Consider the following 55,183-nt stretch of genomic DNA (forward strand, 5'->3'; position numbering starts at 1 on the left):
CCCGAAGGCGGTCGGGGCCTCTCGCTGCCCGCAGGTTCAGCTCTTGCGGTGGCGGCCGCCGGCGACCGGGTCGGCGGCGGGGGCCTCGACGCCGCCGAGGGCGGCGGCGGCCTTCTTCTTCTTCCGCTCGCGCACCACCTCGACGATGATCGGCGAGACCGAGATCAGCACGATCAGCGCCATCGCGGGCAGCAGGTACTTGTCGATCACGTCGGCCAGCTGGTCGCCGGTCAGGTAGCCGATCAGCAGCATGGTCTCGGTCCACAGCACGCCGCCGACGACGTTCCAGACGAAGAACGTCCGGGTCGGCATGTTCAGGGTGCCGGCCACCGGGTTGAGGAAGGTCCGCACCACCGGGATGAAGCGGGCCATCACGACGGCCTTGGCGGGGCCGAACTTCTCGAAGTACTCCTCCGCCTTGTCCACGTACTCGCGGCGCAGGAGTTTCGAGTTCGGCTTGTCGAACATCCTCGGTCCGACCTTCCGGCCGAGCAGGTGTCCGAGCTGGGCGCCGGTGATCGCGCAGAGCGGCGCACCGATCAGCAGGACGGCGATGTTCATCTGGGCGCCTTCGCCGAACACCTTGGCGGCGGCGCTGGACGCGGCCACGCCGGCCAGGATGAGCAGCGAGTCACCGGGGAAGAAGAACCCGACCAGCAGGCCGGTCTCGGCGAAGATGATCGCCAGGATCCCGATGGCGCCGACGGAGGCGACGAGCGATTTGGCGTCAAGGACGTTGACGGCGAGCTGGATGTGTTCCACGCGCGCAGGATAGCCCGAGTCCCTTGGCAAAGCCTCAACCGGCGGCCCGCGAACCGTTCGCCGGAGGGTCCGCCGGGCCGACCGTCCCAAGTGGCGGGCCGCTGGGTGTGTCCGGGGGGCGAGTCTGGGAAGATGACCCAGGTGTCCGGCCCGCGGTCGAGCAACCACCCTCGTCGCTCGTATCGCATCGATGTCGTGAACCACAGGCGTATCGAGCCTTCGGACAGCGTCGTCCGATCGCCCCACACCGACAGGAGCGGATTCGCATGCCCATCGCAACTCCCGAGGCCTACAACGAGATGCTCGACCGGGCCAAGGCGGGCAAGTTCGCCTACCCGGCCATCAACGTCACCTCGTCGCAAACCCTGCACGCCGCGCTGCGCGGTTTCGCCGAGGCCGAGAGCGACGGCATCATCCAGATCTCCACCGGTGGTGCGGAGTTCCTGGGCGGCCAGCACAACAAGGACATGGTGACCGGCGCCGTCGCGCTGGCCGAGTTCGCGCACATCGTCGCGGCCAAGTACGACGTCACCGTCGCCCTGCACACCGACCACTGCCCGAAGGACAAGCTGGACGGCTACGTCCGCCCGCTGCTGGCGATCTCCGCCGAGCGCGTCGCCCGCGGCGAGAACCCGCTGTTCCAGTCGCACATGTGGGACGGCTCGGCCGAGACCCTGGCCGACAACCTGGCCATCGGCCAGGAGCTGCTGGCCCAGGCCGCCGCCGCCCGGATCATCCTCGAGGTCGAGATCACCCCGACCGGCGGCGAGGAGGACGGCGTCTCGCACGAGATCAACGACGAGCTGTACACCACCGTGAACGACGCGGTGCGCACCGCCGAGGCCCTCGGCCTGGGCGAGAAGGGCCGCTACCTGCTGGCCGCCTCGTTCGGCAACGTGCACGGCGTGTACAAGCCGGGCAACGTCGTGCTCCGCCCGGAGCTGCTGCGCGACCTGCAGGACGAGATCGGCAAGCGGTACGGCAAGCAGGACCCGTTCGACTTCGTCTTCCACGGCGGCTCCGGCTCCACCGCGGAGGAGATCGCCACCGCGCTGGAGAACGGCGTCGTGAAGATGAACCTCGACACCGACACCCAGTACGCGTTCACCCGTCCCGTCGTGGACCACATGTTCCGCAACTACGACGGCGTGCTGAAGGTCGACGGCGAGGTCGGCAAGAAGAACACCTACGACCCGCGCACCTGGGGCAAGCTGGCCGAGGCCGGCATGGCCGCCCGCGTGCTGGAGGCCGCGCAGCAGCTGCGCTCGGCCGGCAAGCGCATGAAGTAACGCCCGCCCGCACGGCGCCCCCGCACCCGCCCGGGTACGGGGGCGCCGTCGTTCTCCCCGGGCCGCGGCCGCCGAGTGGCAGACTGGCACACCATGGAGATGCACAAGAACCTGCTCGACGGACCGGAGCCGACCCTCCTGCCCGAGGAGGAGCAGCCCTACCGGATGCTGGCCGAGGAGTCCGCCTCCCCGACCCAGGTGGCGGCCGAGTACCCGGCGTTCTGCCTGGCCTGGGCGATGCTCGCGGACGACTCCTTCGCGGCCGGCCGCACGGTCGAGTCGTACGCCTACGCCCGCACCGGCTACCACCGCGGCCTGGACGCGCTGCGCCGCAGCGGCTGGCGCGGACACGGCCCGGTGCCGTGGGAACACCGCGGCAACCGCGGCTTCCTGCGCTGCCTGGCCGCGCTGGCCCGGGCCGCCGGCTCGATCGGCGAGACCGAGGAGGAGACCCGCTGCTGGCAGTTCCTGAAGGACAGCAGCGCCGAGGCGTACGCCGAACTCAAGCAGTGACCACCGACCGCCTGCGCCGTGCACCGGCGCAGGCGGCCCGTCCGAAAAACCGTCAACCTCCTTGCGGGGCAAGGGCGTAGCCTGACACGGTGACCACAGACCGGGCCCCGGCCCGCCCCGCCCGCCACCGGCTGCTCGCGCTTCCCGCCGTGCTCGGCGTCGCCCTCGGGGCGGCCGCCTGCTCGGGCGAGGACGGCTCCGGCCTCTCCTACGCCGCAGTGCGCTCCACCGCCCAGCAGCTGCGCCAGCAGGACTCCGCCGCCTGCCCGTTCGGGCTGGACCTGGCCGCAGCGCTCAAGGACGCCGGGATCGACCGCGCCGTCACCCCGGGCTCCGGGAACGACCGGCCGGTGGTCGGCGAGACCGGCGACGGCACCCCGCCCTACCCGTGGCCGTCCGGCATCAGCCCGTCGCCGACCACCGCGTCCGCGCCCGGCCTGCCGGCCCACGCCTGGATCACCTGCGTCTGGACGGCCGGCGGCAGCACCCTGCAGCTCGACCTGGAGGCCGTCCCGCTGGACGACGTCGGGGTGAACATGATGCTGCCGGCCATCCAGCGAGCCGCCGGGCTGAGCGCCGACGACCTCGGCCCGGTCGCCACGGGCCGGCCGAAGCCCGGCGGCAAGCCCGTGCTCACCCCCGGCCGGACGCCGGTCGCGATCGCCCGGGTGCCTCTCGACGGCGACGGCGACCTGGTGCTGATGCTCTCCCGGAGCGGCCCGGACGCCGCCGACCCGGCGCTGACCGGAGCCCCGCTGGGCACCGTACTGGACGGTCTGCGGGCCCGGATCCACGGCTGAACCACCTCCGCCGGAACCATCCGGGGCCATACCGCGTATGTTGACGGTGCAGCACATTCGTGCGAACCGGGCCACCGTGCCGCACGAAACGCCATGTCGCCGTCCCGAGGGAACACCCACATGCCCGCAGCCCGCAGGTCCACCGGCAGGTCCGCCCGGCGACGCGCCAGGCTGCGCCGCCGGCGGCTGGCCCTGACGCTGGGCGGCAGCGCGGCGGTGGCCGTGCTCGCGGTGGCCGGGCTCACCCGCCTCGACCTGGGCGCCGGCAAGCAGCCGCAGAACGGTGACGCCACCACCCAGGCCCGGGCCGTCCCCCCGATGGCCGACTCCCCCGCCCCCGAGCCCGCCGCCCCGTCGGCGCCGCCCGCGAGCAGCGCGCCGCCGCAGAGCGCCCCGCCGACCGCGCCGCAGGTCGTGCAGCACGGCAGCGGCACCTTCACCACCGCCGACGCCTCCGGCGGCGCGGTCGGCACCGGCAGCACCCTGCGCCGCTACCGGGTCGAGGTGGAGAACGGCATCGGCATCACACCGAAGGACGCCGCCGCCGCGGTCCAGGCCGTGCTGGCCGACAAGCGCAGCTGGACCGCCGACAAGCGCAACAGCTTCCAGCTGGTCTCCTCCGGCGTCTACGACTTCACCGTCAAGATCGCCTCCCCCGACACCACCGACCGGATCTGCGGCGCGGGCGGCCTGAACACCCAGGGCGAGGTGAACTGCGACGTCGGCAAGCAGGTGGTGGTCAACTCCAAGCGCTGGCTCACCGGTTCACCGCAGTTCGACGGCACCCTGGACGACTACCGGGCCCTGATCGTCAACCACGAGGTCGGCCACCGAATAGGCCACGGCCACGAGGGCTGCCCCGGCCCCGGCAAGCCCGCGCCCGCGATGATGCAGCAGATCTACGGCCTCAAGGGCTGCACCGCCAACGCCTGGCCGTACGACGCCGACGGCAGCTACCTCAGCGGACCGTCCGTCCCCTGACGCCGGCCACGGACCCTCCGGCCCCGGGTGACGGAGCCCCCGACCGCCGACCGGCCCGCCGCGGCCACTGAACCGACCGACGGAGCACCATGACCACCGAACTCTCCCAGCGCCTGCACGACCGCTTCGGCCCGGCCGGCCTGTACCGCCCCGCCCCCGCCGCGCTGGCCGGCACCGCCGCCTCCGCCCGGACGGCGGCGCTGCTCTCCACCGCCGGCCTGCCGCTGCAGGTGGGGCCGTACTTCACCGCCGACCCCGGGCAGCCGCTCCGGCTCGCCGACTGGGCCCGCGCGGTCGGGCTGTCCGCGGACGGGCGGCCCGAGGCCGACTGGGTGCGGCTGGGCAGCGACCGCGGCGCCGAGCTGTGCGTGGACGGCGACGGCCGGGTTCGGGCGGTGTACCTGGCCTTCCGCGGGCCGTCCGTCCCGGTCGACGACTCGCTCGACGCGTTCCTGGACAACCTCTGCACGCTGGACGAGAACCTGCGGGCGCTGGCCGCCGCCGAGCAGCCGGACGAGGTGTTCCGGCTGTTCTCGGCGGCGGAGGGCCGGATGCGCGGCACCGACCTGCGCGCCTTCGAGAACGACGAGCAGTGGTGGCCCCGGGTGCTGGAGGACATCCGCCACACCCGGGGCGTGCCGGGCCACGCGGCGTTCAGGATCCGCGGCCGGGACGGCGAGCCGCTGATCCTGACCGCCGACGGCTCGCTCGCCGTGCACCCCGAGGAGGCGCTCCGGCAGCGGCTGTCCGCGGCCGGCCTCGACCCGGCCGACGTGATCGAGGTCTACACCGAACTGCAGGCCTGCACCATGCCCGGCCACTACTGCGCGCTGTGGATGGCCCGGGCGTTCCCGAACGCCGAGTTCACCCACAGCCACGACTACGGCGACACGGCGGCCGAACGCGACGCGGGCATCCGGGAGTTGGCCGCCGCGCTGGCCGCCGGCGAGTGACCCTCAGCCCAGCACCGGCAGGTACCCGGACAGGTCGCTGCGCTCGCCGCTCGCGGTGAGCGCGGCGTCCAGCGCGTCGGCCCAGGCGAGCCGGCCGGTGGCCAGCCGGATCCAGGTCAGCGGGTCGGTCTCGACCACGTTCGGCGGGGTGCCCCGGGTGTGCCGCGGGCCCTCCACGGCCTGCACCACCGCGTACGGCGGGATCCGCAACTCGACGGCTCCGCCCGGCACTTGGGCGGCGAACGCGTCGGCCAGCAGCCGGGCGGCGGAGGCCAGTGCGAACCTGTCGTGCGGGAAGTCGGCGATCCCCAGCGCGTCGGCCAGGTCGTCGGCGTGCACGACGGTCTCCACCAGCCGGGTCACCAGGAAGTCGGCCAGCAGCATCGGTCCGAACCGCATCGGGAGCACCGCGTCCGGCCGCTGCCCGGCCCCGCTGTCCAGCGCGCGCCACAACTCGCCGATCTGCCGGTCGAGTTCGCCGGACACCTGGGCGGCGTCCCCGGCGAACTGCTCGGCCACCAGCTCCACCGCGGTGGAGTTGATCGCCGCCGCCGCGGTACGGGTCTTCGAGGCCCAGTACAGCGGCGTGATCGGGGCCTGCGGCGGCAGCGGGTCGTGCAGGTGCAGCGGCACCCAGCTGGCCACCATGCCGAGGTGGGCGACGAGTTCGCGCACCCGCCAGTCCCCCAGCCGGGTCGGCAGGGCGAGCTGCTCGTCGTCCAGCGAGCGGACGGCGGCGGAGATCGCGTCGAGCTGCCCGGTGAGCGCGGCGCGCACCTTCACCGGGTCGTAGGTTCGGGGCTTCGCAGTGGGCATGCCCGCAGCGTACAAAAAGGCGGGCGGCCGGTCCGGAGAACTCCGAACCGACCGCCCGTCGGAACGATTCCGCGTCAGGCGAGCAGCGCCTCGATGACGCCGGTGTGGGCGTCCCGCAGCTCGGCCAGGGTCACGGTGAACTGGCCCTGGACCTCCAGCGCGTCGCCGTCGACGACGCCGATGCGGGTGGCGGGCAGGCCGCGCGCGCCGCACATGTCGTTGAACCGGAGCTCCTCGCTGCGCGGGACGGCCACCACGGCGCGACCGGCGGACTCGGAGAACAGGAACACGAACGGGTCGAGGCCCTCGGGCACGACCACGCGGGCGCCGTTGCCGCCCTTGAGGCAGCTCTCCACCAGGGCCTGCGCGAGGCCGCCGTCGGAGAGGTCGTGGGCGGCGTCGATCATGCCGTCGCGGGAGGCGGCGATCAGGATCTCGCCCAGCAGCTTCTCGCGCTGCAGGTCCACCTTGGGCGGCAGGCCGCCGAGGTGGTCGTGCACGACCTGCGACCAGGCGGAGCCGCCCAGTTCGTCGGCGGTGTCGCCGAGCAGGTAGAGCAGCTGGCCCTCTTCGGCGAACGCGACCGGGGTGCGCCGGGTGACGTCGTCGATGACGCCGAGCACCGCGACCACGGGGGTCGGGTGGATGGCGACGTCGCCGGTCTGGTTGTACAGCGAGACGTTGCCGCCGGTGACCGGGGTGCCGAGCACCTGGCAGGCGTCGGCCAGGCCGCGGGTGGCCTCGGCGAACTGCCACATCACGTCCGGGTCCTCGGGGGAGCCGAAGTTGAGGCAGTCGGAGACGGCGAGCGGCTTGGCGCCGCCGGCCGCGACGTTCCGGTAGGCCTCGGCCAGGGCCAGCTGGGCGCCGGTGTACGGGTCCAGCTTGGCGTAGCGGCCGTTGCCGTCGGTGGCGACCGAGACGCCGAGGTTGGTCTCCTCGTCGATCCGGATCATGCCGGAGTCCTCGGGGCTGGCGAGCACCGTGTTGCCCAGCACGTAGCGGTCGTACTGGTCGGTGATCCACGCCTTGGAGGCCTGGTTCGGCGAGCCGGCGACCTTCAGCAGCGCGTCCTTCAGCTCGGCGCCGTTGGCCGGGCGGGCGAGCCGCTCGGCGGTCGGGGCGTCGGCCTGCAGGGCGTCCTGCCAGGACGGGCGGGCGTACGGGCGCTGGTAGGTCGGGCCCTCGTGGGCGACGGTGCGCGGCGGCACGTCGACCACCAGCTCGCCGTGCCAGAAGATCTCCAGGCGCTCGCCGTCGGTGACCTCGCCGATGACGGTGGCGATGACGTCCCACTTCTCGCAGATCTCGAGGAAGCGGTCGACCTTGCCCGGCTCGACGATGGCGCACATGCGCTCCTGCGACTCGCTCATGAGGATTTCCTCGGGCGAGAGCGTGTGGTCGCGCAGCGGGACGGTGTCCAGCTCGATCTTCATGCCGCCGGTGCCGGCCGAGGCCAGCTCCGAGGTGGCGCAGGACAGGCCGGCACCGCCGAGGTCCTGGATGCCCGCGACGAGGTCTTCCTTGAAGATCTCCAGGGTGCACTCGATGAGGAGCTTCTCCTGGAACGGGTCGCCGACCTGGACGGCGGGGCGCTTGGCCGGGCCGGTCGCGTCGAAGGTCTCCGAGGCGAGCACGGAGACGCCGCCGATGCCGTCGCCGCCGGTGCGGGCGCCGTACAGGATGACCTTGTTGCCGGGGCCGGAGGCCTTCGCGAGGTGGATGTCCTCGTGCTTCATCACGCCGACGCACAGCGCGTTGACCAGCGGGTTGCCCTGGTAGCAGGAGTCGAACACGACCTCGCCGCCGATGTTCGGCAGGCCCAGGCAGTTGCCGTAGCCGCCGATGCCCGCGACGATCCCGGGCAGCACGCGCCGGGTGTCCGGGTGGTCGGCCGCGCCGAAGCGCAGCGGGTCCATCACGGCGACCGGGCGGGCGCCCATCGCCAGGATGTCGCGGACGATGCCGCCGATGCCGGTGGCCGCGCCCTGGTAGGGCTCGATGTACGACGGGTGGTTGTGCGACTCGACCTTGAAGGTGACCGCGTATCCCTGGCCGACGTCGACCACACCGGCGTTCTCGCCGATGCCGACGAGCATCGCGTCGTTCTTCGGGGCCTTCTCGCCGAACTGCTTGAGGTGGACCTTGGAGCTCTTGTACGAGCAGTGCTCCGACCACATCACCGAGTACATGGCGAGCTCGGCGCCGGTCGGGCGGCGGCCGAGGATCTCCCGGATCCGGGCGTACTCGTCCTCCTTGAGGCCGAGTTCGGCCCAGGGCTGGGCGGCGTCCGGGGTCTGCTCGGCGTTCTTGACGGTGTCGAGGCTCATCAGGCGTTCACCAGCTGCTTCAGGACGGAAGTGAAGAAGCCCAGGCCCTCGGTGGTCGGGCCGGTGAGCGGCTCCACGGCGTGCTCCGGGTGCGGCATCAGGCCGACGACATTGCCGGCGGCGTTGGTGATGCCGGCGATGTCGCGGTACGAACCGTTCGGGTTCACATCGAGGTAGCGGGCCACGATGCGGCCCTCGCCCTCGAGTTCGTCGAGGACGTGCTCGTCGGCCACGAACCGGCCTTCGCCGTTCTTCAGCGGAACGACGATTTCCTGGCCGGCCGAGTAATCCCGGGTCCAGGCGGTGTCGGCGTTCTCGATGCGGAGCTTCTGGTCGCGGCAGATGAAGTGCAGCGAGTCGTTCCGGGTGAGCGCGCCGGGCAGCAGGTGCGATTCGCACAGCACCTGGAAGCCGTTGCAGATACCGAGGACCGGCATTCCCAGCTTCGCCTGCTCGATGACGGTCTCCATCACCGGCGAGAAGCGGGAGATGGCACCGCAGCGCAGATAGTCGCCGTAAGAGAATCCGCCCGGCAGGACGACGGCGTCGACCTGGTGGAGATCCTTGTCACGGTGCCAGAGGGCGACCGGCTCCGCGCCGGCCAGGCGGACCGCGCGCTGGGCGTCGCGGTCGTCGAGGGAACCGGGGAAAGTGACGACGCCGACTCGGGTGGTCACTTCCCCTCCTCCTCGACGCGGACGGTGAAGTCCTCGATCACGGTGTTGGCGAGGAAGGTCTCGGCGGCCTCGCGGATGCGGGCGAGCGCGGCGTCGTCGACCGGCCCCTCCAGCTCCAGCTCGAAACGCTTGCCCTGGCGGACGTCGGCGATCCCGGCGAATCCGAGACGCGGCAGTGCACGCTGCACCGCCTGTCCCTGCGGGTCGAGGATCTCCGGCTTGAGCATGACGTCGACTACGACGCGTGCCACTGGCACTCCCGGTGGTGATTGCGTGAAGGCGGGGGACCTTCAGCCTACCTGTGCCGGAAGGCGTTCTTGCGGCCCACCTGCGGCAACGCGCGTAGACCCATGCCCCTTACGCGACAAGGGTTCCGGGCCCCCGCGGCCGGGCCCCCGGAACCCCCGCGGCATCCGATTTCGTCGGTTTAATCCCCTCTGTAACGAGGAGGTATCGGCATCGGAGGGAACCCCGTGAATATCCGGAAAAAAGGAATCCCGAACTCTTCGATTTCGACTGCTTCCGGGTGCAGAATAGGGCGACCGGCAGCCGAACGCGCCGCATCTCGGCGTGGGCTCTCCCTGCCCGCCGACGGATGCCGTGATCCCGGCCCAGCGGACCGACGGGGCATCCGAGACCCCTGCCGGCCGAATTGCCCGAGAGGATTGACACCCATGGCTCAGCGTGTAGTCGTCACGCTCTCCGACGACCTGGACGGCGGCGCCGCCGCGGAAACCGTCCACTTCGGCGTGGACGGGAAGTCGTACGAGATCGACCTGTCCGCCGACAACGCGGAAAAGCTTCGGGAGGCCCTCGCCCCGTTCGTCGCCGCGGGCCGCCGGCAGAGCCGCAGCGGAAAGTCCTTCCGCCGCACCGCGCTCACCCCGGACCCGGCCGCGGTCCGCGCCTGGGCGCAGTCGAACGGCATGGAGCTGCCCGCCCGCGGCCGCATCCCGAAGCACGTCTACGAGGCGTTCTCCGAGAGCAACTGACGCTCCCCGGCGGCCCGTTGCGGGCCGCGCACCCTCCCCCGGCCACGCCGCCGGGGAAGGGTGGGGCGAGCAGGCCGATTGATGTTGTAGAGTATTTCTCGTCGCCGCAACCGGGGGAACAACCCGAGCGGGGCGGCCGGTGCGCAAGCACCGTGCGGACGTGGCTCAGTTGGTAGAGCATCACCTTGCCAAGGTGAGGGTCGCGAGTTCGAATCTCGTCGTCCGCTCGCAGCGAGCGTTAACAGCTGTCACAACTCAATACCGTGCGGACGTGGCTCAGTTGGTAGAGCATCACCTTGCCAAGGTGAGGGTCGCGAGTTCGAATCTCGTCGTCCGCTCCAGTTCCGAAGGCCCCCTCGACCGAGGGGGCCTTCGGCGTTTCCGGCCCGGCCCGGCGACCGATGACATTTGTCACCGCCGACCCGTGGAACTCCACCGGCGGCCGATGACGGCCCGCACTACTGGACGGCCCGGCCCGCCGGAAGGCTGGAGCCATGACCGACACCAGCCGTTCCCACCCCGCCGTCGAGGCCCGCGGCCTGCACCGCCGCTACGGACCGTCCGGCCCGTCCGGCTTCGAGGCCGTGCGCGGCCTGGACCTCACCGTCGCCCGGGGCGAGCTGTTCGCGCTGCTCGGCACCAACGGCGCCGGCAAGACCTCCACCCTGGAGGTGCTGGAGGGCCTGGCCGCGCCGAGCGCCGGCGAGGTCCGGGTGCTCGGTCTGGACCCGGCCCGCGACCGGGCCGCGCTCCGGCCGCGGATCGGCATCATGCTGCAGGAGGGCGGCTTCCCCGGCGAGCTGACCCTCGCCGAGACCGGCCGCTGCTGGGCCGGGCTGACCAGCGACTCCCGCACCGTGGACGAGGCCCTCGACCTGGTCGGCCTGCTGCCCAAGCGCACCGTCCGGGTCAAGCAGCTCTCCGGCGGCGAGCGCCGCCGCCTCGACCTGGCGATGGCCCTGCTCGGCCGCCCCGAGGTGCTGTTCCTGGACGAGCCGTCCACCGGCCTGGACCCGGAGGCCCGCGCCTCGGTGTGGCGGCTGATCCGCGACCTGCGCGCGGACGGCACCACGGTGCTGCTCACCACGCACTACCTGGAGGAGGCCGAGGAGCTCGCCGACCGGCTGGCGATCATGCACGGCGGCCGGGTGGTGGCCGGCGGAACCGTCGACGAGGTGCTCGCCGACCACCCCGCCCGGATCAGCTTCGAACTGCCCGAGCGCACCGGCCCGCACGCCGCCCTCGACCTGCCCGCCCTGCCCGGCGCCGACCCGTCGATCGACGGCCGCCGGATCACCCTGCGCACCGCCGACCTGCAGGGCACCCTGACCGAGCTGCTCGGCTGGGCCGCCCGCCACCGGGTCGCCCTGGGCCGCCTGGACGCCCGCAGCGCCTCCCTCGAAGAGGCCTTCCTCGCCATCGCCGCGTCCGACGCGGCCACCCTGCCGCAGATCGGACGTGCCGCATGACCGCCGCGACCACCCCCGCCGGGCGCCTGCTCGCCCTCGGCCGCGCCGAGGCCACCCTGCTGCGCCGCAACCGCACCGCGATGTTCATGGCCCTGGCGCTGCCGCTGGTGCTGGTCGGCACGCTCAGCTCGATCCTCGACCAGGCCGCCGAGCGGACCCCCGGCCTGGACGTGGACGCCAATCTGATCGCCGGCTCGATGGGCGTCGTGCTGCTGATCGTCGTCTACTGCAACCTGACCACCGCCTACACCGCCCGGCGCAGCGAGCTGGTGCTGAAGCGGCTGCGCACCGGCGAGGCCACCGATGGCGAGATCCTGGTCGGCACCGCCGCCCCGTCGATCGCGCTGGCGCTGGTCCAGTGCCTGCTGCTGGGCGTCGGCGGCGCGGTGCTGCTCGACCTGCCGGTGCCGGTGAACCCGCTGCTGATGCTGCTCGGCGTGGTCCTGACGACGGCTCTGCTGGCCGCGCTGGCCGCCGTGTCCTCCGCCGTCACCAAGACGGTGGAGAGCGCCGGCATCACCACCCTGCCGCTGCTGCTGGTCGCCCAGCTCGGCTCGGGGCTGATGGTCCCGCTGGAGTCGCTGCCGGACTCGGTGGCGGACGTCTGCCGGCTGCTGCCGACCACCCCGGCGCTGCAGCTGCTGCGGATCGGCTGGTTCGGCACCGACGGCTCCTCCCCGGCCGAGGGCTTCGCCGGGACGTGGGGGCAGGGCGCGATGCCGCTGCTGCTGGCCGCGGTGTGGACGGCCGCAGCGGTGTGGGCCGCCCGCCGTTGGTTCCGCTGGGAGCCGCGCCGATAGATTCGGCGACGTCGTCGAGAAGCTCGGGAAAGAGGGAACCACGCCGTGCGGGTGAGCAGGCCACGACCGATCCGCCGCTGGCAGGCGATGTCCAAGCCGCAGCGCATCGAGCTGTACGTGCGGTGGTCGCTGTACATCGTGGCGGTGGCCCAGCCACTGCTGGCGCTCGGCTCGGTGGCCGCCGCCGCACAGGAGGACCAGCTGTCGGCCGGTTTCCGGGTGGTGGTGCTCGGCATGCTCGCGGCGGGGGCGCTGAACATCGTCCTGTTCCGCACCGGCCTGGCCGCGTACCTGGGCCGCCGCCCGCACCCGTACGGCTGGGCGGCGCTGTCGGCGGCGCTGTCGGTGGGCCTGACGCTGACGGCGCTGCTGACGAGCCCCCCGGGCGGGCCGGACGCGCCGGCCTCGGCGGCCGCCCCCGGCGTCATGGCCACCATGTCGGCGACCTGCTGGATCACCGCCGCGGCGATCGCCCTGCCGACCCGGCTCGCGCTGTCCGGCGGGCTCGCCCTGGTGGCCGCGCTGACGGCGCTGCCGGCACTGGGCGGCGCCCCGGTGGCGGCGATGGTCGGCATCGCCGTCGGCACCGTGCTCGGTTCGACGTTGGCCGCGGCGGCCGCCCGCTGCTCGGCCTGGATGGCGAAGGTCGTCTGGGAGCTGGACGCGGCCCGGGAGGCGCAGGCCCGGCTCGCGGTCGCCGAGGAGCGGCTGCGGTTCTCCCGCGACCTGCACGACGTGCTCGGCCGCAACCTCGCCACCATCGCGCTGAAGAGCGAGCTGGCCGTGCAGCTGGCGCGCCGTCAGCGTCCGGAGGCGGTCGACCAGATGACCGAGGTCCAGCGGATCGCGCAGGACTCGCAGCGCGAGGTCCGCGAGGTGGTGCGCGGCTACCGCACCGTCGAGCTGCACACCGAACTGATCGGCGCGGCCTCGGTGCTGCGCGCCGCGAACGTCGACTGCCGGACCGAACTGACCGGTGCCGACGCGCTTCCGGCCGAGGCGCAGTCGGTGCTCGGCTGGGTGGTGCGGGAGGCCGCGACCAATGTGCTGCGGCACTCCGAGGCCGCCAACTGCACGTTCCGGCTGCGGGTGTCCGGCGGCGCCGCGGTGCTGGAGGTGGAGAACGACGGGGTGCCCGCCGTCCCGCCGGCCCGTACCGAGGGCGCGGGCAGCGGTCTGCGCGGCCTGCGCGAGCGGCTGGCCGCCCACGGCGGCACCCTGACGGCGGCCGGCCCCGGCCCCGGGCGGTTCCGGGTGACCGCCGAACTACCGATGGCAGCAAGGGAGTCTGTGGCGTGACGGACCGGGTGCGGGTACTGCTCGCCGACGACGAGCATCTGATCCGGGGGGCGCTGGCGGCGCTGCTCGCGCTGGAGGACGACCTGACGGTGGTCGCCGAGGCGGCGTCCGGGCCGGAGGCGCTGGCGATGGCCGCCGCGCACCGCCCGGACGTGGCGGTGCTGGACCTGCAGATGCCGGGTCTGGACGGCCTGGAGGTGGCCGCCGAACTGCGGCACCGGCTGCCGGACTGCCGGGTGATGATCGTGACCGGCCACGGCCGGCCGGGCTACCTGAAGCGGGCCCTGGAGGTCGGGGTGCGCGGCTTCCTGCCGAAGACGGTGTCGGCGTCCGACCTGGCCGGGATCATCCGCACCGTCCGGGCGGGCGGCCGGTACGTGGACCCGGAGCTCGCCGCGGAGGCGATCAGCGCCGGCGACTCGCCGCTGACGCCGCGCGAGACGGACGTGCTGGAACTGGCCGCGGACGGCTCCTCGATCGCGGAGATCGCCGACCGGGCGTCGCTGTCCCAGGGCACCGTGCGCAACTACCTGTCCTCGGCGGCGGGCAAGCTCGGCGCGGAGAACCGCCACGCGGCGGTGCGGATCGCCCGCGAGCACGGCTGGCTGTGACGGGCCGTCACAGCCGGCCGCGGCCCGGCGTCACTTCCAGTCGAGACCGGTGAGCTTCTCGTACGCGTCGATGTAGCGCTGCCGGGTGTGCTCGACGATCTCGGCGGGCAGCGGCGGCGGCGGGTTCTCGCTCTTGCGGTCCCAGCCGGAGGCGGGCGAGGTCAGCCAGTCGCGGATGATCTGCTTGTCGAAGGACGGCTGGTCGCGGCCGGGCTGCCACTCGTCGGCGGGCCAGTAGCGGGACGAGTCGGGGGTCAGCACCTCGTCGCCGATGACCAGTTCGCCGTCCAGCAGGCCGAACTCGAACTTGGTGTCGGCGAGGATCAGGCCGCGGTCGCGGGCGATCTCGCGGGCCCGGGTGTACACGGCGAGGGTGGTCTGGCGCAGCGTGGCGGCGAGGTCGGCGCCGATCCGGCGGGCGGTCTCCTCGTAGGAGACGTTCTCGTCGTGCTCGCCGACCTCGGCCTTCAGCGCCGGGGTGTAGATCGGGGCGGGCAGCTCGGAGCCGTTGTCCAGGCCCTCGGGCAGCGCGATGCCGCACACGGTGCGGGCGGCCCGGTACTCCTCCAGGCCGGAGCCGGCCAGGTAGCCGCGGGCCACGCACTCCACGGGCGCCATCTCCAGGCTGCGGCAGATCAGGGTGCGGCCGGCCCAGTCGGCGGGGGCGCCCTCGGGCAGCTCGGTGGAGATCACGTGGTTGGGCACCAGGTCGGCGATCCGCTCGAACCACCACAGCGACAGCTGGGTGAGGATCCGGCCCTTGTCGGGGATCTCGTTGGGCAGCACCCAGTCGTAGGCCGAGGTGCGGTCGCTGGCCACCATCACCAGGTTGCCGTTGCCGTCCCGGTACAGGTCGCGCACCTTGCCGGTGTGCAGGTGGACCAGGCCGGGCACCTGGACCGGCTCGGGCTTGGTGACGAATCCGCTCACGGTCGTAACGTCCTCACAGCTGGGGGGCTCTGCTGCGGGGAGTCTTTCACGACCGGCGGATCACGGGCCGGTGCGCCCCTCCTTGCAGAGCTGGTCGAGCAGGTTGGCGGTGGCCCGCTGGATCCGCTCGTCGGTGTGTCCGGGCCGGTCGAGCGCGGGCGACCAGGCGAACGTCCCGGCCGCGAAGACGTACGCGCCGCTGGGCGCCCGGTACAGCGAGGTCTCCTGGTGGGTGAGCCGCCCGAGGGCGTCCCGGTACGGCGAGTGCGCCAGCAGGGTCCGCTCGGTGTGGGCCGGCAGCGCGACCTTCGGGTAGTAGCGGTCGGCTTCGCCGGCGACCAGGCCGGGCAGTTCCTCGCCCTCGGAGAGGCCGGTCCCCTGCCACAGCCAGTGCGCGGTGTTCCGGGCCACCAGCGGCGCCGGGGTGGGCACGCTGCCCGCGTACTGGATGCCCAGCAGGTGCTGCTCGGGCTCCCCCGCGTCCCGCCACAGTGCGCTGGCCGCGCCCGGCACGCCGGCGGCCGGGTGGTCGGCGGCGACCTTCTGCCGCTTGCGGCAGTTCAGCATCCGGGACGGCTCGCCGTTGGCGCCGGCGGTCAGCTCGACCCGCCAGTACAGCGAGTTCGCGGACAGGAACACCAGCGAGGTGCCGCCGTCCCGGGCCCGCTCCACGGCCCGCCGCATCGGCTCCGACCAGTACTCGTCGTGCCCGGGGAACACCAGCGCCTTGTACTTGGCGGAGTCGACCAGGCCGGCGTGCAGGTCGGTCGCGGTGGCGTAGCCCAGGTCGTAGCCGTACCGCTCGGCCCAGCGGATGAAGTCGTACGCGTGCCCGACGTGCAGCGGCAGTCCGGCCCCGGCGTGCGGGCGGTCGAAGGAGACCGTGACCGCCGCCTCCTCCTCGCCGACCAGCCGCCCCGCCGCGTCCCACGCGTGGTACAGGCTGGCCCCGACGCGCCCGTCCTCCGGGAACAGGTTGTACGCCTGCCAGGTCACGTCCGGAAGCACCAGCAGCAGGTCCGTCGGGGCGAAGTCCCGGACGGTGAACGGGATGTGGCTGCGGTGCCCGCCGTCGGCGGTGGTCAGCACGGCGACGTACGCGCCGGGCCGCCAGTCGGTCGGCACCTGCAGCCGCCAGGACTGCCACCAGTGGTGGCAGGAGACGGTGCGGTCGGCGACCATCGGGGCGGCCTGGGCGAGCCCGGCGATCAGCGGGCTGGAGGCGACCTGGCGGGCGCCGTCGCCGCCGTCGTGGCCGATCCGGTACACGTCGACCTGGAACTCCTGCGGCGGGTGGACGGTCACCCGGAAGTCGACCGCCCCGCCGGGCCGCACCACGCCGACCGAGGCGAACCCCTTGATCTGCCGGCGCACGTCGTCGGCGTTGCTCGGCCCGCTCACCTCGGGCCGCGGCGGCCGCGCCGCTCCTTCGAGCGGCTGCTGCCCGGGCGCGTCCACGCTCACGTACCAGGGCACCGCGCCCTCGCCGTCCGCGAGGTAGTGGTCCGGGCTGCGCAGCCACGGCAGCGGGCCCTGGCCGAACGGGTCGGTCACCCCGTGCGCCAGCGTGCCGGACTCCCACCGGCGGTTGGATTCCGTCCCCACACGCCCTCCCCACCCGTGCCCGTCCGCCGTTGATGGCATGTGCCATGCGGATGTGCGTGCAAGCCAGCACACCACAGTTTGCTGGCGCAGTGTGACCCCACCGTAGCAATTGGTACCGGAGAAACCGGGTTTCTTGGGATCTTTCGGAAATTCAGCCGGAAAGCCGCACCGGGCGTTCCAGCCGCACGCCCGCCCGTTCCAGCCAGGTCCGCAGCGGGCCGTCCTGCCCGGCCTCGACGGCGGCCGCCACCGCCGGGGCCAGCTCCGCGCGGGGCGCCGCCCGGGACAGCAGGACCGGGCCGTCCAGCCAGTCCAGGCCGGGGCTCGCGGTGCCGGCGTCCACCGCGGCGCAGCAGACGGTGGCGGTGAGGTGCTCGACCAGCAGGTCGCGTCCGCTGCGCACTGGGGGCAGCGGGGGCGCGACCTCGGCGGCGCGCGCCACCCTGCCCGCCAGGGCGGCCGCCAGGGCCTCGGCCTCCCCTGCCGCCAGCCGGGCCAGCAGCTTGTCCAGCGCCGGGCCGGTGTGCGGGCGGTCGTCGCCGAGGGCGGCCTGCAGGGCGGCGGCGCTCTCCCGCCAGCCCCGGTCGACCACCTGTTGCGGGTAGTCCTCCCAGTCGAGCTGCTGCCAGCCGCCGGCCGGCTCCTCGTGCAGCAGTTCGGCGGCCAGCAGGGAGACCCGGGTGTCGATCAGGCCGGGCTCCTCCAGCAGGTCGCAGGCGGGGCGGTCGCCGAGCCGGTTCCCGTAGCCGTCGGCCAGCCGGTCGCGGCGGGAGAGCTCGGTGAGCGCGGCGACCACGCCGGCGTTCAGGTGCGAGGGGTGCCGGCCGAGCCGCCAGGCGGGCAGCGCGACCCGGGTGAGCAGCCGGTCCCAGCCGGCGTAGGCCAGGCCGACCTGCTCCTGGGCGGCGATCCGCAGCCCGTAGTCGACGGCCTTGGCCTGCTCGGAGGCCCACGCGGCGACGGCGTGCTCCAGCTCCGCGGAGTGCTCCCGGCAGGCGCCGAGCAGCCACCGGTCGACCCGGTCGGCCAGCGCGGCGGGGCCGCGGTGGCGGTCGCCGAGCGCCGCGTCCAGGGTGCGGATCCAGCGGCGGGCGGCGGCGATGTCCGGGTCGGCGGCGGCCGCGGTGCCGGCCACCACGGGGGCCAGCAGGGCCCGCAGTTCGCCGGCGCGCATCCACCACAGGAACGGGGAGCCGATCACCAGCACCGGCGCGCCCGGCGCGGCGCGCCCGCGGCCGTGCGGCTCCTCCAGCCAGCTGTCGCAGTCCGGGGTGAGCGCGATCCCGGCGGGCGCCGGGACCTCCAGCCGGTCGGCGAGCTCCTCGATCAGGCGGTAGAGCTCCGGCGCGTCCGCCCTGGTCAGCGGCACGGCGGGGGTGACGGGTGGGACGGCCCGGCGGTGCGCGCGGGCCACCAGGGCGGCCAGCAGCAGCGTCAGGGCGGCGACCGCGCCGACCGCCCAGCGGATGCCGTCCCAGAGCGGGGCGTCCGGTGACCCGGCGGCGCCTATCCGTCCGGTGAACCGCCCGACCAGCAGCACCGCCGCGCAGGCGGCGGGCAGCGCGGCGGCGGCCACGGCCCGTCCGCGAAGACGCAGGACGGCCCGGGCTCGTGCGCGTGCGGTGTCCACTGCAGCCATCGCCGCGGCACCCCCTTCGCAGCCGACTCGACTCGATCAATTCCGGTACGGGAAGCGGCGGGTGCCGAACCCGGTGGTGCGACTCGCGTGGCGCTTTCCTGCCAGTCTCGACGCCCCGGTACGGGCGGGTGTTCCGGAACTCCGGGGATTCCACCCGTCCTGGTGACACCGCGGCGGGCGCGCCTCCGCTGCCAGCATCCCCCGGGCGCGTCGGTGGCGACGAGCCGCGCCCGCGCCGGCGCCCCCGCCCCTGCGCGATGCAGCGCACCCTACGGCGCGGGCTCGCGCCCCGTCAGCAGGATGACCAACAGATCACCCGAAGGACTGGTTTTCCGACCTGCCGTCCCCGCCGCCGCGACCTCGGGAAACGCCACGGGGCGCTGCGTCCGGACGGGTCGGTCCGGTCGCAGCGCCCCGTGGGGACGCGGTCCGCTACTGCGCGGCCTTCGCCGCGATGTCGGTGCGGTGCTGGGCGCCCTTGAAGGAGATCTTCGCGACGCCCGCGTACGCCTTGCTGCGGGCCTCGGCGAGGTCCGCGCCGGTCGCGGTGACGGACAGCACCCGGCCGCCCGCGGTCAGCACCTCGCCGTCCGCACCCGCCCTGGTGCCGGCGTGCAGCACGAACGCGGTGCCGTCGGCCTCCGCCGCCTCCAGGCCCTCGATCGGGTCGCCGGTGCGGGGGCTCGCCGGGTAGCCCTCGGAGGCCATCACCACCGTGACCGCGGCCTCCTCGGACCAGCGCAGCGGCTCCAGTTCGGCCAGCGTGCCGTTGGCGGCGGCCAGCAGCACCCCGGCCAGCGGGGTGCGCAGCCGGGCCAGCACGACCTGGGTCTCCGGGTCGCCGAAGCGGGCGTTGAACTCGATCACCCGGGTGCCGCGCGAGGTCAGCGCCAGGCCCGCGTACAGCAGGCCGGAGAACGGGGTGCCGCGGCGGCGCAGCTCGTCGACGGTCGGCTGCAGGACGGTCGCCAGCACCTCGTCGACCAGGCCCTCGGGGGCCCACGGCAGCGGGGTGTAGGCGCCCATGCCGCCGGTGTTGGGGCCCTGGTCGCCGTCCAGCGCGCGCTTGAAGTCCTGCGCGGGCACCAGCGGCAGCACCGTGGTGCCGTCGGTGATCGCGAACAGCGACACCTCCGGACCGTCCAGGTACTCCTCGATCACCACGCGGTCGCAGGCCTTGGCGTGCTCCAGCGCGACGGCGCGGTCCTCGGTGACCACCACGCCCTTGCCGGCCGCCAGGCCGTCGTCCTTCACCACGTACGGGGCGCCGAACGCGTCGAGCGCCTCGGCGGCCTCCTGCTCGCCGGTGCACACGTAGGACCGCGCGGTCGGGACGCCGGCCGCGGCCATCACGTCCTTCGCGAAGGCCTTGGAGCCCTCCAACTGCGCGGCCTGCACGCTCGGGCCGAACACCGGGAATCCGGCCGCCCGCAGCGGCTCGGCGACACCGGCCACCAGCGGCGCCTCCGGGCCGACCACGACCAGGTCGGCGGCCAGCTGCCGGGCCAGCGCGGTGACCGCCGCGCCGTCCAGCTGGTCGACCGGGTGCAGGGCGGCCACCCGCGCGATCCCGGCGTTGCCCGGGGCGCAGTGCAGCTCGGTGACGGCGGGATCTTGGGACAGGGAGCGGCACAGGGCGTGTTCGCGGGCGCCGCCGCCGATGACGAGGACCTTCACGACCGGCAAGCCTAGTCGGTGGCCGCTTCCGGGCCGTCGGCGGCTCCGTGCGACGCTCCGAGCGCCGGGCGGATCCGGCTGCCCCGTCGACACGAAGGCACAGGGGCTCCGGGGCCGTCCGTGCGGTCACGTCGGCCGCCGCTGTTCACCTCGCTCGGACGGGTGAAATCCGGCCGGGCGGGGCAACCCTTCCCACCTCGGCTTCCGGAGGTGAAATCACATAACGATCACTGCGGAAGCGCCCACACGGTCAGCCATTTGGCGGTAAGAAGTGCTGTTGGACCAGGACCCGGCCGCTTGCCGGGCACGGCAGCATGGGCGGCTCCGCCCCGCCCGCACCGACCGAAGTCCGTACCGTCAGTCCCGGTACCCCGCCGGGCCTCCGCAGTCACCCCGCCACAGGGAGCGCCACAGGTGAGCCAGCCGGAAATGCAGCCCGAGGAGAGTCCTTGGGGCAAGGAGGTCGCCGATGACGACCAGCCCGCCCCCGGCTCCGGCGGGAGGATCCACACCCGCCGCCGCACCGACCTGAGCGCGCGTCAATTCCCGCTGGGTGACTGGGGAGAGCCCGCCGAACGCCTCGAAGAGCTCTACCGCTGGTCGGAGGAGCGCGCCGTCGAGGCGATCGAGTGGTACCGCCGCGACCGGGTCTGGAAGCGCCGCTGGGCCCGCCTGCTCCGCTTCACCGCCGGCGTGTTCGCCGTCGGCGGCGTCACCGCCCCGATCGTCTCCCTCACCGGCCTCCTCCCGCACGCCCTGGAATGGGGCTACGCCGGACTCGCCCTCGCCGCCGCGTCGCTGCTCGCCGACCGCGCCTTCGGGCTCACCTCCGGCTGGATGCGGGACGTCTCCACCTCGCAGGCGCTCCAACGCCGCCTGGAGGCCTTCCAGTTCGACTGGGCGTCGGAGTGCGTCCGGGAGGTCCTCGGCCCCACCGAGGGCACCGCCGGCGAGGCCGCCGAGCGCTGCCTCGGCGTGCTGCGGCGCTTCTGCGAGGACGTCTCCGACCTGGTCCGCACCGAGACCTCCGAGTGGATGCTCGAGTTCCGCGCCGGCATGAGCCGGCTCCCGACCCAGGCCCCGGGCATCTGGGGCGGCCGCACCGAGGGCGGCGCCGGCGCCCAGGTCCGCGTCCTCCCCCCGCCGGGCACCCGGCCCACCATGCCCCGCCAGCGCCCCCCGGAGGGCCCGCTGCGTTGAGAGGGCAGCAACCCGGGGGCGCGTGGGGGTACCTCCACGCGCCCCCGGGTTCGCCCGCCCGCTCCCGCTAGGCGAAGACGATCATCGAGCCCTGGGTGACGCTGCGGGTCGCCGCCGAGTAGAGGCCGGCCCAGGCGTGGCGTTCCCGCGCGAAGGGGTGCTGGAAGTCGTCGATCGGGGGTCCGAAGGGCTGTTCCAGCGGCGTGGGGCCGAGCGGGCGGGTGGGGGCCGGCGGGTTGAGCGGGTCGATGCCCAACAGCGGTGCCACTGCCTGGAGTTCGCGGAGCAGGCCCTGCGAGGAGCCCAGTGGGCCGCCCGCCGCGAGGAGTTCGTCGGCGACCAGCGGCACCGCGAAGTCGACCGGCACGTACGCCCCGGCGTGGTCGAAGTGCCAGACCAGGTGCGACTGTTCGGCGGTGGCCTCGAACATCTCCAGGAGCTGTTCGTAGTCGCTGCCGAGCGCGTCCACCGGCGTCACCTCGAAGCCGGTGAGGCCCAGCAGGTAGGCGCGGCGCAGGAAGTGGAGCGAGTCGTAGTCGAACGCGGCTATCGTCTCGACGTCCCCGGAGAAGCCGGGAACGTAGGGGTTGACCGGGACGGGCGGCAGCCCGTACTGGGCGAGCACCCCGTTGTAGCGGTCGAGGTCGTCCCGGAACGGGTTCTCGGGGCTGTGGGCGAGCACGTCCACGAGCGGGACGAGCCAGAGGTCGCAGGCCATGGGCCGGCTCATCCTCTCGGGTGGGCGGGGCAACGGGCCCCAACCCTACCGGCCCGCGGCGGGCTCCCCGCGCCCCGGCCGGAACGACCGGGTGAAGCGTCCGGGCGGTACGAACCTGGGCAGCGGCACCCGCCCCAACCCGACGGCCACGGGCTGCTGTTCGGTCGGGGCCTGCTCGGCAGCCCGGGCCGACGGGGCGTCAGGTTCCGCCTGGTCCTCGCGCAGCAGCCGCAGGATGGAGAGCCCGTCGAGCGAACGGCCGAGCAGTCCGGCGAGGAGTTCGACGGTGAACAGGTTGTAGTGGTTGACGACCCGTCGGGCGCCGTCGTGGTCGCGGGCCTCGATCCGGTCGACGAGGTCGCCGTGCCGGTCCCAGCAGGTGCCGGCCAGGTCGCCGGCGGCCCGCAGGTGCGGGGCGGCGAACATCCAGGACTGGACGCGCAGCCAGCCGAGGTAGTCGGCGATCCGCTCGTTGCACAGGATGGCCGCGGCCTCCTGCCAGAACCGCAGGTCGCAGCCGACCAGCACGTCGAGGTGGCCGGCCCGGGCGGCGCGGGTGGCGGCGTCGCCGCGGCGGCGCAGCGAGCCGGTCCGGGACCAGTCGTAGGGGTGGGCGCGGTTTCCGAGGTGCCGCAGGGCGTTGTCGGTGAGCAGGGCGCGGGCCTCGAAGATCTCCAGGAAGTCGTCCCAGGTGAACTCCGGGACGGTGAAGCCGCGGTGGGGTTCGCTGACCAGCAGGCCCTGGGCGGCGAGGTCGACCAGGGCCTCCCGGGCGGGGGTGGCGGAGACGCCGTAGATCTCGGCGATCTCCTTGACGGTGAAGTTGCGGCCGGCGGGCAGCCGGCCGGCCATCATCTCGTCGCGCAGGGCGTCGGAGATCTGCTCGCGGAGGCTGTTGCGGCGGATCAGGGCGCGTCCGCTCCCGGCTCCCGCAGCGTTCATCGCCGCCCCCTCTCCGGGTCGTGCCGACGTCGGCCGGACCCAGCTCCCAAAACGCGCACAGACTACCCCGGAATGGTCAATCCGGACCAAGGTACGGCGAGGTCGGCGGAATGTCAGCGCTGGACCGGCGCCGGGATGCCCAGCAGGCGGTCCCGGTGGACCGGGAACTCGGCGCGGCACTTGGCGACCTCGGCGGGGTCGAACTCGGCGGTGAGCACCTGCTCGTCCGGCCCGGCCTCGGCGAGCACCCGCCCCCACGGGTCGACGACCAGGCTGCGGCCGGCCTGTTCCACCCCGCCGTGGGTGCCGGCCGTATTGCAGGCCAGCACGAACGCCTGCTCCTCGACGGCGCGGGCGCGGGCCAGCAGGTTCCAGTGCTCGGCCCGCCGGGCCGGCCAGGCGGCCGGGACCACCAGCAGTTCGGCGTCGGCGTCCAGCAGGGCCCGGAACAGCTCCGGGAAGCGCAGGTCGTAGCAGGTGGCCAGGCCGAGGGTGGCGAAGCCGGCGGCCGCGGTGACGATCTCCTGGCCGGCGCCCATCACGACGGCCTCGCCGGTGTCGAAGCCGAAGCGGTGGATCTTCCGGTAGGTGCGGACGAGTTCGCCGTCGGGGGCGAACAGCAGCGAGGTGTTGTAGATCGGCCCGTCGGGATCGCGTTCGACGATCGAGCCGGCGTGCAGCCAGCAGCCGACCGCGCGGGCGGCGGCGGACATCGTCTCGGCGGTGGGCCCGTCGAGCGGTTCGGCGCCGTCGGACCAGGCGTCGTAGGCGAAGCCGCCGACCGGCCACAGCTCCGGCAGCACCACCAGGTCGGCGCCGTCCTGGGCGCGGACCAGCGCCGCGGCCCTGGCCCGCCGCTCGGCGGCCGGCTCGGAGTCCGAGACCGCGAGTTGGATCAATGAAGCGCGCACAGTACCACCGTCCACGACAAGAGTCCTACGATCGTCACCCGAAAGCGCTGCCCTGCTCTCACCCGGCAGCGTAACGTGCCGTATGCGCGTCCGTGCGGAGGTCTTGGCAGCTCGGGCGACGTGGGACGCAAGCTGACGGAGGGCCGGAGATACCCGTGACGGACAACCAGACCGTGCAGGCGTACACCGATGCGTGGACGCAGTCGATCGAGTCCATATCCGAGCTGCTCGCCCCGTTGCCGACCGACGCGTGGAACCGGGCCACCGAGTGCCCGGGCTGGTCGGTGCGCGACGTGGTGTCGCACATCATCGGCGTCGAGTCGGAGCTGCTGGGCGACCCCCGGCCGATCCACGCGCTGCCACGCGACCTGCGGCACGTCACCAACGAGTTCACCCGGTACATGGAACTGCCGGTGGACAAGCGCCGCTGCCACACCCCGATCGAGCTGACCAGCGAGCTGGAGTACACGATCATCCGGCGCTCCCGGGCGCTGCGCAACGCCCGGTACGGGCCGACGGACCCGGTGCGCTGGCCGGCCGGCCCGCTGTCCCGGGAGGTCCCGTACGCGACGCTGCTGCTGCTGCGGGTCTTCGACGTCTGGGTGCACGAGCAGGACCTGCGGCGGGCGCTGCAGGAGCCGGGCAACCTGGACTCGCCGGCCGCGGTGGTGACCAGGGACTGGCTGATCAGGTCGCTGCCGAAGCAGGTCGCCAAGGAGGCGGGTGCGCCGATCGGCAGCACCGTGGAGTTCGACGTGTCCGGCGCGCTGCCGTTCCGGCGCACCGTCCGGGTCGGCGCGGACGGCAGCGGCAGCTTGGCCGAGGAGCCGTCGGCGGACCCGGACGTGAAGCTGTCGATGGACTGGCAGACCTTCGTCCGGCTGTGCTGCGGCCGGGTCCACCCGGAGACCGCGCTGGTGAACGTGGTCGGCGACCAGGAGCTCGGCCTCCGGGTGCTGGCCCACCTGTCGAGCACCCCCTGACGCCTCAGCCGCGGCCGGCCGCGGCCACCTTCCGCCGCAGCCGGAGGATCATCGCCGTCCCGAGCAGCAGCGGCAGCAGCTGGAAGCAGAACGCCACCTGGTAGGCGTGCGCGCCGTAGCTGTCGCTGCCCGGGTCGGCCAGCGCGTCCAGCAGGACGCCGATGCCGAGCAGGGTGATCATCGCGCCGATGAACCCGCCCATGTTGGCGATGCCGGACGCGGTGCCCATCCGCTCGGCCGGGTTGTGGGCGCGGGCGTAGTCCAGGCCGATCAGCGAGGCCGGGCCGTTGCTGCCCATCACCAGCACCAGCACCACCAGCAGCCACAGCGGCGGACGGCCGTGGGGCCAGGCCAGGGTGACGGTCCAGCAGAGCGCGGTGGCGGCGAGCACGGTGAAGGTGACCGGCAGCCGCAGCGCGGCCGACCGGGAGATCAGCCGGCCGAACAGCAGGCCGAACGCCATGCTGCTGAGCACCAGCAGGCTGAGCAGCCCGCCCGCGCCGGCCCGGGACATGCCCTGGCCCTCGACCAGGTAGGGCAGTCCCCACAGCAGTCCGAACGCGGACGCCGGGAACGCGGTGGTGAAGTGCACCCACATGCCGAGCCGGGTCCCGGGCTCGGACCAGGCGGCGCGGATCTGCCTCCCCACCGGCAGCCGGCCGCCCTGCGGCGGCACCGCAACGGCCGCGGGCGCGCCGGGCGGGGCCTCCCGCAGCAGTGCCAGCACGGCGACGAAGACCAGCACGCCGGTGGCCGCGATGGTGCCGAAGGTGGCGCTCCAGCCGGCCGTGTGCAGGGCCTGCGCGAGGACCACGGTGGTGACCAGGTTGCCGCCGGTGCCGACCAGGCCGGTGAGCTGGGCGACGAACGGGTTGCGGGCGGCGGGGAACCAGCGGGCGGCGATCCGCAGCACGCTGATGAAGGTCATCGCGTCGCCGCAGCCGAGCACGGCGCGGGACGCCAGCGCGGGCGCGAACGCGGTGGAGAACGCGAACGCCAGCTGCCCGGCGCTCATCAGGGCCACGCCCAGCAGCAGCACCCGGCGGGGGCCGATCCGGTCGACCAGCAGCCCGACCGGGATCTGCATCCCGGCGTACACCAGGACCTGCAGGATGGAGAAGGTGGACAGGGCGGACGCGCCGATGCCGAACCGGTCGGCGGCGTCCAGGCCGGCCACCCCGAGGCTGGTGCGGTGCACCACGGCGAGGACGTAGACGCTGACGCCGACCGCCCAGGCGAACCAGGCGGCCCGCCCGCCGGGCGGGTGCGGGGCGGCGGGCCGGAGCTCGGCGGTTCGGAGCTCGGCGGCGGCGCGGGGAGCGGGTACGGACAGGGACGGTGCTGCGGGGGCTGGGTCCACGCTCATAGTGGAACCAGGCTAGTCATCCCATGACCTGATCTTTCCGCCAGGGTGCCGGGCCGCCTCAGCCGCTGATCGTCCAGCTCGCCGTCCGGGTCATGTACTGGGCCCGGAAGGCCTCGTCGCGCACCCAGTCGGTGGTGTCCTGGACGGTCGCGGTCACGGTGTGCCGGCGGCCGGGCGCCAGCGCCAGCGCGGCGGTGTCCAGCCAGGTGCCGTCGGCGGTGGCGGCCTCCACCGGCCGCCCGTCCACCGTCCAGTCGATCCGCAGCTGGCGCGGGCCGGTCAGGGCCAGCGGGCGCACGTGCAGCTTGGGCCGGCCCGCCACCTGCCCGGGGGCCGGCTCGGGGTCGTCCGCGGGCCGCACCTGGCGGTACAGCTGCTCGACGATCGCCTCCCGGGACGGCAGGTTGTACGTCCCGCCGAGGGTCCGCATCACCGAGTCCTCGGTCGGCCGGTACAGCCCGTTGGCGCTGCGGTACGCGCCCACCGGGCCGCCGCCGTCCGGCGAGACGGCGCCCAGCCAGCGCCACCACTTGACCTTGTCCCGCGCCATCTCCTCGGCGTCCACCGAGGACAGGTTCGGGTAGTCCGGGTCGCCGGGGGCGCTGTCGTACTCGTCGCCGAGCGCGCCGACGGTGTGGCCGATCTCGTGCTGGATGATCCGCCCGGCGTCCGGGCTGCCGCCGGCCAGCGTGGTCACCCCGGTGCCGCCGGCCCCGCCGTACTCGGTCGAGTTGGCCAGCGCGATCAGGTACTGCGGGCCCTCGCCCTGCCCGGCCCAGCGGGCGGTGGCGGCCTCGTCCGCGCACAGCAGGCGGGCGGTGCCCTCGCACCAGAAGTGCATGCCCAGCGGGGTGGCCACCGAACGGCCGGCGCTCTCGCTCTCGGCGATCCCCGGCACCGGAGAGACCACGTCCACCCGCCGTATGTTGAACAGCCCCTGGTAGGTGCGGAACGGCTCGATCTCCAGCAGCGCGTGCCAGGCCCGGTCCGCCTGCTCCCGGAACAGCTGCTGCTGGTCGGCGGTGTAGCCGTCGCCCAGCAGCACCAGGGTGATCCGGTTGGCCGGGTCGCCGGTCATCCGCAGGTCGACGGCGGGCGCGCCGGGAGCCCGCAGGTCGGGCCGGGCGGCGGGCGGCACGGCCCGGTCCGGCCCCGGCAGCGGCGGCCCTATCGCCGTGGAGGGCGAGGGCGAGGCCAGCTCCACCACGGCGGGGAGCACGGCGGCGGCGGCCAGCAGCAGGGCGGCCGCGGAGCGCATCACGGGGCCGGGAGCACCAGGCGGCATACGCGGGGTCCTCGCTGCGACGGCACCCGGCCTGGCTGCGCGGGTGGCTGGTCGCACAGACGTACCCATCGCGGCCCCGGGAGCGGTCGGGCCGGCGCGAAACTCCCTCGGGCGGCGCAATGCGCGGCGCGCCCGCCGAAACCGTCGACAATCACCGGCGGAGACCGATCGGAGCGCCCAATTCCGAATGACCGCAATGCAGTTGGAACGGCGAACGGGCCGCCGCCGGGCGGGATACCCTGCCGCTCGTGAATCACCAGGGGGGAAAGGCGGCTGACATGGAGAACGGGCCGGAGACGGACCCGCGCACGGCATTCGGACAGGCCCTGCGGACACTGCGGCAGGGGGCCCGGCTGACCCAGCAGGAACTGGCCCGGAAGGCGGGCCTCGGCATCCGCACACTGTCCGACCTGGAACGCGGCACGGCCGGCCCGCGCCCGGCCACCGCCGCGCTGCTGGCCGGCGCGCTCGGCCTGGACCGGCCCGGCACCGAGGGCTTCCACGCCCTGGCCCACGCCGCCTGGCGGACCGCCCGGGGCTGACCGCCGGAGGAACGCGCCGGGCCCCGCTCCGCAGACGGAGCGGGGCCCGGCGGCCGGGGCGGATCAGCCCCAGGTGATCAGGCGCTTCGGGTACTCCAGGATCGCGGCGACGTCCGCCAGAACCTTGGAGCCGAGCTCGCCGTCGACCAGCCGGTGGTCGAAGGACAGCGCCAGCGTGGTGACCTGACGCGGCACCACCTTGCCCTTGTGCACCCAGGGCAGCTCCCGCACCGCGCCGAAGGCCAGGATGGCGGCCTCGCCGGGGTTGAGGATCGGGGTGCCGGTGTCCACGCCGAACACGCCGACGTTGGTGATGGTGACGCTGCCGCCGGACATGTCCGCCGGGGAGGTCTTGCCCTGCCGCGCGGTCTCCACCAGCTCACCGAGCGAGACGGCCAGCTGGGAGAGCGTCTTGGAGCCGGCGTCCTTGATGTTCGGGACGATCAGCCCGCGCGGGGTGGCCGCGGCGATGCCGAGGTTCACCGCGCCCCTGATCACGATCTCCTGGGCGGCCTCGTCCCAGCTGGCGTTGATCTCAGGGTGGCGCTTGACCGCGGTGAGCAGCGCCTTGGCGACCAGCAGCAGCGGGCTGACCCGCACCCCGGCGCCCAGTTCGCCGCTCTCCTTGAGCTTGCGCACCAGCTTCATCGTCCGGGTCACGTCGACCTGGACGAACTCGGTGACGTGCGGCGCGGTGAACGCCGAGGCCACCATCGCCTGCGCGGTGGCCTTCCGGACGCCCTTGACCGGCACCCGGACGTCCCCGGCGGCGGTCGGCACCGGCAGCACGGGCTGCTCGGCCACCGGTGCGGCGGCCTGCGGGGCGACCGGCGCGGCGGCCGGCTCGACGACGGCCTCGGCGGCGGTGGCCGCCGCGGCGTGCACGTCCTCGCGGGTGATCACGCCGTTCGGGCCGGTCGGCAGCACGGTGCGCAGGTCGATGCCGAGGTCCTTGGCGAGCTTGCGCACCGGCGGCTTGGCCAGCGGGCGCTCCCCCTCCGCAACGACGGCCCGGGCGACGGGGGCCGCCGGGGCCACCGGCGCGGCGGGCGCCACCGGAGCCGCCGGGGCGACCGCGGGCGCCGTGCCGTTGGTGCGGCGGGCCCGGCGCTGCACCGAGCCGGTGCGCGGGCCGTAGCCGACCAGCACCTCGCGGCGCTCCGGCTCGGTCTCCGCCGCGGCGGGCGCGGCCGCCGGAGCGGCGGCCGGGGCCGGGGCGGCCTCGGCCGGCGCGGCGCCCTCGACGGCCACCGCGATGATCGCGGTGCCCACGTCGACGGTGGTGCCCGCCGGGAAGTGCAGCGCCTCGACCACGCCGGTGAACGGGATCGGCAGCTCGACCGCGGCCTTGGCGGTCTCCACCTCGCAGACGACCTGCCCGTCGGTGACGGTGTCGCCCGGCTTGACGTACCAGGTGAGGATCTCGGCCTCGGTGAGTCCCTCGCCCACGTCGGGCATCTTGAACTCGCGGAGCGTTCCGTTGGTCATGTTCGTCCCCGCTCAGTACGCGAGCGCGCGGTCGACGGCGTCGAGCACACGGTCGAGGTCGGGCAGGTAGGTCTCCTCGACCCGCGACGGCGGGTACGGGGCGTGGTAGCCGCCGACCCGCAGGATCGGCGCCTCCAGGTGGTAGAAGCAGCGCTCGGTGAGCCGGGCGGCGAGCTCCGCGCCCAGGCCGAGGAAGACCGGGGCCTCGTGCACCACGATGCCGCGGCCGGTGCGCTTGACGGACTCCTCCAGGGTGGTGAAGTCGATCGGCGACAGCGAGCGCAGGTCGACCACCTCCAGCCGGCGGCCGTCCTCCTCGGCGGCCTTGGCGGCCTCCTGGCAGACCTTCACCATCGGCCCGTAGGCGATCAGCGTGGCGTCGGTGCCGGGCCGGACGATGCGCGCCGAGTGCAGCGGCAGCATCGGGTCCTCGCCGACCTCGCCCTTGTCCCAGTAGCGGCGCTTGGGCTCCAGGAAGATCACCGGGTCGTCCGACTCGATGGACTGGCGCAGCATCCAGTGCGCGTCGTGCGCGTTGGACGGGCTGACCACCCGCAGGCCGGCGGTGTGCGCGAAGTACGCCTCGTGCGACTCGCTGTGGTGCTCCACCGCGCCGATGCCGCCGCCGAACGGGATGCGGACGGTGATCGGCATCTTGACGTGGCCGAGCGCACGGGCGTGCATCTTGGCGAGCTGGGAGACGATCTGGTCGAAGGCCGGGTACACGAAGCCGTCGAACTGGATCTCCACCACCGGGCGGTAGCCGCGCAGCGCGAGGCCGATCGCGGTGCCCACGATGCCGGACTCGGCGAGCGGGGTGTCGATGACCCGGTCGTCGCCGAAGTCCTTCTGCAGGCCGTCGGTGATCCGGAAGACGCCGCCGAGCTTGCCGATGTCCTCGCCCATCAGGACGGTCTTCGGGTCGTTCTCCAGCGACTTGCGCAGCGCTTCGTTGAGCGCCTTGGCGATGCTGAGCTGGCCGGCCATCAGTGCTGCTCCCCCTCGAAGGAGGCGGCGTACGCCTCGTACTCGGCGCGTTCCTCGTCCACCAGCGGGTGCGGCTCGGTGTAGACGTGGTCGAAGATCAGGGTCGGGTCGGGGTCGGGCATCGACCGGACGCCCTCGCGGACGCGCAGGCCCAGCTTCTCGCTCTCGGCCTCGACCTCGGCGAAGAACGCCTCGTCGGCGAGGCCCTCCTTCTCCAGGTGGGCCTTCAGCCGCAGGATCGGGTCCTTGGCCTTCCAGGCCTCGGTCTCCTCGGTCTGCCGGTAGCGGGTCGGGTCGTCGGAGGTGGTGTGCGCGCCCATCCGGTAGGTGAACGCCTCGACCAGCACCGGGCCCTGGCCGGTGCGGGCGTGGTCCAGCGCCCAGCGGGTGACCGCGAGGCAGGCCAGCACGTCGTTGCCGTCGACCCGGACTCCGGGGAAGCCGAAGCCGGAGGCGCGGCGGTACAGCGGGATGCGGGTCTGCACGGTGGTGGGCTCGGAGATCGCCCACTGGTTGTTCTGGCAGAAGAACACCACCGGCGAGTTGTAGACCGAGGCAAAGGTGAAGGCCTCGTTGACGTCGCCCTGGCTGGAGGCGCCGTCGCCGAAGTAGGCGATCACCGCGTCGTCCGCGCCGTCCTTGGTGATGCCCATCGCGTAACCGGTGGCGTGCAGGGTCTGCGCGCCGATCACGATGGTGTAGAGGTGGAAGTTCTTCTCGTTCGGGTCCCAGCCGCCGTTGTTCACGCCGCGGAACATGCCGAGCAGGTTCAGCGGGTCGACGTCGCGGCACCAGGCGACGCCGTGCTCGCGGTAGGTGGGGAAGGCGTAGTCGCCGGGGCGCATCGCCCGGCCGGAGCCGACCTGGGCGGCTTCCTGGCCCAGCAGCGAGGCCCACAGGCCGAGTTCGCCCTGACGCTGGAGCGACGTGGCCTCCGCGTCGAAGCGGCGGACCAGCACCAGGTCGCGGTAGAGCGAGCGCAGCTCCTCGGGCGTCACGGTGAGCGGGAAGTCCGGGTGCTCGACCCGGTCGCCCTCCGGGGTGAGCAGCTGTACGAGCTCCGGCGCGGCGGAGCCGGCGCTGGTTTTGTCAGGGACGCCGGGGGCGGCCTTCTTGCGCGCCCTCGTCGTGCTTTTGACGGTCACGTTCACTCCTCGGTCTGTCCGGCCGCCCGGGGTCGCCGGTGGCCGGTCCGGTCGCTTCCCGGCTCGCGCGCGTGGGTGTGCGCGCCAGTCGCGGCAGGCGGTGTTCCTTTCCGACGGCGTCCCTCACGAGAACGTTACCCAGCGACACCCCTTGGCGCTCTTGCGCTAGGACGTCCTAGTTGTTCTCCGGTGGGGAAACCGACGATGTGACGCGGCTTACCTTCCCGTCAGGACACCAGCGCACGGTATCCGGGCGCGGCCCGCTGCGAAAGGGGGTAACGCCCATCGATTTGTGCGAGGCTTTGCAAATGACAGATAACGGACATATCCGGGTGTTTCTCCTCGATGATCACGAAGTGGTCCGTCGGGGCGTGCACGACCTGCTCTCGATGGAGGGCGACATCGAGGTGGTCGGCGAGGCCGGGACGGCCGCCGAGGCGCTGACCCGGATCCCCGCGGTCCACCCGGACGTGGCGGTGCTGGACGTCCGGCTCCCCGACGGGAACGGGGTCGAGGTGTGCCGGGAGATCCGCTCCCACCACCCGTCGGTGAAATGCCTGATGCTCACCTCCTTCTCGGACGACGAGGCGCTGTTCGACTCGATCATGGCGGGAGCCTCCGGATATGTCCTGAAAGCGATCCGCGGCACCGACCTGCTCTCCGCGGTGCGCGACGTCGCGGCCGGTAAATCCCTGCTCGACCCGGTCGCCACCGGTCGGGTGCTCGCACGGCTGCGCGACGGGGGCGAGAAGGAGGACGAGCGGATCGCGCAGTTGACGAAACAGGAGCGCCGCATCCTCGATCTGATCGGCGAGGGGATGACGAATCGGCAGATCGGCAATGAGCTGCACCTGGCCGAAAAAACCGTAAAAAACTACGTCAGCAGCCTGTTGGCGAAGATGGGAATGGAGCGCCGGACCCAGGTCGCCGCGTACGTGGCACGCCGTCAGGCCGACCAACAGCACTGAGATCACCTCGGGCACGCTCTGTCAAGTCACCATCACGCCGAGTAATACGCTCTGCTCCGTGACGGACGGTCAGACCATCTCCCTCGCGCCGGCCCGCCCGGACGCCACCGCTCCCCCCGTAGGCACCCTCAGCCCCCCGGTCGCGCACGCCGCCGTGGCCGGGGTGCTGCGCGGGTACCGCACCGCACCGCCCGAGGAGGTGGTGCCGGTCGCCGAAGGGCTGCTCAACCGCGGCTACCGGATCGCCGCGGCGGACGGCGCCAGGTACTTCCTGAAGTGCTACGTCGACCCGGCCACCGCCAACCGGCCGGCGATCCTGCGGCAGCACCGCGCCACCGCCGCGCTGGCCGCCCTCGGCCTGCCGGTGCCGCCGCCGATCGCCGACCGGGACGGCCGGACCGTCACCGCGTACGGCGGCCGGCTGTTCGCGCTGTACCCGTGGGTGCCCGGCAGCCACCGGCACGGCACCGAGCTCGACCCCGCCCGGTGCGGCGAACTCGGCGCCCTGCTGGGGTCACTGCACGGCGCACTCCGCGAGGTGTGCGCCCCGCTGCGGCAGCCGGACGGGGTGCTCAGCGCCGACGTCGGGGAGACCGAGCGGATCGTCGCCGACCTCCGCGACCGGGCCCGCACGCACCGCCCCTACGGGCCGTTCGACCGGCTCGCCGAGCAGCGCCTGGCCGAGCGGCTGGAACTGCTCGCCGCACACCGCCACCGCCGCCCCGGCCCGGCCGACGCCCCGCCCACCGGCTGGACCCACGGGGACTTCCACGGCCTGAACGTGCTCCACCGGGGCGACGCCGTCAGCGCCGTCCTGGACTGGGACAAACTCGCGCCGCACCCGGTCGCCGAGGAGGCCGTGCGGGCCGCCACGCTGCTGTTCAACGACCGCACCAGCGGCGTCCTGGACCTGGTCCGGGTCCGGCACTGGGCGCGGGCCTACCGGGCCACCGGCGCCGCGAGCGCGGAGCAGGTCGCCGCCGCCGTGCACCGAGTGTGGTGGGAGCGGCTGAACGACCTGTGGATGCTCCAGTGGCACTACCAGCGCCACGACCACCGGGCCGACCCGCTGTTCCCGGCCTCCGCCGGGCAGCTCGCCTGGTGGTGCCAGGACTACGAGCAGGTCATGGACGCGTTCGCCAACTGACCTGCCCGCAGCCCCCGGAGGTCAGTGGCCGACCGGCGGCACCACCGCGTCGCCGCTGGGCGTCGGCTTGGTCGGCCCGCCGCTGGCGTTGTCCGACGGCGTGGGCTTCGTCGGGCTCTTCTCGCCGGTCGGGCTCGCCGGGGCGGACGGCTTCGCCGAGCGCGAGGCGCTGGGCGAGGCGGACGCCGACGGGCTGGCCGAGGCGGACGCACTGGGCGACGGCGTCCAGTTCGGGGTGTCCTGCTGGTGGTTGGGGCTCTGGCTGCGCGACGGCGCGGCGCTGGTGGGCCGCTCCTCCGGCGGGTCGGCGGCCGGGCTGCCGGTGCTGTGGACCGGCGCCTTCGGCTGCGGGTCCTTGGCCTCGTGGTCCCGGTTGGCCGTCAGCGCCAGCGCCACGCCGACCGTGGCGGCCAGCACCAGCGCGACCGCGCCCAGCACCCAGCCCCAGGGGTTGCGGCGCGGCCGCTCCTCCGGGTCCTCGCCGTCCCCGCCGACGGCCGGGTAGGGGCGGGCCGGCGTCTGGTGGCCCGCGGCCATCGGGTACGGCAGGGCCTCGGTCCGGCCGGTGCCGTCGTCGACCGCGCCCAGCGGCTCGGTCAGCGCGGTGGAGCCGCTCGCCGGGCCGCCCTCCCAGCCGCCGGCCGCACCGGGAACCGGGCCCGCGACCGCGGCCGGGTAACCCGCGCCGTGCATCTGCCGCAGCGCGTGCTGCACGTGGGCGCGGAACTCGTCGGCGCTCTGGAACCGGTCGTCCGGGTTCTTCTCCAGCGCCCGCAGCACCAGCGCGTCCAGCTGCGGCGGCACCCGGTCGTTCACCCGGGACGGCGGCAGCGGCGCGTCCTGCACGTGCTGGTACACCACGGCGAGCGGGGTCTCGCCGACGAACGGCGGCCGCAGGGTGAGCAGTTCGTACAGCATGCAGCCGGCCGCGTACAGGTCGGAGCGGTGGTCGACGGACTTGCCGAGGGCCTGCTCCGGGGACAGGTACTGCGGGGTGCCCATCACCATGCCGGTCTGCGTCATGGTGGTGGCCGCGCCGGTCAGCGCCCGGGCGATGCCGAAGTCCATCACCTTGACCGCGCCGCCGTTGGTGATGATGACGTTGGCGGGCTTGATGTCCCGGTGCACGATGCCGTGCTGGTGGCTGTAGGCCAGCGCCTCCAGCACCCCGGCGGTGATGATCAGCGCCTGGTCGACCGGCGGCGCCTCCTCGTCCACCAGCAGCTCGCGCACCGTCCGGCCCTCGACCAGCTCCATGACGATGTACGGGGTGGACTCCGCGCCGTGCTGCTCCTCGCCGGTGTCGTAGACCGCGACGATCGAGTGGTGGTTGAGCGCCGCGACCGAGTGCGCCTCGCGGGTGAAGCGCAGCCGGGCGGTGTCGTCCTCCGCGAGTTCGGAGCGCAGCAGCTTGACCGCCACGGTGCGGCCCAGCCGGATGTCCTGGGCGGCGAACACCTCGGCCATGCCGCCGCGGCCCAGCCGGCCGGTCAGCCGGTACCGGCCGTCGCCGATGGTGGGGAAGGGAAGCGCGCTGCCCCGCCCGGGAGTTGCCGCCCCGACCGGGAGCACCTCGGTGGGTCCGGTGACCTCGGGGGCCCGGCCGTCGTCCTCGTTCCGGCCGTGCTGCGCGGGTACGTCCCGCTGGTCCGCCCCGCCGTCGTCCGGTCGTTCGCTCTGACCCATCGCTCCTCGCCCCGGGCATTCGCTCGGCGCGCGTTCGCCCTGTCGGTTCCGTCGTCAGAACGCTACCGTCTCGCGCCCTCGGACGTGGCACGGGACGGCGCGCGTGGGGCTCACAGCGAGCTCTGCGAGCCTGCCCCGTGGCCGAGTTCGAGTACGGACTGCAGCACCGGGGCACCGTAGGACGAGGACGAGTCCGTGGTCGAGCCGACCGCCGCGATCGCCACGATGATGATCGCAAGAATGATCACACCGGCGATCACGCCGAACACGATCAGCGCGGTGGAGCAGCCGTTCCCGCTGCTGGCCGGCGGCGGCGAGTACGCCATCGTCGGCGGCCCCGGCATCGGCGGGTGCGGCTGCTGCGGGAACGGCGGCGGCGTGCTCTGCGGGAAGCCCTGCTGCTGGAACTGCGGCTGCGGGAACGGCTGCGGGGTCTGCGGCGCCTGCGGGAACGGCGGCGGCGTCTGCGCGTACGGCGGCGGGGTCTGCGGCCCCGGGGCCGGCGGGTACGGCTGCTGCTGCACCTGCGGCGGCGGAGTGCCCAGGGTGCCGCTCACCGGCGGGAAGTTGGTCAGCGACGGCGCGGCGTGCACCGAGCGCGGCCCCTCGCCGATCACCAGCGGGGTGGACGCCTGCAGCGGCGTGTTGCCCTGCTCCCCCGCCGCGACCCGCTCGACCTCCTCGCGCATCGCCTCCGCGGTCGGGAACCGGTGCGCCGGATCCTTGCGCAGCGCCTGCGCCACCAGCGCGTCCACCGCGGGGGTGACCGCCGGGTTCAGCGTGGACGGCGCCGGCGGGGTCTCCTGCACGTGCTTGTACGCGATCGAGAACGCCGAGTCGCCGTCGAACGGCAGCTGTCCGCTGAGCAGTTCGAAGAGCATGCAGCCCACCGAGTACAGGTCGGACCGGGCGTCGACGCTCTTGCCGAGCGCCTGCTCCGGCGACAGGTACTGCGGGGTGCCGACCACCATGCCGGTCTGCGTCATCGAGGTCACCCCGGACTGCAGGGCCCGCGCGATGCCGAAGTCCATCACCTTGACGACGCCCTTGGTGGACACCATCACGTTGGCCGGCTTGATGTCGCGGTGCACCAGCCCCTGGTCGTGCGAGGCCTCCAGCGCCGACAGCACCGCGGCGGTGATCTTCAGCGCCTGCTCGGTCGGCATCGCGCCGCGGGTGGTCACCTGCTCGTCCAGCACGTCCTTCAGCGAACGGCCCTCGACGAACTCCATGACGATGTACGGCGTCGCCGTCCCGTCCGGCCCGACGTCCTCGCCGGAGTCGAACACCGAGACGATGTTGGTGTGCTGGAGCCGGGCCACCGCCTGCGCCTCGCGCCGGAACCGCTCCTTGAACGAGGCCTCCCGGCCCAGCTCGGTGTGCAGCGTCTTCACCGCGACCTGACGGTCCAGCACCGTGTCGTAGGCCAGGTGGACGGACGCCATGCCGCCCTGCCCCAGCAACCGCTGCAGCACGTACCGGCCGTGGCCCAGCGAGTGGCCCTCGGTGGTGCCCTCAGTCATGGTCCCAGCTCCCCCTCGGCGCGCGGTACTTCCGGACAGGGGTCAGGGTAGCGGTTCGGGGCCGCGCCGCAGCGCGGCCCCCGCGGCACCGTCCGGGGAGCGCCCGGGCCGGACTACAGGTACGGACCGGAGCGCAGGCCGCGGCCCGGGGCCGGCTCCTCCGCGTCGCCCTCCAGGCCGTGCAGGCCCGGCGGCAGCGCCCGCCGCATCTGCTCCAACTGCGCCCGTGCCGCCATCTGCTGCGCGAACAGCGCGGTCTGGATGCCGTGGAACAGGCCCTCCAGCCAGCCCACCAACTGCGCCTGCGCGATCCGCAGTTCGGCCTCGGTCGGGATGACGTCCTCGGCGAACGGCAGCGACAGCCGCTCCAGCTCCTCGACCAGCTCGGGCGCCAGGCCCAGCTCCAACTCCTTGATCGAGCTGGCGTGGATCTCCTTCAACCGGGCCCGGCTGGCCTCGTCCAGAGGCGCCGCCCGCACTTCCTCCAGCAGCTGCTTGATCATGCTGCCGATCCGCATCACCTTGGCCGGCTGCTCGACCATCTCGGTCACCGGCAGCTCGCGCGGCTCGTCGCCCTCGTCCCCGCCGCGGCCGATCCCGCCGGCCGGGGCGGTGCCCACCGCCATCCCGTCCGGGCCGACGATCAGCACCTTCGGGCTGTCCTCGGGCTTCCCGCTCGACGCCTGTGACGCGTGGAAAGGCTCCTGCTGCGACCGCTCGTTCATCGGGTTGGTCATAGCTCCTTCATATGCTTCGTCCACCGCGGAGGTCAACGAACCTGGTGTCCGGATCGTCCCGCCGCGCGGCTACCCGCATCCTGCCGTCTCACCGCCGGCGGAGCTTCATTCCGACCAGGCCGAGGCCCAGTCCGATCATGCCCAGTCCGACGCCCAGCGGCAGCTGCAGCGCGGCCGGGTCGTCCAGGTGCAGCGGCCCCGCCGGCAGCACCGGGCCGGCCGCCGGCGCGCCCGCCGCCACGGCCGATCCGTCCGGGCCCGGCGCGGGCTCGGCCGCGTCCTGGTCGCTCCCGGCCTCCGGCACCGCCGGCTCCGGCACCGTCTGCTGCCCGCCGTGGCGGCCACCCGTGCCCTCCGCCGGCGTGGCCGGGGCCGGGGCGGGGACGGGCGGCGCCACCGGCTGCTGGTGGTGCGGGTGCGCGGGCCGGACCGGTGCCGGACTCGACGACGGACCGCCGCTCGGGGACGCCGACGCCTCGGCGGACGGCGACGGCCCCGCGCTGGCGACGGCGCCCGCGGAGGGCGCGGACGACGCGGCGGGCGAGGCGGACGGCGAAGGGGCGGGCGAGGGCGTGCCGGACGGCGAGGGCCGGCCGACCGGGGAGGCGCTCGGAGCGGCGGACGCCCCGGCCGCGCTCGGCGGTGCGGGCACCGGGACGGCCACGGGGACGGTCGGAACGGTCACGGGGGCGGTCGGGGTGGCCCGGGCGGTCGCGGATATCGCACCGTCGGTCGGCAGCGCCGCCTCGGCGCCGGTGAGCAGTTCCGCGGCCTGCTCGCGCGCCGCGTCGAGTTCCTCCTGCGCCTGCTGCCGGGCGGCTTCCAGCTGTGCCTGGGCCTGCTGGCGGGCCCAGGACGCCGGATCGACGGCGAAGACGGGGGCGGTCAGCAGCAGCGGCAGGGCCACGCCGGCCAGCGCGGCCCGGCGGAGCAGCGCGGACGGGCGGGCGGAGGCGGTACGGCGCGAGGCCGGGGGCACGGGGCGGCGGCGAGCGTCCATGGAAAGCAGGTCCTCCCGACGGCCGTCCGCACCGGGGTGCGGACGGAGGCGGAACAGCTTGCGACCAGCCTCACATATACGGACACTCCGGGCATTTCCGCCGCCCGGTGCCCTCCGCCTCAGACCTCCAGGACGACCTTCCCGACCTGGGCGCCGGCCTCGACCACCCGGTGCGCCTCGGCGGCGTCCGCCAGCGGCAGCACCCGGTCGACCACCGGCCGGACCACCCCGGCCTCGACCAGCGGCCACACGTGCTCGCGCACCGCGGCGACGATCGCGGCCTTCTCCGCGAGCGGCCGCCCGCGAAGGTTGGTGGCGACCACGGCGGCGCGCTTGGCGAGCAGCGTGGCCAGGTTCAGCTCCGCCTTGGTGCCGCCCTGCATGCCGATCACCACCAGTCGGCCGTTGACCGCGAGGGCGTCCACGTTCCGCTGCAGGTACTTGGCGCCGACGATGTCGAGGATCACGTCCGCCCCGCCGAGCGCGGACACCTCGGCGACGAAGTCCTGCTGCCGGTAGTCGATCAGCACGTCCGCTCCGAGCTCGGCGCACCGGGCGAGCTTCTCCGGGCTGCCCGCGGTCACCACGACCCGGGCGCCGACCGCCTTCGCCAGCTGGATCGCCATGGTCCCGATGCCGCTCGCCCCGCCGTGCAGCAGCACCGTCTCCCCGGGGCGCAGGTGCGCGACCTGGAAGACGTTCGACCACACCGTGCACGCCACCTCGGGCAGCGCGGCCGCCTGGACCGGCGTCAGCCCCTTCGGCACCGGCAGCAGCTGCCCCGCCGGAACGGCGACCCGCTGGGCGTAGCCGCCGCCCGCGAGCAGCGCGCACACCTCGTCGCCGACCGCCCAGCCCGCCACGCCCGGGCCGAGCGCGGCGATCCGGCCCGCGCACTCCAGGCCGGGGTAGGGCGAACTGCCGGGCGGCGGATCGTAGAAGCCCTGACGCTGCAGCAGATCGGCGCGGTTGACCGCGGTGGCGGCGACCTCGACCAGCACTTCGCCGGCCGCCGGGACGGGATCGGGAACCTCGGCCCAGACCAGCCGCTCGGGGCCGCCGGGCTCGGGAATCGTGATGGCTCGCATGGCCGCCACGCTACGCCCCCGGCCACCGGACACCCGCTCCCCCCGCCGTCAACGGGCAGTCCGTCAAAGCCTGCTGCCCCCGCTGGACAGGGTGGCGACACTCCGGCCCCGGGGTCGGACGGCAGCGGGTCGACCCCCCATCCTTGTGCCTGTGCCGAACTCGAACCCGCCCGACGACACGGGTGCCCGGCCGTCCCGTCTGACGCTCAGTCGCTTCCGGGACTCCGGCACCGAAGACTCCGACCCCGCCCGCCGGATCGCGCTGCCCGCCCGGCGGACCCGCCCGCCGATGCGTCAGGTCGCCCGCCGGCTGCTGCTCGCCCTCGGCGTGCTGGTGGCGACCACGCTGCTCGTGTACGCGGACAGTGCGGGCTACCACGACAACGCGGATTCCTCGGTCAGCTTCCTCGACTCGGCGTACTACGCCACCGTCACCCTCTCCACCACCGGGTACGGCGACATCACGCCGGTGAGCGACAGCGCCCGGCTGGTGAACATCTTCGTGATCACGCCGCTGCGCGTGGTCTTCCTGATCATCCTGGTCGGCACGACTCTCGAAGTGCTCACCGAACGCACCCGCCTGCAGTGGCGGATCGAACGCTGGAGGCACACCGTGCGGGACCACACCGTCGTCATCGGCTACGGCACCAAGGGCCGCAGCGCCGTCGACACGCTGCTCGGCCAGGGCGTCCCGAAGGACTCCATCGTGGTCGTCGACCCGCAGACGCGGGCCATCGACCAGGCCACCCACGACGGCCTGGTCGGCGTGCTCGGCGACGCCACCCGCACCGCGACCCTGATGCGCGCCGAACTGCCGCGCGCCGCCCAGGTGGTGGTCGCCCCCGAACGCGACGACACCGCCGCCCTGATCACCCTGACGGCCCGCCAGCTCAACCGCGGCGCCACCGTGGTCGCCGCCGTCCGCGAGGACGAGAACGCCCCGCTGCTGCGCCAGAGCGGCGCCGACGTGGTCGTCACCTCCTCCAGCTCGGCCGGCCGGCTGCTCGGCATGTCGATGCTCAGCCCCAACGCGGGCGCCGTGATGGAGGACCTGCTCACCTACGGCAACGGCCTGGACGTCACCGAACGCCCCGTCACCAAGGCCGAGGCCGGACTGAACCCGCGCGAGCTGCCCGACCTGGTGGTGGCCGTGGTGCGGGGCCGCCGGGTGCTCAACTACACCGAGCCGGAGGCGGCGGTGCTGCAGCTCACCGACCGGCTGATCGTCATCAAGCCGGCCACACCGGTCGCCCACTGACGGACGGCCCCGGCGCGCTGTTCCACGTGGAACATCCGCCCGGCGGTCAGGGCAGCGGCAGCACCTCGGCGTGCTCCCCCGCCGCCAGACCGCCGGGCGGCACCACGGCCAGCGCCTCCGCGCGGGCCAGGCCGCGCAGCATCGCCGGGCCGTCGTGCGGCAGCGGGGCGAGCCCGGCGGCGGTCCGCCGCACCGGGTGGAGCCGGGTGTCCACCGGATGCCCCGGCAGGGCGGCGGCCAGCACCTCGGCCGCCCCGGCGACGGCGGCGGCCCGCCCGGACAGTGCGTGCAGCAGCGGCAGGGCGAGCGTGACGACGCCCGCGACGGCCGCCAGCGGATTGCCCGGCAGGCCCACCAGGTGCCGGCCGCCCGGCAACGCGGCCAGCAGCATCGGGTGCCCGGGCCGCACCGCCACCCCGTCCACCGCCGGGTGACCGCCGGTGGCCTCCAGGGCGGCGTGCAGGTGGTCCACCGGCCCGGCGGCGGTGCCACCGGTGGTGAGCACCAGGTCCGCGGGGGACCGCCGGATCGCGTCCCGCAGCAGCCCGAAGTCGTCCCGGACGTGGCGGCTGCCGATCGGTTCAGCCCCGGCGGCGGCCAGCCACGGCGGCAGCAGCGGGCCCAGCGCGTCCCGCACCAGTCCCGGCCCGGGCAGCCCCGAGGTCAGCAACTCGTCGCCCAGCAGCAGCAGTTCGACGGTCGGCCGGCGGTGCACCGCCAAGAGGTCGTGCCCTGCCGCGGCCGCCAGACCGAGCACCGCAGGCGTCACCGGCAGGCCGGCGGGCAGCAACTCCTCGCCCCGCCCGCACTCCTGGCCGCGCGGCCTGACGTCCTGCCCGGGGCCGGCCTCGCCGTGCAACTGGGCCGCGCCGTCCGGCCGTCCGGTCACCCGGCCGTGCTCGCGGCGGAGCACCCCGGTGGCCCCCGGCGGCAGTTGGGCCCCGGTGGCGATCTCCACCGCCGCGCCGTCCGCCAGCGGCGCGCCCTGCTGGCCCGCCAGCACCCGGCCGGACAGCCGCCACGGCCCCGGACCGGCCACCGCCCAGCCGTCCATCGCCGAGGTGTCGAAGGCGGGCAGGTCGGTGAGCGCGACCAGCGGCTCCGCGAGGGTCCGGCCCGCGGCGGCCGCCAGCGGCACCCGCTCCACCGGCAGCGGTCCGGCCGCCGCCCGCGCGGTCCGCCGGGCCAACGGCCACGGACAGCCGCGCAGCGTGGCCGCGCCGGAGGTCAACCGCACCTCGCCGGAGCGGTCCGCCGTTCCCATGCCCGCCCCGCCGCTCACTGCCCGGCCGCGCCGTCCGCCTCGGCGGCCCAGCGCTCCGCCAGCGCGGTCGCCTTCGCGGCCGCCTCGGCCACCGCCGCCGCCCCGCCCCCGTTCGCGGCCGCCGCGTACCCGACCAGGAAGGCCGTCAGGGGCGCCGCCGGGCGCTCCACCCCGTGGGCCACCACCCGGGTCATGTCCAGCAGCCCCCGGACGTCCACCGCCAGGTCCAGCCCCAGTTCGGCGCCGGCCGCGGCCATCCACTCGTCCAATGTGCGCTCCATGACGCCCATGCTGCCCGATCCCGGCCGCCCCGGACCGCTTCCGCGGTGAGCGCCGCGCATCGATTCCCTCACCGCGCCCCGCCACCCCCGGTGAGGTGCAGGCCGGCCCGCCGCGCGCCCTCAGTGCTCCCCCGCCGCCCGCTGCCGGGCCGCCGCCAGCTCCTCCGGGGTGTCGCAGTCGAAGGACGCGCCCGCCGGGTCCGGCACCCGGACCAACCGGAGGCCCGCGGTGAGGGCCCGCAGGGGACGGCCGGCCGGGGCGGGGAGGGCGGCGAGCGCGGTGCGCAGCGCGGCGGTGCGGTAGGCGGCGGCCAGTGGCTGGTCGCGGCCGTCGGCGTCCACCAGCAGGGCCCCGTCCGCGTCGCCGACCTGTGCCAGCAGCCGGGCCACCGTCGCGGCGTCCAGGAACGGCAGGTCGGCGGCCAGCAGCAGCACCAGCGGCGCCGACACCTCGGGCAGCGCGGCGGCCACCGCCGCCAGCGGGCCGCCGCCGGGCGGGTCCTCGCGCAGCCAGTGGACGCCGGGGTGCCCGGTGGGTCGTCGCGGGCCGACCACCAGGATCCGGCGGGCGTCCGTGCAGGCCGTCAGCACCCGGTCCAGCAGGGACCTCCCGCCGACCGCCAGGGCGGGCTTGTCGGCCCCGCCGAGCCGCCGGCCCGCGCCGCCGGCGGCCACCACCGCGTCGAAGTGCGTCATCCGCGCAGTATCACCGCTCGCGGGCGCGCTCCGCCCCCCGCGGCGGACGGCGGCTCACCGCTCGTCGTCCCGCTCGTCGACGATCTCCGCGTCGATGATGCCGTTGTCCTCCTGGTGGGGGACCTCCTGGCGGGCGACGTTCGCGGCGGCGCCGAGTTCCAGGATGGCCGGCAGGGTCAGGCCGCCGTAGCGCTCGTTCACCGCGGTGGCCAGCGCTTCCGCGTCGTGCGGGTGGTCGGCGAGCGCCTCGTCGAAGTCGCGCAGGTACTCGGCGGTGAAGCCGAGCACCCGGTGCGCGGCGTCGTCCGTGCCGGGGGCGCGGTGGCCGGCGATCACCCGGTCCACGCCGAGGTCGGCGATCCGGCTCAGGTTGTGCGACCACTCCCGGCGGGCGGCCGGGTCGGTGTCGGCCGTCCACACGTGGGTGCCGTTGTAGACGAAGTCGCCCGCGATCACGGTGCGGATGCTCGGCAGGTGGATCGCGGTGGAGCCGGCGCAGTCGGCCTGGCCGAGCGGCAGCACCCGGATCAGCTGGTTGTCGATCATCAGCGGCTGCGGCAGCAGCGGGGCGGGCAGCAGCGGCTGGTCCGGGATATCGTCGCCGTACACCGGTTTCCACTGCGTCACCTTCGCCGCCGCCGTCCGCGCGATGCCGTCCACCACCGACGGCGCGGCCAGCAGGCGCGCGTCCGGGAACAGCCGCAGCACCTCCTCGGCGCCGAAGTAGTGGTCCGGGTGCTGGTGGGTGATCACGATGGCCAGCAGCTGCCGGCCCTTGCCGGCGATCCACTCGGCGAGCTCCCGGCCGGCGCTGCGGGTCAGCTGGGCGTCCACCAGGATCGCCGTCCGCTCGCCCATGATCAGGCCGGAGGTGGCGAAGAACGCGCTCTCCGGGCCGGTGAAGACCTCGACCTCCAGCGGGCGGAACGGCGGTGCGGCACCCGCCCCACGGCCCTCGGCGCTCTCGGCGGGCGGTGACGCGGTCACGGCTGCTCCCCTGCTCGGTGTCGGGTGGCGGGCCCGATCGGCCCGCGGTCACCCTCCAGCCTCGCCGGAACACCCCGCCGATGCCGGGTAGGCACGCCCAGGAGAGTGATCACCGGGCACCACCGGACCGCCGTGTGCGTCGGCTATTGTCGGTGGTCCTCGCGCACCGGCCACCGCAGCGCACGCATGCCCGCACGCCTCTTGGAGTACTTGATGGACCGGCTCGACAACACCGTCCGCGACTATGCCTGGGGTTCGGCCACCGCGATCCCCGAGCTGCTCGGCCGGCCCGCCACCGGCGAGCCGCAGGCCGAGCTGTGGATGGGCGCCCACCCCGGCGCGCCGTCGCTGGTCGACCGCGGCGACGGCCCCGTCCCGCTCGACCGGGTGATCGCCGCCGACCCCGCGGCCGAGCTGGGCGCCGCCGCCGTCGAGCAGTTCGGGCCGACGCTGCCGTTCCTGGTCAAGGTGCTGGCCGCCGCCGTCCCGCTGTCCATCCAGGCCCACCCCACCCGCGCCGAGGCCCGCGCCGGCTTCGCCGACGAGGAGCGGCGCGGCATCCCGGTCGACGCGCCGCACCGCAACTACAAGGACGACAACCACAAGCCCGAACTGATCTGCGCGCTCAGCGAGTTCGAGGGCCTGTGCGGCTTCCGGACGCCCGCCGACGCGGCCGACCTGATGGCCTCCCTGGAGGTGCCCGGACTGCAGCCGCTGATCGACCTGCTGCGCACCAAGCCGGAGGCCGAGGCGCTGTCCGGCGCGCTCGCCGAAGCCCTGAGCCTGACCGGGGAGCAGGGCCGCGCCACGGTGGACGCGGTGGCCCGCGCCGTCACCGCCGCCGCCCCGTCCGACCCGACCGGCGCGCTGGCCGGGTACGCCTTCGCCGCCGCCGAGTACCCCGGCGACCCCGGCCTGGTCGCCGCCCTGCTGCTCAACTACGTCCGCCTGCAGCCCGGCGAGGCGCTCTACCTCGGTGCGGGCCTGCCGCACGCCTACCTGCGCGGCACCGGCGTGGAGATCATGGCCAACTCCGACAACGTGCTGCGCTGCGGGTTCACCCCGAAGCACGTGGACGTCCCGGAGCTGCTGAAGGTGGTGGGCTTCCACGGCGGCAGCCCCGAGATCCTGCGCCCCGAGGCCGGCGCGGACGGCGAGCGGCTCTACCCCGTGCCGATCGACGAGTTCCGGCTCTCCCGCTACGACCTCGCCGAGCAGCCCGTGGTGCTGCCCGGCGACGCCCCGCAGATCCTGCTGTGCACCGACGGGACCGTCGAACTGTCCTCCGGGGGACGGACGCTGACGCTCCGCCGGGGCGAGTCGGCGTTCCTTCCGGCGAACGGCGCCGGGACGGCGCTGACCGGCCCGGGGGCGACCGTCTTCCGCAGCACCGTCACCCTCGCCTAGGCGACCGGGAAGAGCGCCTGGTGGGCCAGGCGCTCCTCCGCCCCGTCGCCGATCGCGGTGAGCAGCTCGTCGAGGGCGAGGAACACCTCCCAGCGCTCACCGGCGCCGGCCCGGACCAGGGCGTCGACCAGCAGGTCCTCCAGGTCCGGGACGCGCTTGTTCTTCCACACCTTGTCGGCCAGCGACACCAGCAGGTCCTCCACGCCGGTGCCCGGTCCCCAGCTGCCGTGACCGGCCGCGAAGCGGGCCAGGCGCGGTGCCACGCCCGCCGCCAGCAGCAGCTCCCGGCCGGCCGGCTCGTGCGCCGACCCGGGGCCGGACAGCTCCGCGCGGTGCACGGTCTTCCCGATGTCGTGGGTGGCCGCGCCGAACAGCACCGCCGCCCGGTCGAACTCCAGGGCCGGGCAGTACGCCGCCACCCCGTCCGTCAACCGCGCCGCCGTGTCGTGCACCAGTCGCAGGTGCGCCACCAGGCGCGGCGGCGCCGCCAACTCACGCAGCAGCAGCGTCACTTCGTCCGGCAGCGGGCAGAGCCGCAGAGCATCCTGATCGGTCACGGCGGCCGAGGCCAGCAGCCGCAAAATCGCTTGACCCCGGGGCGGGCCGCCGTCTGCACTGGGGCGGCAAACGGTCGGCGACTGCGGGGAGACAGCACAGCCATGGAGATACGTTCCACCACCGAGAAGGACCTCGACGTCTTCGTCGACACCGTGTTCGCCGCGTTCGGGAAGCACCCCACGCCGCCGAACGAGGACGGCAGCGGCGTCTGGTGGTCGGCGCTGGAGCCCGAGCGCGGGCTGCTCGCCGTCACCGACGAGGGGCGGCCGATCGGCACCGCGTGCGCGTACTCCTTCGAACTCACCCTGCCCGGCGGGGCGACCGTCCCCGTGCCCGGCGTCAGCTGCGTCGGCGTGCTGCCCTCGCACCGGCGGCGGGGCGTGCTCACCGCGATGATGCGGCGTCAACTCGCCGACCTGCGCGAGCGCGGCGAGACCATGGCGGTGCTGCTGGCCTCCGAGGCGGTCATCTACCGGCGGTTCGGCTACGGCCCGGCCACCTACACCCGGCGCCTCACCGTCCCCCGGCACCGCGCCGCGCTCACCCCGCCGCGGGCCGGCCAGGAACCCACCGGCACGGTCGAACTGCTCCGGCTCGGCGACTGCCGTGACCTGGTGGAACAGCTCTACGACCGCTACCGCCGCAGCCAGCCCGGCGCGATCTCCCGCCCGCCGCTCTGGTGGAGCCGGCAGGCCGGGCACCCCCCGACCGCGCCCGCCCAGCGCTACATCGCCCTCCACCGGGACGCCGACGGCACCCCGACCGGGTACGCCAGCTACTCCCTCGACGACTCCCTCGCCATGCTGGTCGACGAGATCATCAGCCTCCACGACGCCGCGTACACCGCGCTGGCCCGCTACCTGCTCGGCCACGACCTGGTCACCGAGATCGCCTTCCGGCACTTCCCGCCCGGGAACCCGCTGCGCTGGCAGCTGGCGGACTTCAACGCCGGCTCGATCACCAACGAGACCGACTGGCTCTGGGTGCGGCTGCTCGACATCTCGCGTGCCCTCACCGCCCGCACCTGGTCCGCGGACGGCGAGCTCGTCCTGGACGTCGACGACCCGTTCCTCGGCGAGCGCACCCGCCACCTGCTGACCGTCCGCGACGGCCGCGCCGAGTGCACCCCCACCGACCGCGAGCCCGACCTGTCGCTGGACGTCAGCGACCTCGGCTCCGTCTACCTCGGCGGCACCACCCCCGGCACCCTCGTCCGGGCCGGCCACATCCGCACGCACCGCCCGGACGCGGCGGCCCGCGCCGACGCCATGTTCCGCTCCGACCGCGAGCCGCACTGCCTGCACTGGTTCTGACGGGCGGTCACCTCCGGCCGCGTCGGTCCGCACGCGCGGCGCCGGCCCACGGAAGGCTGGCGCCATGCGAAAACTGGTCTACGGCATGAATCTGTCCCTGGACGGCTACATCGCCGCGCCCGGCGACGACATCGGCTGGAGCGCGCCGAGCGACGAGCTGTTCGAGTTCTGGTCCGACCAACTGCTGGCCACCGACGTCTCGCTGTACGGGCGCAAGCTGTGGCGGACGATGAGCTCCCACTGGCCGACCGCCGACCGGCAGCCCGGCGCGACCCCGGCGGAGATCGAGTACGCGCGCCGCTGGCGGGACATGTCCAAGGTGGTGTTCTCCTCGACGATCGACGAGGTCGACTGGAACACCCGCCTCGTCGGCGGCGACGCGGTCGCCGAGATCGCCCGGCTCAAGGCCGAGGACGGTGGCCCGATGGCCATCGGCGGCGCGACCCTCGCCGGCGCGGCCGTCCGGGCCGGGCTGGTCGACGAGTACCTGCTGCTCACCGCGCCGGTCCTGGTGGGCGGCGGCACGCCGTTCTTCACCGCGCTGGACGACTGGGTGCGCCTGGACCTGGTGGAGACCCGGACGTTCCCCGGCGGCGTGCTGCTCACCAGGTACCGGACGAGGCGCTGAGACGACTCCCCGGCGCGTCAGGTCACGTCGCGGGTCATGTCCACGAAGCGCGAGTAGTGGCCCTGGAACGCGACGGTGATGGTGGCGGTCGGGCCGTTACGGTGCTTGGCGACGATCAGGTCCGCCTCGCCGGCGCGCGGGGACTCCTTCTCGTAGGCGTCCTCGCGGTGCAGCAGGATGACCATGTCGGCGTCCTGCTCGATCGAGCCGGACTCTCGCAGGTCGGAGACCATCGGCTTCTTGTCGGTGCGCTGCTCGGGGCCACGGTTCAGCTGGGAGAGCGCGATCACCGGGATCTCCAGCTCCTTCGCCAGCAGCTTCAGGTTCCGGGACATGTCCGAGACCTCCTGCTGCCGGCTCTCGGCCCGCCGCGAGCCGCCGGACTGCATCAGCTGCAGGTAGTCGATGACCACCAGCCGCAGGTCGTTGCGCTGCTTCAGGCGGCGGCACTTGGCGCGGATCTCCATCATCGACAGGTTCGGCGAGTCGTCGATGTACAGCGGCGCGGCGCTCACCTCGGGCATCCGCCGGGCCACCCGCGTCCAGTCGTCGTCGGTCATGTTGCCGGAGCGCATGTGGTGCAGCGCCACCCGGGCCTCGGCCGACAGCAGGCGCATGGCGATCTCGTTGCGGCCCATTTCGAGCGAGAAGATCACGCTCGGCAGGTTGTTGTGGATCGAGCAGGCCCGGGCGAAGTCCAGCGCCAGCGTCGACTTGCCCATCGCGGGACGGGCCGCGATGACGATCATCTGGCCGGGGTGCAGGCCGTTGGTCAGCTGGTCGAAGTCGGCGAAGCCGGTGGGAACGCCGGACATCTGGCCGGAGCGGGAGCCGATCGCCTCGATCTCGTCGAGGGCGCCCTCCATGATGTCGGCCAGCGGCGCGTAGTCCTCGTTGGTGCGCTGCTCGGTGACCGCGTAGATCTCCGCCTGGGCGGCGTTGACGATGTCGTCGACGTCGCCCTCGGCGGCGTAGCCCATGCCGGCGATCCGGGTGCCGGCCTCCACCAGCCGGCGCAGCACGGCGCGCTCGTGGACGATCTCCGCGTAGTACTCGGCGTTGGCCGCGGTGGGGACGGAGTTGACCAGCGTGTGCAGGTAGGAGGCGCCACCGACCCGGACCAGCTCGCCGCGCTTGGTGAGCTCGCCGGCCACGGTGATCGGGTCGGCCGGCTCGCCGCGGGCGTACAGGTCGAGGATCGCGCCGTGGATCAGCTCGTGGGCGGGCCGGTAGTAGTCGGCGGGCTTGAGCACCTCGACCACGTCGGCGATGGCGTCCTTGGACAGCAGCATGCCGCCGAGCACGGACTGCTCCGCCGCCAGGTCCTGCGGGGGGACGCGCTCGAAGCCCTCGCCACCGCCGAAGCCGGTCTCGCCGTCGCGGTCGCGCCGCTCGCCCTTGCCGGGGAAGCGGTCGCCCTTGGCTCCGTCGCGGCGCTGGAAGCCGCCGCCGCCCTGGCCGCCGGAACCGTTGGCAGCGCTGTTCGAACGGCGGGTGACGGGAAGGCGGTCGCCGGGCACGTCGGGGAAGGCGTCGAGCGGGAAGGCGTCGTCGGACGGCTGCCAGTCGTCCTCCGGGGGCGGAGGGGCGTCGTGGTCGTCGTACTGGGGGCCGGTCACGCGTGTTCCCCGATCAGCGGTTGGTGCGAGTTGGAGCGGACCTGTCCGATGGTGGCGCACTGTCTTTCTTACGCCACCGAGCCGACAGTTCCGGCCGTGTGCGGGGCGGTGTCGCGCGGCCACCGGGGTCTGGTCCGGAGCCACGGTACGGGGGGCCGGGCGGTTCCTCCAAGACGGTTATCCACAGGCCATGTGGATAAGTGTCCGAAGGCTGTGGAGAACCCCCGGAAAGCTGTGCACAACCCTGTGGACACCGCTGTGGATAACCACACGATCGCCTTGGTGTCAACTCGCTGACCTGCGATTACCCCTTCCACTGCCTGTGCATGAGAAATTCTTCACACAGCCGCCCGCGAGCTCGTGCAGCTGTTCGATCGACCGTTCGAACCGCCGTCCGTCCACAGGTGCGGTAAGTGCTGAAACTGCCTGGCGCTCATTACCTGTGGATGAGTAGGGTGGACCCCATGCCAGCCAGATCCGCCACCGCCGCCGAACGCCGCCGCCACGACCGCGAGATCCTCGCGCTGGCCGTCCCGGCGTTCGGCGCCCTGGTCGCCGAACCGCTCTTCCTGATGGCCGACTCCGCGATCGTCGGCCACCTCGGCACCGCCCAACTGGCCGGCCTGGGGATCGCCTCCGCCGCGCTCACCACCGCCGCCGGCGTGTTCGTCTTCCTCGCCTACGCCACCACCGCCGCGGTCGCCCGCCGGATCGGCGCCGGCGACCGCCGGGCCGCCGTCCAGCAGGGCGTCGACGGAATCTGGCTGGCCCTGGTCCTGTCCGCCGGCATGGTCGCGCTCACCCTGGCCCTCGCCCCGCAGGCCGCCCGACTGCTCGGTGCCTCCGCCACCGCCGCCCCGTACGCGGTCACCTACCTGCGGATCAGCGCCTTCGGCATACCCGCGATGCTGCTGGTGCTGGCCGCCACCGGCGTGCTCCGCGGCTTCCAGGACACCCGCACCCCGCTGCTGGTCGCGATCGGCGGGTTCAGCGCCAACCTGCTGCTCAACCTGGGCCTGGTGTACGGGGCCGGGCTCGGGGTGGCCGGCTCCGCCTGGGGCACCGTGATCGCGCAGAACGCGATGGCCGCCGTGTACGTGGCCGTGGTGGTCCGCGGCGCCCGCCGGGAGGGGGCCGGCCTGCGGCCCGACCTCGCCGGGATCAAGGCCTCCGCCCGGGCCGGCGGCCCACTGGTGGTGCGCACCCTGAGCCTGCGCGCCGCCCTGCTGATCGCCACCGCGGTCGCCGCGCACCTGGGCGACACCGAAGTGGCGGCCCATCAGATCACCATGACCATCTGGTCGTTCATGGCCTTCGCGCTGGACGCCGTGGCGATCGCCGGGCAGGCCATCATCGGCCGCTACCTGGGCGCCGGCGACCTCCCGGGCACCCGGGCGGCGACCCGCCGGATGATCGAGTGGGGCATCGGCGCGGGCGTGCTGCTCGGCCTGCTGATGGTGCTGGCCCGACCGCTGTACGTCCCGCTGTTCACCACCGACCCGTCGGTCCGGGGCCAGCTGTCCACGGTGCTGCTGCTGGCCGCGCTGACCCAGCCGATCGGCGGCCTGGTGTTCGTGCTGGACGGCGTGCTGATGGGCGCGGGCGACGGCGGCTACCTGGCCTGGGCGATGCTGGCCACCCTGCTGGTGTTCGCCCCGGCCGCCCTCGCGGTGCCCGCGCTGGGCCTGGGTCTGGCCGGGCTGTGGTGGGCGATGAACCTGTTCATGCTGACCCGGGCCGCGTTCCTGGCGGGCCGGGTGCGCACCGGCCGCTGGATGGTGACCGGCGCCGTCCGGGCCTGACCGGCGGCCGGCGACCGCACGGCGAAGGGGCCGGACTCCGAGTGGAGTCCGGCCCCTTCGTCAGCTCTGCGGCTTCGCTCAGGCGGCGACGACGTTGACGTCGAGGTTGGCCTGGACGTCCGAGTGCAGCTTGACCGAGACCTTGTGGGTGCCCACGGTCTTGATCGGCGAGGCGATCGCGACGGCGCGCTTGTCCACGGCCGGGCCGTTGGCGGCCTTGATGGCCTCCACGACGTCGGCCTGGGTCACGGAGCCGAACAGGCGGCCGGCGTCGCCGGAGCGAACGGCCAGCTTGACCTGCAGGCCCTCGAGCTTCGCCTTGACCTCGTTGGCGGCCTCGAGGGTCTGGATGGCGTGGATCTTCCGGGCGCGACGGATGGCGTCGACGTCCTTCTGACCGCCCTTGGTCCAGCGGATGGCGAAGCCGCGCGGGACCAGGAAGTTGCGGGCGTAGCCGTCCTTGACCTCGACGACCTCGCCGGCGCTGCCGAGGCCGGGGACCTCGTGAGTGAGGATGATCTTCATTCTTCGGTCACCCTCTCTTAGCGCGTGGTGGAGGTGTAGGGCAGCAGGGCCATCTCACGGCTGTTCTTCACGGCCGTGGCGACGTCACGCTGGTGCTGGGTGCAGTTGCCGGTGACCCGGCGGGCACGGATCTTGCCGCGGTCGGAAATGAACTTCCGCAGCAGGTTCGTGTCCTTGTAGTCCACGTAAGTGGCCTTGTCCTTGCAGAAGACGCAAACCTTCTTCTTGGGCTTGCGAGCAGGCGGCTTCGCCATTGTGTGCTCCGTTAGTACGAGATCTGTCAGCGTTGCCGGACCCGAGGGCCCGGCCGGCACCGCTTAGAAGGGAGGTTCTTCCGAGTAGCCGCCACCGGACGGGGCACCCCAGCCGCCGCCCTGCTGGCCGCCGGACGGGGCGCTGGACGCCCACGGGTCGTCGGACGGGCCGGACTGGCCGCCACCGGAGTTGCCACCCCAGTTGCCGCCGCCCTGCTGGCCGCCGCCGTAACCGCCGCCCTGCTGGCCGCCGAAGCCACCGCCGCCGCTGGGACCGCCGGAGCGGTTGGCGCGGGTGACCTTGGCGGTCGCCGAACGCAGGCTCGGGCCGACCTCATCGACCTCGACCTCGAAAACCGTCCGCTTCTCGCCTTCCTTGGTCTCGTAAGACCGCTGGCGCAGTCGGCCCTGCACGATGACGCGCATGCCGCGCTGCAGCGACTCGGCCACGTTCTCCGCCGGCTGACGCCAGACGTTGCACGTGAGGAAGAGGCTCTCGCCGTCCTTCCACTCGTTCGTCTGACGGTCGAAGGTGCGCGGGGTGGACGCGATGCGGAACTTGGCCACCGCGGCACCCGACGGGGTGAAGCGCAGCTCGGGGTCGTCGACGAGGTTGCCGACGAGGGTGATGACGGTCTCGCCTGCCATGTGGTGATGACCTCTCGGAAAGAAGTTCTGCGGTGCTCGTCAGCGGTGTTCCACGTGGAACACCGGACGCGAGCCGTCCGGCGTCAGAGCCGGAAGCGGGCTCAGTGGGTGTCCGGGCGCAGGACCTTGGTCCGCAGAACCGACTCGCTCAGGCCGAGCTGGCGGTCGAGCTCCTTGACGACCTCGGGCGTGGCCTTGAGGTCGATGACCGAGTAGATGCCCTCGGACTGCTTGTTGATCTCGTACGCCAGGCGACGACGGCCCCAGGTGTCGACCTTCTCAACCTTGCCGCCGCCGGTGCGGACGACGTTGAGGAAGCTCTCGATCAGGGGGGAGACAGCGCGCTCCTCGACCGACGGGTCGAGGATCACCATCACCTCGTAGTGACGCATGTGTAACCCACCTCCTTTGGACTCAACGGCCACGGTCTCTCCGTGGCAGGAGGGTTGTGCGCGTCGGCACCGGCGGGTCAGGGCATGCGGGCACGCCCCTACACCAGTGCAGAGGGGCCAGCCTACCGGGTGAGCCGACCGACGGACAAAACGCCGGGATTCCGGGGTTGTCACTTCGGTCACATCGGTCGCAACCTGGACAGAACGAACGTTCCCTCCACCACGGGAGGTGGGTCCTATGGCGCAGAACGTCCACCGGCCGCAGTTCACCCTCAACACCGACGGCAACCCGCATCCGCGGGAGAACGCGCTCGTCGGGGTGACCTGCGTCCTCGGCGCGATCGCCTTCATCACCTCGTTCTTCTACCACCTGCACCTGCTCAGCTCCTGGACCGGACTGGCCGGGATCATCACCGGGATGATCGGCCTGTTCGTCTCGGTGACCACCGCCGAGCGGTTCCTGGTGGTGATCGGCACCGGCGCCGCCGCGTTCGGACTGTTCCTCGGAGTGGCGCACGGCGGACTCTTCGGGGGCGTGTGGTGACCTCCGTGCGCGGGGGCGGGTGAACCCGCCCGGAACCGTGCGACCTCCGGTGCCCTCCCAGCTCAGTGCCCGTGTCCGCGGGCGAGATCGGGAGGGCGCCACCATGTCGGACCGCGTCCCGCCCGAATCGGACCATTCGGGCGATAGGGTCACCCTGGGTAGGTCTGACGAGGAGGAGCACCGAGCATGAGCCTGCGTCTGCGGACGATCACACGTGAGGAACACCTGGCCTTCGTGCAGAGCCGGCCGTCGGCCAGCCACATGCAGGTGCCGTCCTGGGCGGACGTCAAGGCGGAGTGGCGCGCCGAGAGCCTCGGCTGGTTCGACGCCGCCGGTGAGCTGGTCGGCGCCGGACTGGTGCTCTACCGCCAGCTGCCCAAGGTCAAGCGCTACCTGGCGTACCTGCCCGAGGGCCCGGTCATCGACTGGTTCGACCCGGACCTCGACCGCTGGCTGAAGCCGATGCTGGCGCACCTGAAGTCGCAGGGCGCGTTCTCGGTGAAGATGGGCCCGCCGGTGGTGGTCCGCCGCTGGGAGGCCTCCACCATCAAGGAGGCCATCGCCTCCAAGGAGGCCAAGCGGCTGCGCGACGTCGAACCGGACTGGTCCGAGCCGCGCGCCCTGGAGGCCGCCGAACGCCTGCGCCGCTCCGGCTGGCTGCAGGGCGAGGACGGCGGCGCCGGCTTCGGCGACGTCCAGCCCCGCTACGTGTTCCAGGTCCCGCTCGGCGGGCGCTCGCTGGACGACGTGCAGCGCGGCTTCAACCAGCTGTGGCGGCGGAACATCAAGAAGGCCGAGAAGAGCGGCGTCGAGGTCGTCCAGGGCAGCTACGAGGACCTCGCGGTCTTCCACAAGCTGTACGTGGTCACCGCCGAGCGCGACCACTTCACCCCCCGCCCGCTGTCCTACTTCCAACGGATGTGGAAGGCGCTCACCGCCGAGGACCCCAACCGGATGCGGCTGTACATCGCCTACCACGAGGGCGAGCCGCTGGCCGCCACCACGATGCTCACCGTCGGCGAGCACGTCTGGTACTCCTACGGCGCCTCCGCCAACCACAAGCGCGAGGTCAAGCCGTCCAACGCGATCCAGTGGCGGATGATCCGCGACTCCTACGCGCTCGGCGCGAGCGTCTACGACCTGCGCGG

General features: G+C 73.7%; 52 protein-coding genes, 2 tRNA genes and 1 pseudogene (1 of these 55 cut by a window edge). 24 read left to right on the forward strand and 31 right to left on the reverse strand.

Translation table 11 applies throughout. The features are described 5' to 3' along the window. Positions 1–36 precede the first annotated feature (36 nt). On the reverse strand, positions 37–762 hold the full coding sequence (locus ACFV1L_RS23705; RefSeq protein ID WP_380368884.1) for a DedA family protein: 726 nt from the start codon (positions 760–762) through the stop codon (positions 37–39). A gap of 266 nt (positions 763–1,028) precedes the next feature. Here ACFV1L_RS23705 and fbaA point away from each other — a divergent pair, with 266 nt between their 5' ends. From fbaA to ACFV1L_RS23730, 5 genes are all read left to right on the forward strand, one after another. Further along, positions 1,029–2,051: a class II fructose-bisphosphate aldolase gene (fbaA, locus tag ACFV1L_RS23710; protein ID WP_380368887.1), complete on the forward strand. Its 1,023-nt coding sequence runs from the start codon at positions 1,029–1,031 to the stop codon at positions 2,049–2,051. A 93-nt stretch (positions 2,052–2,144) separates the two neighbouring features. After that, positions 2,145–2,564, forward strand: coding sequence for a DUF3151 domain-containing protein (locus ACFV1L_RS23715; RefSeq protein ID WP_380368889.1), 420 nt, complete (start codon positions 2,145–2,147; stop codon positions 2,562–2,564). Positions 2,565–2,653: 89 nt separating this feature from the next. Further along, on the forward strand, positions 2,654–3,364 hold the full coding sequence (locus tag ACFV1L_RS23720) for a hypothetical protein (protein ID WP_380368891.1): 711 nt from the start codon (positions 2,654–2,656) through the stop codon (positions 3,362–3,364). Between the two features lie 120 nt (positions 3,365–3,484). Next, positions 3,485–4,345, forward strand: coding sequence for a DUF3152 domain-containing protein (locus tag ACFV1L_RS23725; protein ID WP_380368894.1), 861 nt, complete (start codon positions 3,485–3,487; stop codon positions 4,343–4,345). An 89-nt stretch (positions 4,346–4,434) separates the two neighbouring features. Then, the gene (locus ACFV1L_RS23730; protein ID WP_380368897.1) at positions 4,435–5,298 is read left to right on the forward strand and encodes a nucleic acid/nucleotide deaminase domain-containing protein; all 864 of its coding nucleotides are present in this window, start codon (positions 4,435–4,437) and stop codon (positions 5,296–5,298) included. Between the two features lie 3 nt (positions 5,299–5,301). Here ACFV1L_RS23730 and ACFV1L_RS23735 read toward each other — a convergent pair whose 3' ends face one another. The 4 genes from ACFV1L_RS23735 to purS form a co-directional block, all read right to left on the reverse strand. Further along, on the reverse strand, positions 5,302–6,114 hold the full coding sequence (locus ACFV1L_RS23735; protein WP_380368899.1) for a sterol carrier family protein: 813 nt from the start codon (positions 6,112–6,114) through the stop codon (positions 5,302–5,304). A gap of 74 nt (positions 6,115–6,188) precedes the next feature. Further along, on the reverse strand, positions 6,189–8,444 hold the full coding sequence (purL, locus tag ACFV1L_RS23740) for a phosphoribosylformylglycinamidine synthase subunit PurL (protein ID WP_380368902.1): 2,256 nt from the start codon (positions 8,442–8,444) through the stop codon (positions 6,189–6,191). Continuing rightward, positions 8,444–9,121 carry a phosphoribosylformylglycinamidine synthase subunit PurQ gene (purQ, locus tag ACFV1L_RS23745; protein ID WP_380368904.1) on the reverse strand — a complete coding sequence of 226 codons (678 nt, stop codon included), beginning with the start codon at positions 9,119–9,121 and terminating at the stop codon, positions 8,444–8,446. The genes purL and purQ overlap by 1 nt, the downstream gene beginning before the upstream one ends. Then, positions 9,118–9,372 (reverse strand): phosphoribosylformylglycinamidine synthase subunit PurS, encoded by a 255-nt coding sequence (gene purS / locus ACFV1L_RS23750; RefSeq protein WP_033250393.1) that lies wholly within the window; start codon positions 9,370–9,372, stop codon positions 9,118–9,120. Before purS ends, purQ begins: the two co-directional genes overlap by 4 nt. A 423-nt stretch (positions 9,373–9,795) precedes the next feature. Here purS and ACFV1L_RS23755 point away from each other — a divergent pair, with 423 nt between their 5' ends. The 7 genes from ACFV1L_RS23755 (at position 9,796) to ACFV1L_RS23785 (ending at position 14,292) form a co-directional block, all read left to right on the forward strand. Next, positions 9,796–10,113, forward strand: a complete 318-nt coding sequence (locus ACFV1L_RS23755; protein WP_035864320.1) for an Lsr2 family protein — start codon at positions 9,796–9,798, stop codon at positions 10,111–10,113. A gap of 154 nt (positions 10,114–10,267) precedes the next feature. Next, positions 10,268–10,340, forward strand: a tRNA-Gly gene (locus ACFV1L_RS23760). A 38-nt stretch (positions 10,341–10,378) separates the two neighbouring features. After that, positions 10,379–10,454: transfer RNA gene (locus ACFV1L_RS23765), tRNA-Gly, on the forward strand. A 153-nt stretch (positions 10,455–10,607) separates the two neighbouring features. Beyond that, the gene (locus ACFV1L_RS23770) at positions 10,608–11,582 is read left to right on the forward strand and encodes an ABC transporter ATP-binding protein (RefSeq protein WP_380368908.1); all 975 of its coding nucleotides are present in this window, start codon (positions 10,608–10,610) and stop codon (positions 11,580–11,582) included. Next, positions 11,579–12,382 carry an ABC transporter permease gene (locus tag ACFV1L_RS23775; protein ID WP_380368911.1) on the forward strand — a complete coding sequence of 268 codons (804 nt, stop codon included), beginning with the start codon at positions 11,579–11,581 and terminating at the stop codon, positions 12,380–12,382. Before ACFV1L_RS23770 ends, ACFV1L_RS23775 begins: the two co-directional genes overlap by 4 nt. Before the next feature lie 51 nt (positions 12,383–12,433). Next, positions 12,434–13,681, forward strand: coding sequence for a sensor histidine kinase (locus ACFV1L_RS23780; protein WP_380368913.1), 1,248 nt, complete (start codon positions 12,434–12,436; stop codon positions 13,679–13,681). Next, positions 13,678–14,292: a response regulator transcription factor gene (locus tag ACFV1L_RS23785; RefSeq protein WP_035864327.1), complete on the forward strand. Its 615-nt coding sequence runs from the start codon at positions 13,678–13,680 to the stop codon at positions 14,290–14,292. The genes ACFV1L_RS23780 and ACFV1L_RS23785 overlap by 4 nt, the downstream gene beginning before the upstream one ends. Positions 14,293–14,322: 30 nt before the next feature. Here ACFV1L_RS23785 and ACFV1L_RS23790 read toward each other — a convergent pair whose 3' ends face one another. The 4 genes from ACFV1L_RS23790 to purD all read right to left on the reverse strand — a co-directional run bounded on the left by ACFV1L_RS23790 (position 14,323) and on the right by purD (position 20,143). Next, the gene (locus ACFV1L_RS23790) at positions 14,323–15,222 is read right to left on the reverse strand and encodes a phosphoribosylaminoimidazolesuccinocarboxamide synthase (RefSeq protein ID WP_380368916.1); all 900 of its coding nucleotides are present in this window, start codon (positions 15,220–15,222) and stop codon (positions 14,323–14,325) included. 60 nt (positions 15,223–15,282) lie between these two features. Further along, entirely contained in the window at positions 15,283–16,827 is a 1,545-nt protein-coding gene (locus ACFV1L_RS23795) for a N,N-dimethylformamidase beta subunit family domain-containing protein (protein ID WP_380368918.1), read from the reverse strand. A 151-nt stretch (positions 16,828–16,978) separates the two neighbouring features. Beyond that, positions 16,979–18,466: a hypothetical protein gene (locus ACFV1L_RS23800; RefSeq protein ID WP_380368921.1), complete on the reverse strand. Its 1,488-nt coding sequence runs from the start codon at positions 18,464–18,466 to the stop codon at positions 16,979–16,981. 432 nt (positions 18,467–18,898) lie between these two features. After that, complete coding sequence (purD, locus tag ACFV1L_RS23805; protein WP_380368923.1) at positions 18,899–20,143, reverse strand: phosphoribosylamine--glycine ligase; 1,245 nt, start codon at positions 20,141–20,143, stop codon at positions 18,899–18,901. Between the two features lie 414 nt (positions 20,144–20,557). Here purD and ACFV1L_RS23810 point away from each other — a divergent pair, with 414 nt between their 5' ends. Next, positions 20,558–21,343, forward strand: a complete 786-nt coding sequence (locus ACFV1L_RS23810) for an SLATT domain-containing protein (RefSeq protein ID WP_380368925.1) — start codon at positions 20,558–20,560, stop codon at positions 21,341–21,343. A gap of 67 nt (positions 21,344–21,410) precedes the next feature. On the opposite strand, the gene ACFV1L_RS23815 is transcribed toward ACFV1L_RS23810, so the two are convergent. The 3 genes from ACFV1L_RS23815 to ACFV1L_RS23825 form a co-directional block, all read right to left on the reverse strand. Then, a complete protein-coding gene (locus ACFV1L_RS23815; RefSeq protein WP_380368928.1) occupies positions 21,411–22,061 on the reverse strand; it encodes a hypothetical protein in 651 nt (216 codons plus the stop codon). A gap of 45 nt (positions 22,062–22,106) precedes the next feature. Next, complete coding sequence (locus tag ACFV1L_RS23820; protein WP_380368931.1) at positions 22,107–23,003, reverse strand: GntR family transcriptional regulator; 897 nt, start codon at positions 23,001–23,003, stop codon at positions 22,107–22,109. A gap of 113 nt (positions 23,004–23,116) precedes the next feature. Beyond that, entirely contained in the window at positions 23,117–23,914 is a 798-nt protein-coding gene (locus ACFV1L_RS23825) for a carbon-nitrogen family hydrolase (RefSeq protein WP_380368932.1), read from the reverse strand. 155 nt (positions 23,915–24,069) lie between these two features. Between ACFV1L_RS23825 and ACFV1L_RS23830 the strand changes: the two genes are divergently transcribed. Then, a complete protein-coding gene (locus tag ACFV1L_RS23830; RefSeq protein ID WP_380368935.1) occupies positions 24,070–24,897 on the forward strand; it encodes a maleylpyruvate isomerase family mycothiol-dependent enzyme in 828 nt (275 codons plus the stop codon). Positions 24,898–24,901: 4 nt separating this feature from the next. Here the strand turns inward: ACFV1L_RS23830 and ACFV1L_RS23835 are convergent, their stop codons facing one another. Both ACFV1L_RS23835 and ACFV1L_RS23840 read right to left on the reverse strand, forming a co-directional pair. Then, complete coding sequence (locus ACFV1L_RS23835; RefSeq protein WP_380368937.1) at positions 24,902–26,263, reverse strand: MFS transporter; 1,362 nt, start codon at positions 26,261–26,263, stop codon at positions 24,902–24,904. A gap of 58 nt (positions 26,264–26,321) precedes the next feature. Further along, entirely contained in the window at positions 26,322–27,548 is a 1,227-nt protein-coding gene (locus ACFV1L_RS23840) for a M64 family metallopeptidase (protein WP_380368940.1), read from the reverse strand. A gap of 278 nt (positions 27,549–27,826) precedes the next feature. Here ACFV1L_RS23840 and ACFV1L_RS23845 point away from each other — a divergent pair, with 278 nt between their 5' ends. Further along, positions 27,827–28,090, forward strand: a complete 264-nt coding sequence (locus tag ACFV1L_RS23845; RefSeq protein WP_380368943.1) for a helix-turn-helix domain-containing protein — start codon at positions 27,827–27,829, stop codon at positions 28,088–28,090. 63 nt (positions 28,091–28,153) lie between these two features. Here ACFV1L_RS23845 and ACFV1L_RS23850 read toward each other — a convergent pair whose 3' ends face one another. The 3 genes from ACFV1L_RS23850 to pdhA are packed head-to-tail and all read right to left on the reverse strand — an operon-like array spanning position 28,154 to position 31,710. Further along, positions 28,154–29,578 carry a dihydrolipoamide acetyltransferase family protein gene (locus ACFV1L_RS23850; RefSeq protein ID WP_380368946.1) on the reverse strand — a complete coding sequence of 475 codons (1,425 nt, stop codon included), beginning with the start codon at positions 29,576–29,578 and terminating at the stop codon, positions 28,154–28,156. 12 nt (positions 29,579–29,590) lie between these two features. After that, positions 29,591–30,565 carry an alpha-ketoacid dehydrogenase subunit beta gene (locus tag ACFV1L_RS23855; protein ID WP_380368948.1) on the reverse strand — a complete coding sequence of 325 codons (975 nt, stop codon included), beginning with the start codon at positions 30,563–30,565 and terminating at the stop codon, positions 29,591–29,593. After that, entirely contained in the window at positions 30,565–31,710 is a 1,146-nt protein-coding gene (gene pdhA, locus ACFV1L_RS23860) for a pyruvate dehydrogenase (acetyl-transferring) E1 component subunit alpha (RefSeq protein WP_380368950.1), read from the reverse strand. Before pdhA ends, ACFV1L_RS23855 begins: the two co-directional genes overlap by 1 nt. A gap of 308 nt (positions 31,711–32,018) precedes the next feature. On the opposite strand from pdhA, the gene ACFV1L_RS23865 reads away from it, so the two are divergent. Continuing rightward, a complete protein-coding gene (locus ACFV1L_RS23865) occupies positions 32,019–32,678 on the forward strand; it encodes a response regulator (protein ID WP_380369034.1) in 660 nt (219 codons plus the stop codon). Between the two features lie 58 nt (positions 32,679–32,736). Beyond that, entirely contained in the window at positions 32,737–33,825 is a 1,089-nt protein-coding gene (locus ACFV1L_RS23870) for a phosphotransferase enzyme family protein (RefSeq protein ID WP_380368953.1), read from the forward strand. Between the two features lie 21 nt (positions 33,826–33,846). Here the strand turns inward: ACFV1L_RS23870 and ACFV1L_RS23875 are convergent, their stop codons facing one another. From ACFV1L_RS23875 to ACFV1L_RS23895, 5 genes are all read right to left on the reverse strand, one after another. Next, on the reverse strand, positions 33,847–35,511 hold the full coding sequence (locus ACFV1L_RS23875; protein ID WP_380368956.1) for a protein kinase: 1,665 nt from the start codon (positions 35,509–35,511) through the stop codon (positions 33,847–33,849). A 110-nt stretch (positions 35,512–35,621) separates the two neighbouring features. Then, positions 35,622–37,034: a protein kinase gene (locus ACFV1L_RS23880; RefSeq protein WP_380368958.1), complete on the reverse strand. Its 1,413-nt coding sequence runs from the start codon at positions 37,032–37,034 to the stop codon at positions 35,622–35,624. 113 nt (positions 37,035–37,147) lie between these two features. Then, entirely contained in the window at positions 37,148–37,771 is a 624-nt protein-coding gene (locus tag ACFV1L_RS23885) for a bacterial proteasome activator family protein (protein WP_380368961.1), read from the reverse strand. A gap of 88 nt (positions 37,772–37,859) precedes the next feature. Beyond that, positions 37,860–38,771 (reverse strand): hypothetical protein, encoded by a 912-nt coding sequence (locus tag ACFV1L_RS23890; protein WP_380368964.1) that lies wholly within the window; start codon positions 38,769–38,771, stop codon positions 37,860–37,862. A 119-nt stretch (positions 38,772–38,890) separates the two neighbouring features. Beyond that, the gene (locus ACFV1L_RS23895) at positions 38,891–39,859 is read right to left on the reverse strand and encodes an NAD(P)H-quinone oxidoreductase (protein ID WP_380368966.1); all 969 of its coding nucleotides are present in this window, start codon (positions 39,857–39,859) and stop codon (positions 38,891–38,893) included. Positions 39,860–40,010: 151 nt separating this feature from the next. On the opposite strand from ACFV1L_RS23895, the gene ACFV1L_RS23900 reads away from it, so the two are divergent. Beyond that, the gene (locus ACFV1L_RS23900) at positions 40,011–41,117 is read left to right on the forward strand and encodes a potassium channel family protein (protein WP_380368969.1); all 1,107 of its coding nucleotides are present in this window, start codon (positions 40,011–40,013) and stop codon (positions 41,115–41,117) included. A 46-nt stretch (positions 41,118–41,163) separates the two neighbouring features. Here the strand turns inward: ACFV1L_RS23900 and ACFV1L_RS23905 are convergent, their stop codons facing one another. From ACFV1L_RS23905 to ACFV1L_RS23915, 3 genes and pseudogenes are all read right to left on the reverse strand, one after another. Next, positions 41,164–42,381: a molybdopterin molybdotransferase MoeA gene (locus tag ACFV1L_RS23905; protein ID WP_380368971.1), complete on the reverse strand. Its 1,218-nt coding sequence runs from the start codon at positions 42,379–42,381 to the stop codon at positions 41,164–41,166. Positions 42,382–42,395: 14 nt separating this feature from the next. Next, positions 42,396–43,355: pseudogene (locus tag ACFV1L_RS23910) on the reverse strand (NTP transferase domain-containing protein); the annotation flags it as partial. 57 nt (positions 43,356–43,412) lie between these two features. Then, positions 43,413–44,345 (reverse strand): MBL fold metallo-hydrolase, encoded by a 933-nt coding sequence (locus tag ACFV1L_RS23915; RefSeq protein ID WP_380368974.1) that lies wholly within the window; start codon positions 44,343–44,345, stop codon positions 43,413–43,415. A gap of 213 nt (positions 44,346–44,558) precedes the next feature. Between ACFV1L_RS23915 and manA the strand changes: the two genes are divergently transcribed. After that, positions 44,559–45,752: a mannose-6-phosphate isomerase, class I gene (gene manA / locus ACFV1L_RS23920; RefSeq protein ID WP_380369037.1), complete on the forward strand. Its 1,194-nt coding sequence runs from the start codon at positions 44,559–44,561 to the stop codon at positions 45,750–45,752. Here manA and ACFV1L_RS23925 read toward each other — a convergent pair. Then, positions 45,749–46,309, reverse strand: a complete 561-nt coding sequence (locus tag ACFV1L_RS23925) for an HD domain-containing protein (RefSeq protein WP_380368977.1) — start codon at positions 46,307–46,309, stop codon at positions 45,749–45,751. The genes manA and ACFV1L_RS23925 overlap by 4 nt on opposite strands. Before the next feature lie 102 nt (positions 46,310–46,411). On the opposite strand from ACFV1L_RS23925, the gene ACFV1L_RS23930 reads away from it, so the two are divergent. Together ACFV1L_RS23930 and ACFV1L_RS23935 are read left to right on the forward strand one after the other, a co-directional pair. Beyond that, complete coding sequence (locus ACFV1L_RS23930) at positions 46,412–47,623, forward strand: GNAT family N-acetyltransferase (RefSeq protein WP_380368980.1); 1,212 nt, start codon at positions 46,412–46,414, stop codon at positions 47,621–47,623. A gap of 64 nt (positions 47,624–47,687) precedes the next feature. Next, positions 47,688–48,251, forward strand: coding sequence for a dihydrofolate reductase family protein (locus ACFV1L_RS23935; protein ID WP_380368983.1), 564 nt, complete (start codon positions 47,688–47,690; stop codon positions 48,249–48,251). A 17-nt stretch (positions 48,252–48,268) separates the two neighbouring features. On the opposite strand, the gene dnaB is transcribed toward ACFV1L_RS23935, so the two are convergent. After that, positions 48,269–49,771, reverse strand: coding sequence for a replicative DNA helicase (gene dnaB, locus ACFV1L_RS23940; RefSeq protein ID WP_380369038.1), 1,503 nt, complete (start codon positions 49,769–49,771; stop codon positions 48,269–48,271). A 563-nt stretch (positions 49,772–50,334) separates the two neighbouring features. On the opposite strand from dnaB, the gene ACFV1L_RS23945 reads away from it, so the two are divergent. After that, on the forward strand, positions 50,335–51,672 hold the full coding sequence (locus ACFV1L_RS23945) for an MATE family efflux transporter (protein WP_380368986.1): 1,338 nt from the start codon (positions 50,335–50,337) through the stop codon (positions 51,670–51,672). 78 nt (positions 51,673–51,750) lie between these two features. Here the strand turns inward: ACFV1L_RS23945 and rplI are convergent, their stop codons facing one another. The 4 genes from rplI to rpsF all read right to left on the reverse strand — a co-directional run bounded on the left by rplI (position 51,751) and on the right by rpsF (position 53,491). After that, positions 51,751–52,197: a 50S ribosomal protein L9 gene (gene rplI, locus ACFV1L_RS23950; protein WP_380368989.1), complete on the reverse strand. Its 447-nt coding sequence runs from the start codon at positions 52,195–52,197 to the stop codon at positions 51,751–51,753. 17 nt (positions 52,198–52,214) lie between these two features. Beyond that, a complete protein-coding gene (gene rpsR, locus ACFV1L_RS23955) occupies positions 52,215–52,451 on the reverse strand; it encodes a 30S ribosomal protein S18 (protein ID WP_030457605.1) in 237 nt (78 codons plus the stop codon). Between the two features lie 63 nt (positions 52,452–52,514). Beyond that, positions 52,515–53,099, reverse strand: coding sequence for a single-stranded DNA-binding protein (locus tag ACFV1L_RS23960; RefSeq protein WP_380368992.1), 585 nt, complete (start codon positions 53,097–53,099; stop codon positions 52,515–52,517). Between the two features lie 101 nt (positions 53,100–53,200). Next, positions 53,201–53,491, reverse strand: coding sequence for a 30S ribosomal protein S6 (rpsF, locus tag ACFV1L_RS23965; protein ID WP_380368995.1), 291 nt, complete (start codon positions 53,489–53,491; stop codon positions 53,201–53,203). Between the two features lie 238 nt (positions 53,492–53,729). On the opposite strand from rpsF, the gene ACFV1L_RS23970 reads away from it, so the two are divergent. Together ACFV1L_RS23970 and ACFV1L_RS23975 are read left to right on the forward strand one after the other, a co-directional pair. Further along, positions 53,730–54,035: a hypothetical protein gene (locus tag ACFV1L_RS23970; RefSeq protein ID WP_380368997.1), complete on the forward strand. Its 306-nt coding sequence runs from the start codon at positions 53,730–53,732 to the stop codon at positions 54,033–54,035. 186 nt (positions 54,036–54,221) lie between these two features. Continuing rightward, on the forward strand, positions 54,222–55,183 hold the 5' portion of the coding sequence (locus ACFV1L_RS23975) for a lipid II:glycine glycyltransferase FemX (RefSeq protein ID WP_380369000.1). It continues 157 nt past the right edge of the window; 962 of the gene's 1,119 nt are visible here — the first part of the coding sequence; the start codon lies at positions 54,222–54,224; the stop codon falls past the right edge of the window.

The sequence above is a fragment of the Kitasatospora sp. NPDC059646 genome (genome assembly GCF_042734615.1).
Lineage (GTDB): Bacteria > Actinomycetota > Actinomycetes > Streptomycetales > Streptomycetaceae > Kitasatospora.

What these genes read in the sequence shown, in the direction of transcription:
- ACFV1L_RS23815 (WP_380368928.1), bottom strand. Translation starts at nt 22,061, where the DNA reads ATGGCCTGCGACCTCTGGCTCGTCCCGCTCGTGGACGTGCTCGCCCAC.
- ACFV1L_RS23735 (WP_380368899.1), bottom strand. Translation starts at nt 6,114, where the DNA reads ATGCCCACTGCGAAGCCCCGAACCTACGACCCGGTGAAGGTGCGCGCC.
- ACFV1L_RS23885 (WP_380368961.1), bottom strand. Translation starts at nt 37,771, where the DNA reads ATGACCAACCCGATGAACGAGCGGTCGCAGCAGGAGCCTTTCCACGCG.
- ACFV1L_RS23840 (WP_380368940.1), bottom strand. Translation starts at nt 27,548, where the DNA reads ATGCCGCCTGGTGCTCCCGGCCCCGTGATGCGCTCCGCGGCCGCCCTG.
- ACFV1L_RS23755 (WP_035864320.1), top strand. Translation starts at nt 9,796, where the DNA reads ATGGCTCAGCGTGTAGTCGTCACGCTCTCCGACGACCTGGACGGCGGC.
- rpsF (WP_380368995.1), bottom strand. Translation starts at nt 53,491, where the DNA reads ATGCGTCACTACGAGGTGATGGTGATCCTCGACCCGTCGGTCGAGGAG.
- ACFV1L_RS23880 (WP_380368958.1), bottom strand. Translation starts at nt 37,034, where the DNA reads ATGACTGAGGGCACCACCGAGGGCCACTCGCTGGGCCACGGCCGGTAC.
- ACFV1L_RS23890 (WP_380368964.1), bottom strand. Translation starts at nt 38,771, where the DNA reads ATGGACGCTCGCCGCCGCCCCGTGCCCCCGGCCTCGCGCCGTACCGCC.
- rplI (WP_380368989.1), bottom strand. Translation starts at nt 52,197, where the DNA reads ATGAAGATCATCCTCACTCACGAGGTCCCCGGCCTCGGCAGCGCCGGC.
- ACFV1L_RS23820 (WP_380368931.1), bottom strand. Translation starts at nt 23,003, where the DNA reads ATGAACGCTGCGGGAGCCGGGAGCGGACGCGCCCTGATCCGCCGCAAC.
- ACFV1L_RS23970 (WP_380368997.1), top strand. Translation starts at nt 53,730, where the DNA reads ATGGCGCAGAACGTCCACCGGCCGCAGTTCACCCTCAACACCGACGGC.
- ACFV1L_RS23935 (WP_380368983.1), top strand. Translation starts at nt 47,688, where the DNA reads ATGCGAAAACTGGTCTACGGCATGAATCTGTCCCTGGACGGCTACATC.
- ACFV1L_RS23725 (WP_380368894.1), top strand. Translation starts at nt 3,485, where the DNA reads ATGCCCGCAGCCCGCAGGTCCACCGGCAGGTCCGCCCGGCGACGCGCC.
- ACFV1L_RS23930 (WP_380368980.1), top strand. Translation starts at nt 46,412, where the DNA reads ATGGAGATACGTTCCACCACCGAGAAGGACCTCGACGTCTTCGTCGAC.
- ACFV1L_RS23845 (WP_380368943.1), top strand. Translation starts at nt 27,827, where the DNA reads ATGGAGAACGGGCCGGAGACGGACCCGCGCACGGCATTCGGACAGGCC.
- ACFV1L_RS23850 (WP_380368946.1), bottom strand. Translation starts at nt 29,578, where the DNA reads ATGACCAACGGAACGCTCCGCGAGTTCAAGATGCCCGACGTGGGCGAG.
- ACFV1L_RS23865 (WP_380369034.1), top strand. Translation starts at nt 32,019, where the DNA reads ATGACAGATAACGGACATATCCGGGTGTTTCTCCTCGATGATCACGAA.
- ACFV1L_RS23775 (WP_380368911.1), top strand. Translation starts at nt 11,579, where the DNA reads ATGACCGCCGCGACCACCCCCGCCGGGCGCCTGCTCGCCCTCGGCCGC.
- ACFV1L_RS23895 (WP_380368966.1), bottom strand. Translation starts at nt 39,859, where the DNA reads ATGCGAGCCATCACGATTCCCGAGCCCGGCGGCCCCGAGCGGCTGGTC.
- ACFV1L_RS23945 (WP_380368986.1), top strand. Translation starts at nt 50,335, where the DNA reads ATGCCAGCCAGATCCGCCACCGCCGCCGAACGCCGCCGCCACGACCGC.
- ACFV1L_RS23730 (WP_380368897.1), top strand. Translation starts at nt 4,435, where the DNA reads ATGACCACCGAACTCTCCCAGCGCCTGCACGACCGCTTCGGCCCGGCC.
- ACFV1L_RS23905 (WP_380368971.1), bottom strand. Translation starts at nt 42,381, where the DNA reads ATGGGAACGGCGGACCGCTCCGGCGAGGTGCGGTTGACCTCCGGCGCG.
- ACFV1L_RS23770 (WP_380368908.1), top strand. Translation starts at nt 10,608, where the DNA reads ATGACCGACACCAGCCGTTCCCACCCCGCCGTCGAGGCCCGCGGCCTG.
- ACFV1L_RS23855 (WP_380368948.1), bottom strand. Translation starts at nt 30,565, where the DNA reads ATGGCCGGCCAGCTCAGCATCGCCAAGGCGCTCAACGAAGCGCTGCGC.
- ACFV1L_RS23960 (WP_380368992.1), bottom strand. Translation starts at nt 53,099, where the DNA reads ATGGCAGGCGAGACCGTCATCACCCTCGTCGGCAACCTCGTCGACGAC.
- purL (WP_380368902.1), bottom strand. Translation starts at nt 8,444, where the DNA reads ATGAGCCTCGACACCGTCAAGAACGCCGAGCAGACCCCGGACGCCGCC.
- ACFV1L_RS23800 (WP_380368921.1), bottom strand. Translation starts at nt 18,466, where the DNA reads ATGGCTGCAGTGGACACCGCACGCGCACGAGCCCGGGCCGTCCTGCGT.
- ACFV1L_RS23875 (WP_380368956.1), bottom strand. Translation starts at nt 35,511, where the DNA reads ATGGGTCAGAGCGAACGACCGGACGACGGCGGGGCGGACCAGCGGGAC.
- fbaA (WP_380368887.1), top strand. Translation starts at nt 1,029, where the DNA reads ATGCCCATCGCAACTCCCGAGGCCTACAACGAGATGCTCGACCGGGCC.
- ACFV1L_RS23835 (WP_380368937.1), bottom strand. Translation starts at nt 26,263, where the DNA reads ATGAGCGTGGACCCAGCCCCCGCAGCACCGTCCCTGTCCGTACCCGCT.
- manA (WP_380369037.1), top strand. Translation starts at nt 44,559, where the DNA reads ATGGACCGGCTCGACAACACCGTCCGCGACTATGCCTGGGGTTCGGCC.
- rpsR (WP_030457605.1), bottom strand. Translation starts at nt 52,451, where the DNA reads ATGGCGAAGCCGCCTGCTCGCAAGCCCAAGAAGAAGGTTTGCGTCTTC.
- ACFV1L_RS23715 (WP_380368889.1), top strand. Translation starts at nt 2,145, where the DNA reads ATGGAGATGCACAAGAACCTGCTCGACGGACCGGAGCCGACCCTCCTG.